The following is a 57671-nucleotide window of genomic DNA, read 5'->3' on the forward strand; positions in this document are numbered from 1 at the left end:
CGGTCGTCGCCCGGCGAGTAGTCGCGCAGCGAGTGGAAGGCAATATCCGAGGGCGAAATAGTCGGCGAAATCTCACCCTCAAGATCACGCAGTAGCCCAATTGCTGAGTAGTCGGGTGCGAGGGTGCGGGGATGCACGTACAGCTCGGTTTGGTTCGACAAGATTGTGTCGCGGCTTAGCAGCCCTAGCGGATCAACCCGGGTTGCAGCGGCCGGGCCGAGGGTGAGCACCTGCCTGCGTTCAGTGGGGATAATGAACGGTTCCCGCCAGGTTTCACGTGGTCGCAACGGGGGAACGAGAAAGGATGCGGTGAGCTCGCCCACCGGCACATTGACCACGGTGGCGCGGCTGCCGCGGCGACTGGCGGTCACGGCGAGGTAGGCGACACTCACTCGCCCCACCACCACACGCGACTGTTCGAAATCAACACGCACCCGAAAAGTGACCGGCACAAATACCACCGCGAGGGCGATGAGTGCGATCACCGTGAGAAAGAGCGTGATCGCGGCCGCTTCGACCCACCCCCAGGCAAGCGCGAGCACCAGCGCCCCAGCAAGTAGTGCGAGCGCCGACCAACCAGCCCGGTGGATGACCAGGCGGGTAGTGCGGGTGGTGGCTGACAGTCCCGAGCGAAGCAGTTGCGTGGTTGCGCGCACGGTGTGTGTCATTGCCGAAGTGCGCCCACCAGCACCGTGCCGCGTGGAGCGCATCCGCACGTCGGTCACGCCGCGCCCCGCGTGGGTGGGGTGACGCGGTTGACCGCGTCGGCAAGCACCTTGGCGGCGGTTACCCCGGCAAACTGCGCGTCTGGGTCGAGCACGAGACGGTGCGCCCACACGGGTTCGACCAGGGCTTTCACATCGTCGGGCAGCACATAGGCACGTCCCTGGGCAGCAGCCCACACGCGCGCCGAGCGCACCATGCCGATCGCGCCACGGATCGAGATACCCAGGCGGGTGTGCTCGCTATCACGCGTGGCTTCGGCGAGGTTCGCAATGTAGTCGGTGACGGCCCGGTCGGTGTACACATCGGCAACTTCGCGCGCCCACATCGTCACCGAGTTGGCGTCAATCACCGGTCGCAGCATGCGTGAGCGGTCGGGTGTCGCGGCCCCCGCCAGCACCTCAACGAACTGGTCGTGCGGCGGGTATCCCACGGTGGTCTTCATCAAGAAGCGGTCGAGCTGGGCTTCGGGGAGCCGGTAGGTGCCGGCCTGTTCGACGGGGTTCTGGGTGGCAACCACCATGAACGGACGCGGCGTCAAATAGGTGCGGCCGTCGACGGTAACCTGTGCCTCTTCCATCACCTCGAGGAGCGCCGATTGAGTTTTCGGCGATGCTCGGTTGATTTCGTCAGCCAGCACGATCGACGCGAAGATTGGGCCGTGGTGGAACTCCCACTCGTTTTTCGACTGGTCGAAGATCGTGACACCGGTGATATCACTCGGCAGCATATCGGGGGTGAACTGGATGCGGTTGTGTGGCGCCGAAACCGACGCGGCGATCGCGCGCGCCAGCGCAGTCTTACCGGTACCCGGTGCATCCTCAAGCAGCAGATGCCCCTCGGCAAACAGACTGGTCAACGCTAGCCGGATCACGTGCGCCTTTCCCAGCAGCGCAGTGCCGACGTTATCTACGAGCGCGGCAAACAGCGCCGCAAACTCGCGTGCCCGTTGTTCACTCAGTGCCATGTATCCATATTTCCTGTCTACTCAGTCAAACTTTCTGCGATGCGCGCCGCGCCAAGCGGCCCGCATCGGTTACGAACAGCGGAACTCGCCGGTGGTCACCGCCGCGTGCAATTGTTCGACGTCGGTGTATGACGTTCTTAAACCGGTCCTCTTGTTCATCCTGTCTCGCTTCAATCTTTCTACCTGCTGCGGCCCGTAAACGGGATCGGTGAACGTGCAGGTCACTTCATTCTGTTTGGCGTTGACATCGGCGTAGCTCACCCTGATTTCGTTGCAGGGATGGCGTCCGCCACCGCGACCATCTGGGCAGGGCACGAGTTTGAAACCATATTTTGGCGGCACCGTGCCCGAATAACTCTTCCCGTCGGAACAGTTACCGTGGTCGTCGCACGAACGGAACTCAACTTCGACAGTCTCGCCGGGCTCGGCAGGGATAGACAGGATGCTGCTTCGCAGTTCTCTGTCGGGTTGGTTGGTGCCCCGGTAGTAGACCTTCACAGTTGCCCCGTTCGCTCCCGATTGCAGATCGACGATGAAGTCGACTGTGGTGGGGGTGCTCGACACTTCGACCGCTGGCGGATTGGGTTTGCCATACACATTGGTTGGCGAAACCGCGCTCACCGCTGGCGACTCATAGACTGTGTTGCCTGCCTTGGCATAGGCACGCATTTCGACCTTGGCGGGATGACCGGCCTCGAAGCCACCGAGTTCCTTCTTGATGCCGTCGTAGTCAACCCACTTCCCCTGCGCCGGATTGTAGAGCTGCAGGCTCAGCCGGGCACTATCAAATCCGCCGCCCGGGTTCGCCGACCCGCCGGTAACCTCCACTTTATTCGGCCCGGTTACCCGCACCTGTGGGGGGTTGGGTGCTGGTGGCTTGGCGTAGGGTGTGATCTCTTTCGATCGCACCGGGTCTGAGCCGCCATATTCGGTGATCTGTTGCACGTCGACCCAGAATGGCGTGCCGAGCGGCACTTCAATATTGGCCTCGCTGCGCGGTGCTTGCACCTCGTGCGACTGGCCGTTACTGAACGCCAGCTTCGCACTGGTCACCTCGCGCCCATTACCGTCGCCGTAGGTCCAAGTGACTTTCACCTTGGCGCTATGCGAGTCGGTTTCGACAATTGTGGCCGTTACGTTGCTCACCCGGCCCGGTTTGCCGAATGGAATTGCCTGAGCGCTCAGGTCTGACGATTCTGAGGGCTTTTCTGACGAGTTGAACGCCTGCACCGATGCCTGATAGGCGACGCCGTTGTTGAGGTTACGGAACGTTCCCTCAAGCGCGCCGTTTGCCGGGATGCGCAGCTTCTGCTCGCCCGGGTGCAGGGTGACGACATATTCTTTCACCGGCGACCCGAGTGATTCGGTTGGCAACACCCGCACATCGATGGCACCGTCGCGCGGCCTCAGCTGCGGCGGTGCGGGGCGGCCCGGCTGCACATCCACGAGCACCGGCGCCGACCATCCCGATGGCTCAGATTCGCCCACCTCGTTCACCGCGGTCACGCTGAACTCGTGTGTGCTGCCGTTTTGCAGATCGGTGACGAGGCACTCGCTGGTGTTGCAGGTGGTGGTTTCGCCTGTGCGTGTGGTGACACGAAACTCGGTAATTGGCGCGCCGTTATTGTCACCGGCAGTGAACTTCACCAGTACGCTGCCGGGGCCAACCACTTCGGCGCTGATGTTCTTCGGCGGTTCGGGTTTATCGCGCACGACCACCCGCACCACCCCGGTGACCTGTCGCGCGGGGTCACCGGTGGCGTCTCCCACGACATATTGAATCGTGAAAGTGCCGAGCATGTCTTGGCTGGGCGTGACGCTCATGGTCGTGCCCTGCACATCCACCGTGCCCTGGCCTCGCGTAATGGTCGGCGAACCGATCACGGTAATCGGCTTGTCGGGGAACGGGTTAATCAGATAGCGATCAAGGTCGATGGTTTCGGTCTTGCCCGGCTGCCCCGTGTTGATCACCACATCAGACACCTGGATGAGCGGCCGGTTAGAAGAGATCGCGCTCACCGGAATCGAGCCCGATACCGCGCCGTGGCCATCATCCACCTTGATCTCAATCGCCCCGAGCGGCCCGACCGGTTGTGGCTCAATGAGTTCTACCGACATATTGCAGCCGTCAAGGCCCACTCGCAGGGTGTTGGGGAATGTACCCAGGCGGTAGTCGAGATCTGCACTGGGGGTGCCATCGGGGTCGGTAACCATCTGACAGATATTCGCCACGGTTGGTCCTTCGGCTGCCGCCACTGAAATTGGTGACGGCCGAATCTCGGGCGGCGCGTTCTTTTCGGCGGTAACCACAATCGGCACGCTCAACGTGGCGGTTCGTGTTCCCCGGTCGGAGTCGAGATTGCCGTCAGCAACCTCAAACGACACCACCGAGTTGCCGCTGAAGTCGGCAGCGGCAGTCACCTGCAGCTTGTTGGCACCGGCAGCCACATCAGCCACCGTCAGCCCGCGCCCAGCCTGAACGGATGCGGGGTCGGTGATGCTCGCTTCACGTCCCGGACGAACCGTAACCACACGCTTGAGATCAATTTCAATGGTCTCGCCAGCGCGCATCGTCATCGGCACAAGTGCCTCGTTGATGCGGGGACGTTCTACCTTGGTGCCGGGAACGGTCACCACCGCAAACCCTTCGAGGCCGTCGGCATCCCGCACGCCATATACAACCAGGCGCCGCTGTTCAGACACCGGGATCAGCAGCCGTCTACCGTCTACCTCTACATCGTCAGCCGTGGTGAACAGCTCGAGTGCGTCGCGGTCGCCATCGGGGTCGATGTCATTATCCAGCACCGAAACCCGCACGACGCCACGCTCGGCTGCATCCACTTCTTTTTGCGTGACGATATCGTCTCCTGGCTCGGGAGCGCGCAGTGGTGCGTCGGGAGTCACGTGCACGCTCAGCCGCGCGTAACTTTCGCCGCCACGGCCATCGGTCACGCGGTACCCGACTGTGATCGTGGTCTGCTCGGCCGGGGTTTCGACCCGAATCAGCCGCTCAGACGCGGTTACCTTTTCGGGGTCGACCCCAACCACATCAACCTGGTCGGGAAGAATTGCGATCGGGTCGCCGTCGGGGTCGCTGTCATTTGCCAGCACATCCACGCTGATCGACCGCGAGGGGCGCACCCGCACACTGTCTTCCACCGCCACCGGTGGCTGATTCACCGTGGCTGGCGGAGCCACGCCCACACGCACCCGGGCGGTGGCCTGTTTACCGAACCTGTCTTCGACAATGTAGGTGAAGCTGTCGGTGCCGGCTGCGCCCTCATTGGGTGTGTAGTTGAACCAGCCGGCGCCGAGGGTTGCGGTGCCCATTGACGGCACCTGCTGCACTCCAACCAGTGATACCGAATCGCCGTCGGGGTCAATACCGGTCAGCGGCACCGGGATGCGCGTGGTGCGGCCGGCCACCGACCAGGCGGTCAGATCGCTCGGTTGCGGGGCCGAGTTCGCGGCCTCGTCATCACCGACCACTTCGATCAGCACGGATGCCGACGCAAAGTTGCCGACTTCATCCACCGCGTTATAGGTCACCCGGTAGCTACCGGTTTGCGTTCCGGCGTGGAATCGCACCTCGCTGCCGGTGACAAACGCATGCCCGACAGTTTTGGGAATTTCGTGAACCAGCTCGGGGTCGACGCGAAGCCGCAGACCGTTCACCGAGCGGTCATTGCTCAGCACATCCACCGCTCCCACATCACCAACGCGCACCCGCAAGCGGTCGTTTTCGGGTTCGGGCGGCACGCTGATATCGCGGTCGCTGGTGGGCACCACGTGCACCTCAGCGGTGGCCGTGTCTTGGCCGTTCGATATCGTGTATTTCACCGAAACGGGGCCGGTGAGTGTCGCGCTCGACTTCACTCGCAGCAGGTGGTGGTCGACCAGCGACACCACCACGGGGCTGCCATCGGGCACCGACACCGATTGCACCACGAGCACGCCACCGCCCGGATCGAAGTCGTTGTTGAGTGGCGCAACCAGCGTTGAACCGCCCGCAGGCAGCAGCGCGAGGTCATCTTGCGCTACTGGTGGCGCATCGGTGTCTGCCGCCACCACATCGATGCGAATGACGCCGGTAGACGATGATGGCCCGTCGGTGACAACATAGCTGAGGTAGTAGCTGCCCTTCGCCGAGGCTGAGAAATCAAAGGTGCCGTTCTCGAGCGATGGCTGCACCGAGGTGCCCGGCGGGGCTGCCGAGATCGACACGAGCGAGAGCCGGTCGCCGTTGGGGTCAACGTCATTATCGAGTGGCGCCACGGTGGTGGTGGCGTGTTCACGCACCACCACGAAGTCGCCGTGCGCGATGGGTGGCGCATTCTGGGCGGGCCGCACCTCAACGTTGACGCGCCCCTCGCGGGTTGCTTTACCGTCTGACATCACCACGGTCACTTCGCGGGTGCCCGGTTGGCCACTGAGTTCGGTGATCGAAAGGGTGCCGTCCTCACGGAACTGCACCTGAAGTTCGTCAGGAGCTTTAACGGCCTCGAGATAGAACATGTCGCCGTCGGGGTCTACCCAGTCGGGGGTCACGTTGTAGTCGACCGTGGCGCCGGCGGCGACCACCACGTTCGGCACCCGACGCTGTTCGGGCGCATCGTTCTCGTTGAATGGCCGCACCGTCAGTTTGACTTTCGCGGCCGCGGTGCCACCGCGGCCGTCTGCGGCCTGGTAGGTGAAAGTGTGCACGCCCGATGCATCCGCTGGCACCGAAACCTGCAGGGCTGCGCCACCGCGCGATTGCTGCACCCGTAAACTGGCGGGCTGCTCGGTGACGGATGCGGTGAGTAGATCGCCGTCGGGGTCAGAGTCGTTCATCAACACCGGCAGCTGGGTGCTCGAGCCGGGGCGCACACCGAACTCGTCATCCTGCGCCACTGGCGGCTTATTTTCGGCCTTGCGGTCGGGTTCGGCCACCTCGTCGTTGAGCTGTGGCGAGTCTTCCTGCTCTTCTCGCTGGTTGAGTTCGTTTTCGATCTCATCCCAGTTGTCGATGAGCACCATATTGTCGTCGGGCAGCCACACCGACCCCTTGCCGATATCGTTCAGCACGATCACATTGCGGTTCACCCGAAACTCGGGTTGTTCGGCGGTGGTGAGAGTTTCGACGCGCTGGTTCTTGGTGCGCGTTTCGTCATCACACCAGCGCAAGAAGTTACCGCTGCCCGACCATGCACCGTAGGCACAGTCACCCACCACTGCGGGGCGCGCGGCGGTGCCGGCCTGCTGCTGGCTCGGGGCCATGGATGTGGTATCGCCGTTATTGAGGTTGATGCGGTAGAGCGTTGTGGCGTCGGCGGCCACTACCTCATCACTTTCGGGGCCGGGCAATTGCACTTCGACCTGCGCGCTCGGCAGTTCGACGGTGCGCCCGCTCGGCAGAATGACAGTTCCGGCGGTGGTGTCGAACACCACCGGTTTATCACCGACTACGGTGAGTTGAATGTCGTGGCCCGGGGTCAGCGCCTCGACGGTCTCAGTTTCGACCACGTAACCGATGCCCTCTCGGGCGATGCGCACAATAGTCTGGTCTTGTGCTGAGGCGGCGTAGAGCGTGCCGTCAACGCCACCGGCGACAACACCGTCTGCTGACGTGGCCGGCAGTGCGGTCTGTGATGTCAGCTGGGTTGAGCCGAGTTCGGCCACCGGGGCTGCCCACAGCTGGCCGGTTTCAACGTTGAGCAGCACCGACTCGTTGGCGCCCTGCGCGGTGCGGAATTCAAACTCTGGGGTGTTCGCGGTGCCCATCACAGTGTTGGCAATATCGATTGCTGCAACCGAGTTTGATGTCTGGTCAACCAGCAGCACATCTCGCTCCGACTGCGTGATGTCGAAGGCGCTCGATTCAAGCTGCATCCATGATTCCATTGTGCGGGCGGGGTAATTGAGGTGGCCAACCAGCCCCGATTCACCGTTGGTTACCCACACACCGCCCTCGTTGAGGTCGACGCGGGCTTCGGGGATGCCAGGGTGGGCGAATGCGAACCCACCGATCGTGAGCGCTGCGACCAAAGCGATTGCGGTTGGATAACCTTTGCGCCAACGTCTGCGACGTCGCGCAGTGATCTGCCGACGGGTCAGTGGTTGTGTCGCCCTGGGGAAGAGATTGCGAAGTCGTGCAAGCGATTGAGCAACCACTGTCAGAACTCCCACGATGACGGCAGACAAACTTTTTGTGCACTGGGCGCACAAACGCTCAAACTAGCAGTTAAAAGTAACGTAGTCAGTTAACAGACGGTTTCACTGCGCCGCAGAAACTGGGCTGAGAACTCGCTGCCTGGCACGTATCCGCTGCGGTGGGCGGGTTCTTGCGCTGTCTAGACCGAAAGTAAACGGCCGGAGTCTGCCAGGGAAACTCGCCTCAGTATTCAATGCTCTACCCTGTTGGACGGTTCATGGCGGTATCGCAGGCAGTGGCATCCGTGTTGCCCGCCCGGTGTCGCCAGCAGGTCATCGTGTTCGCCTTGGGAGCAGCGGAGAGATAAGAAACAGCATGAGCGACAACATTGATTTCGAAAAGATGATGTCGGAGATGGCTCAGTTGCAGCGCGAGTTCGACGAGTCGGCACGTGCGGCGCGAGAGTCGATGCGACAGTTGGTTGCCGTGCAGCGGTTTGGTGGCGCTGCCGAGGTTATCGACCCCGAGCGGGTCGTCATCGTGGCAGTGGATGCTGCGGGCGCCCCCGAGCGCGTGCAGGTTGATAGTGCCTGGCGCGACTATTACAGTGCCGAAGAACTTGCCCAGGTGATTGCCGGATGTGCGCAGTCGACCGATGTGCAGCGCCAACAGCAGGCTCGCGAGTACCTCGATGAGCACCCTGAAGCGCTCGATGAAATCACCGACGCCGATGTGCAGGCGGCGCTGGGCGGCGACTCGGCAGCTGCTGGCGAAATCGGCGACCCGGCAGAGACCATCATCGATATGCTCGAGCGTCTCCCCGACCTCACTGATGAGGCGTTTGCCGAGGTAGATTCGCAGGCGCTCGCTGAGCCTGATCTCGAGAATCCGGTGCAGATCTTTGCCGTTGCCGGGATGCTCGGCATGATCCAAGTTTCCCCAATGTTCATCGAACGTGCTACCAACGTGCAGTTGAACGCGGCGCTTGCACAGGCCGTGTACGACCACAACAACCCCAGCGAAGACGGAACAACCGACGAGCAGAGCACAAAGGCAAAGCTCGACGTGTTTTCGGCGCGGTCGCTTGCAGCAGCACGATTGCTGCTCTCCTCAGTGCAGAATCCGAACGAGTAGTCCCAGCAGTCAGGTTGTAAGGAGCCTAACAACATGTCGCAAGAGCAAAACCGCCGCAGTACCACAGCACCCGCTGTTGGGACTCCCACAGCCGCGGCTCCCGGTGGTACCGAAGCAGAGCACAACCAGGCAGTTGAGGCCGAGATCGGCCTGCCACCAACTACCGGCGTTCCCGCCGAGTCGCACGAAGTCGACTCGGGCGCCACGATGAGCGTTGACGGCAAGGTTCCGGGGGCGAGTGAAGGTGCTGGCGACGCTGCCGGCGGTGGAGTTGGTGGCGGCGACGTCGCTGGTGGCGGGGCCCCATCGGGTGCACTGACAGGCGAGGGCATCGCCAATGAGGCCGTCGTTAGCGGCGAACTCAAAAAGGATGGCAGCGCCGCGGATAACGAGCCGCAGGTGTTCGTTGACGACAACGGCAACACCATCATCTCAATCGATGCCGACGACACCGTCCCGCCCGAACTGCAGGCCTACCTCGACAGCGTCAAAGACAAAACTATTAGCGCGAAGCCCGCTGAGGGGGATGCGGACGGCATCATGGACCGTTCCAACGTCGACTTTTCACTGAACAACTATCCGATGCCCCCGACCGGCATGCCCGGAGATTTCGGCGCATTCCCCTCGATGCCCGGATACGGCTTCGGCTCGGGTGCATTCCCCGGCATGGGTGCGTTCCCCGGTATGGGTGGCATGCCGGGTATGCCTGGTATGCGCAACGTGCCCGGCTATGGCCCAATGGCGGGGCCGAACGGCGCGGCACAGCCGGGGGGCGGCACCGAGCCGCAGGTGTTCGTTGACGACAATGGCAACACCATCATCTCAATCGACCCCAACGACACCGTCCCGCCCGAACTGCAGGCCTACCTCGACAGCGTCAAAAACAAGACGATTTCGGCAAACCCCGGCGCGATTCCCGCGGGGGCTCCGCTTCCCGATGCGGCGCCCGGCGATTCGACAATGCCCAGCATGCCCGGCGGCCCGGCAGCCCCGTCCGGTGGCCCAGCAGCTCCGTCCGGTGGCCCGGCAGCTCCGTCCGGCGGCCCGGCAGCCCCGTCCGGCGGCCCAGCAGCCCCATCCGGTGGCCCAGCAGCCCCGTCCGGCGGCCCAGCAGCCCCATCCGGCGGACCATCGACCGGCAACACCCCAGCCAATGGTGCGCCCGGTGCACCGAACGCACCCAAGACCCAGGCCCGCCCCGAGCAAATCCAGCGCGAAACCGGCGACTGGGAACCGCCTCTCGAGCGGCTGGCAGAGTCGGCACCGATTGCATCCCAGTGCGTTTTGAACGGTGTTGAAGCCGGTATTTTCTTGCCCGTCCGCGACATCAATAACCAGCTGGCAGAACTGTTTGAGAACGTCTCGAACACCGGCCGGGCCGAGTTTCAGAACGTTATCGACGGAATCGATGAGTTCGTTACCAGCCTCGAGTCAACCGATGAGACCGGAGCCAACCGTTTTGGCGGTGTTAACCCCGACCCGAACTACGCGTACCCCGGCGGTACCGCTCCCAGCGCCCAGTAGGCATAAGAGTAAAGGTCTGAATAGCTATGTTTATGCAAACTCCAAACCTGATTGTTGAGCGGCGAGACGAGATCCTGCCGAACGCCGAAGGCGTGCTGGGCACCCTCAATGGTGTCGTCGGCCAAGTGCAGGGGTGGGTGAGCCAGGGTGTCAAAATCGTCGAGTCGATCTTTGGACCCAACCCCATCACCAGTTTGCTGAGCAAGATCATCGATGCCGTCAACAAGTTTCTCGAGATCGTAAATAAGCTTCGTAAGCTGGTCGAGAAGCTCGTCGAGGTAATGCGCGGCATCCTAATGCCGTGGCTGCTGCCCAGCTACGCCAAACGCTGGTACAGCATCTCGGATAACTATCAGCAAGCCGCCACCGGCATCGGCCCGCAAGGTCTCCGCGCCCCCGGCAACACCGACTGGACCGGCCAGGCAGCCGTGCAGTACCAGAAGGTCGCTGCCACCTACTCTGAGGCCGCCAGCTTCGGTAGCGAAACCGCCAAAGCTCAGGGCGAGCGGCTCGACGAGCTGGCAGAAAAAGGTCAGGCGTATTACATCAGTATTGGTGGCCTGATCGTCTCCGTTATCACCACCGTCGTCGCAGTGGCTACGGCCACCGGCACCATTGTCGGCATCCCGGCCGCGGTCGTTGAGGCAGCGCTGGCGCTTCCAGGGCTCCTCGCCGCGTTTGCATCAGCCATCCAGAGCACCTACGACCTGGCAAGCACCATGGCCTCAGAAATGAACCAGATTATGAGCGCCATTACCAGTGCACAGCAGTACTTCCCCGGTGGCGCCTGGCTGCCGCTCGCCCAGGTGGGGTAGCATCCAGAACTTGTGAACACACAACAACCACCTCTCGGCATCTCCTATCTCCCAGGACAGGGAACGCTGATAGTTGCCGCAGGGGCGCAGATACTGCTGAGCCCGAATTTCACCGGCTCGGGCCAGCAGTTACTGCGGGGATTGTTGTCGGGCCAACCCGCCCGAGCGCTGCTGGATGAACTGTGTGCCACCGATCCTGAAGCATCGGTGGCTGCGGTGCTGGTGACCCCCGGCGACACGAGTTTCATGCTGCGCGGTCAGGCGCGCGTCGTGGTAACCACCGATCGCGGCCCCCTCAGCGCCCTCCCCGACCTACCCACCGGCCCCGATCAGCTCAGTGGCTGGTCGGGCGGCAAGCTCGTCGCGATCCATGGCTGGCGGATCACTCTTGACACCGAAACCCCACCCGTATCCCCAGAACCCAGCGATGAGTTCGTGAGCGCGGGCGGCACCGCCCCCTGCAGCGAAGCCTGGTTTGGTGATGTGATCACCTTCGAAGCACTTTCTGAGGTGGATGACGACACCATCCTCGACCCGGTACCCGTGACACCGCCCGAAGCACCTTCACCCACCGGCGCCATTGACGCGGTGCGAATGGAACCCATCACCTCCGACAGCCCCATTGCTGCCGCAGAGTCGGTCGCTATCGACGAACCGATCACTGCGGCCGAGCCGGTCTGCGCCGACGAACCGGTCGCCCCGGCCGAGCCGGTCGATGCGGATGCGCCGGTTGCTGCAGCCGAGCCCGCCACGGCAGCACCAGCAGCCAACAGCGAAGTGGATGACGACACCATCCTCGACCCGGTACCGGTGGCGCACCCGCAAGCACCGGCGGCCTCCGCAGCCGCGCCACCATCGGCCGAGATGCCGCCGCTGCCACCCCTTCCGGCGCTACCGGCCGAGCCCCAGCATCCCGAACCCCAGTCGCCAGCGACTTTCGCGCAGCCGGCCGAAGAACCCCAGCAGTCATACTTTCCCGAGACGCCCTCTGCAGACGAGCCTGAGGCCGACTACGTGCCAGGGTCGGCAGCGGCGCAGATTGCGGCTGCCCAGGCGGCCGTTTCGGAAGCGACTATGCCGAAGCCCGCAGCACCCTCCGCTCCTGCGCAATCGGCGCCCGCCTTTACGCCGGCACCGACACCAGCACCAGCACCAGCCGTACCGCAGCATCCGGCCGCGCTCGCCACCGAACCAGAGGTGACAGGCGAGCCCACGTTTGTTCCCCGCCTCATCTCGAACCACGGCCACACCGTGCCACTCGAGCATCCGCAGGTTATCGGCCGAAAACCGAGTGTCGACCGTGCGCCCGACCCACACAATGCACGGCTGATAGTCGTGCCATCACCCAACGACGAAGTTTCACGCTCGCACTGCGTGGTCGCCTACGAACACGGCAGTGTGCTGGTGTGGGATCTCGGCTCGGCCAATGGCACCCGTGTACTGCGTAGTGGCAGCATCCCCGAGCAACTCAGCCCAATGATTACCGTGCCGATCGCGCACGGCGACATCATCGATTTGGGCGACGGCGCCACCTTCTGGATCGATTAGGGCGCAGTTAGCGTCGTGCTGCCTGTGCCCCCGCCTGCTGACGCCGAGCACGCAGCCACAGTAGTGCAGCACCGAGCGCCCCCGCACCGGTAATCACGGTGCCGACAGCCGCCCGCATCGCCAGCGGGTCGTCTTCGGGGCGCGGCGGCAGCTGGCCCGCCTGCGCCGGCGGGGCGGGACGCTGCCCACCCGGCAGCAACGGGCCCGGCCGCTGCGCATCCGGGGTTACGGCGATTGCGTCATACGGCGCCAATACCCCCCAACCGAGCAGATCTTCACGGTTACTCGGGCTGGCGCGCAGAGCTGTCGATTCGAGCCGCCACTTCCACATCGCCGGGCTCTCGTCGGGATGCGCCGATGCGACCAGCGCGGCGATGCCGGCCGCGTAGGCGGTGGCGAAACTCGTGGACGGGTACTCGGGCGAGACCCGGCAGTCGCCATCGTTGAACCAGCTCACCGGCACGTTCTGACCGGGAGCCGCAACCCCCACATGCACCCCGTGAATCGCAGCATCTGTGGGTTCGCCCCGGTCACTGATCGAGGTGACCGAGAGCACCTCGTCGTATCCGGCCGGATAACGGATGCTGTCGTCGCGGTCATCCTCGGCCGCGGTCTGCCGATTACCGGCGCTGGCAACAACGAGCGCACCCCTGCCGGTTGCGTACTGCACCGCCGCTGCAAGTTCGGGGTCGTCAGTGCTCGACGAAAGTGCCACGGCGATGATTTTCGCGCCATGATCGGCCGCCCAGCGAATACCCTGACTGGTCATCGCCAGGTTCGGCATCACCGGGTCTTTGCCGGGTTCGAGCCTTTCACTCGCCTCATACACGCGCACCGGCAGAATCTTGGCGTCATGCGCCACACCAATCAGCCCGGATCCCTCCACGGGCTGCGCGGCAATGATTCCCGCAACGGCGGTGCCGTGCCCCTCAACATCGATGCGGCCATCTCCCGACCCCGCAAAATCGTGACCTGCCTGCACCACCGCGCCCAGATGCGCATTACGCGGGTCAACGCCAGAGTCAATAACCGCTACCAGCACACCCTCACCGGTAGCGAGTTCTTTGGCGCGGTCGATACCGAGCAATTCATAGGCCTGCGGCGTATCGGGCAGATACTGCGGGTTGCCGCGTTCACAGTTGTCGGGGGTGAGTTCATCACGGTTCGAGTCGGCAGTGATGCTCGCTAGTTCGTGGTTGAACACCACCGGATCTGTGTGCATCGGCACCGCCGCTGTGGCACCGAGTGCGGTGACCAGCATCACCGCGGCCAGCGACGCCGCGCACCGCCGGGGCATCACTGTGCTCCATCCTGCGGCACCGTCGCCCAGGCGGCCTCGGCCGAGAGCACCGGCCCCGCCGGCACCAGTTGCAGCCATGCCGCCGGAATATTGGTGATATTGCTCGGCTGGTAGCCAAGCCAGGTGACAACCTGATCTGCTGAACCCTCAATGCCGTAGGCCACACCGCTGTCGCCCACCAGGTGCACTGCCCCGAGCGTACCGCCCGAAGTGATACGCACAAGCGCCCCGGTGCCACCCTCCACCTCTACTCCGGCCGACTCGGGTGGTGCGGCCTGCACCACGGTGGTAAACATCTTGCCGCCCCGCGAGGTGAGCAGTGCGCACGGTACCGCTCCGGCCACGGGCATCTCGGGCACTTCCACCGGCCAGTCGCCGGGGCCGAGGCGACGCTCATGGCTTGTCAGATCGGCAACATCCGCGAGCGAAGCACGAATCGGGTTGCCGTATTGCGCACCGCCACCCACCAGATAGAGGCGGTATTCCACCGGTGTTAGCGGCACCAGTTCACGGTCGCCGGTTATCAGATACTGGCGTATACGCTGGCCGTCGGGCACCTCTACCACGGTGCCGAGCTTGGCATTGGCCAACGGGCCGCGCAGGTTACCGGCGCTGGCGCCGGCATTCTCAAACTGCCACGGCCGCAACACGGTTCCCTCGTCGAACAGATCGAGCCAAGCCGAACCCACCTCGACCGGTTCAACCCCTTCCCAACCGAATGCGAGGCGCACCGCGGTGATCTCTTCGGGGTCTACGAGGTAGCGGCGCCCCTCTGCCAGCAGATACAGGTCTTCACCGTGCTTGACGAGCGCGCCAGTGGCGCTGGTGGAATATTGCGGGTTGCCGCCGATATGCAGCTGGGCGCTGTCTTCGAACGGGCAGGCCAGCCAGCCGTCGTTGCGCAGTTTGTTTGCTGCTGGCACGGTGTCGGGCGCGCCGATGATGCCGATTTCGGGGCCGCGCGGAATACCCGCCAGTGCGCTCGCTTCAACCGAAGTGCGCGACATATCTGCCGACTGTGACAGCAGGCGGGCGCTGGTGGTGTTTCGAATCGGGTGCAGTTTGCCGTCGATCGAGTAGTAGCGCGCGCCCGTGTCTTTTTCGGTGACGAGCATCCCGTTTTGCCAGTCGTTTGGCAGCGCGGGTGCAAACCGCCCCCAAATCCACGCGGCCACCAGGATGATAATGGTGAGGATCACACCGACGATCAGCGGACCGATGGGTGATTTGAGTTCGATTTCACGCCCGCCGGGAGTGCCCGAAGTGAACGCTGAGACGAGCCGGCGCTTATTGAAACGCTGGGCGTCGAGGATGTCTTTGCTGCTTGCCACGTATACCTACCCGCGCGCTCTACAAGAAACCGAGCTGAATTGCGGTTGCGGGCACAATCACCAGCAGCGCGATAACCGAGAGGGTGTCTGACCAGCGTGCCACCAGCGGCGGCGCCAGTCGGCGTAGCGCTCCCAGCGCCAGCACAAGCGCGGCCACCCCGATGATGAACCACACCACCCATTCGGCCAGGTGTGGGAAGGCACGCGCCAGCAGCAGGGTCGCTTCAATCAGCACCAGCGAACCCGAAATGATGCCGATCAGCACCTCACTGCGATCGTACTGTTGCCGAGTGCTCAGCAACAGTGAGACGCCGACGGCACCAACCACCACCAGGGCGGGGATCGAACCGTCGATCACAAACGGAACTGCGGCCAGCAGCACGATCCCGCCCGAGATGCGCAGGGTGATCGCAAGCACACGCCCGAAAGCCTCGTGCTTGCGCACCACCGACTCGTAATGCACCTGAGTGTCGGCGGCACGTTCTTCATCGGTGCGCGGGATATAGCTGCGGATGGGAGTTTGTGCCAGCGCGATCCACGGCGCCATAAACACCGCCAGGCCGGTTGCCGCAATCGAGGTGAGCGCCGCAAACATGGGTGTCTGGTCGAGGAAGGCGAGAGCACTGCCACACCACAGCGCCACCGCACCGGCATACATCGGCCCGGCCATGGCGGCAAGTTCGGGAAACTGTTGGCCACGCCCGGCGACCGGCCGCAGCAGCGCCAGCCCGAGCATTCCGAACACAATTCCAACGCCGCCCGCGGCAACCAGCCGCAGCCCGACCTCGGTGAACTGCCCGGCCACACCGACAGCTGCCATGAGCGTGCCGACGCAGTACACAACCACGGCGCTGGCGCGATGCTGCATTCGGGTAAGCACCACCGATGCGCCGATCGCAAGTGCTGCCGAACCGAGACCGGCGGTGAGTGCGAGCATCCCGGCAGTCGTCCACAGCACCGCTGCCAACACCGACCACAGTGCCACCGCGGCAGCCACCGAAGTGTGCAGGGAATGCTGCGGCGTCCAGGCAGTGCTGTCAGATTCGACCACCGACGCGAGTGCCTCGACAAGGTCGTCATAGCGCTGGTCGAGTTCGCCCGAGCCCACCGGCTCAACCGTCACGACATCACCCGCTACCAGTCCCGCATCCAGCGGCGACTGATCGATTGGAATATCGCCGCCGTGGTCATTGCTCAGCCGGAAACCAGACGATGCGGCCTGCGGTGTCAGCAGACCCATCTCGTCGATAACCACTGGCACAACTTCAGCCAGCGGCAGATGCAGTGGCACGGCGAGGTCGAACGTCGTCTCCTCGTGGGCGAACGTCAGTGGGACCGTGGTGGCCGCGCGCGCCGAACTCGTTGACGACATTTTCTCCGTCTCTACTCTGGTGCGAAACAGATGCACCCTATCGCAACTCGGTTGCCAACTTGGTGCGAGGGCCCAGTGCGGGCATCTATTAATTCTCGATCAACTTACTGAACATCGCCTCGAGCACCGGGCCGTTGCGTTCGGCGCCCTGCGATACCCGCCAGTGGCTGTCAATCGGTCCGATCGGAAAGCTGCCGCCGAGCTGACCGAACGGCCTTACACGAAATTGATCGTCGCTGCGATATTGCGCTTCGAACGAGTGCTTCTCATACGCCGAGCTGCTATTGGGGGTGTCTGCCATCAGGTCGGCGCCAGCGTCGAAGCCCCTGCCCATGTTCTCGAGATAGGTGCCCTTACCACTCATCCAGTCACCAACTGAGCGCATCGCATCGTCGAGCAACCAGGCGTCGAAACCTTGGCCTTTGTCAGAAAGCCAGCCTCCCGCCGTCGACAACCCGCTACCGGCGGCAGAGCTCCCCCAACCGAGGCCGTTCAACAGCCCGTCGTGTTCACGCGCAAAATCGCGGTAGTTGTCGAGCACATGAATGGCGTCATAGCCGTAGGTCATGTGGTCGTACTGGGTGCCAATGGTCGGCTCCCAACCGGCCGGCATATACGAACCCGCGAGCGAAAACACCTGATCGTAGCGGGCACCGTGGGTTTCAGATGCGGCAACCACCGAATGACCGGCACTGTGACCGGCAATATTGATATCGGCACGATGCGCAAACTCTTCAAGCCTCAACGCCTCCTGAAAGTCGGCAAGACCCGCGCCCGCTTTACCGAGAAACTCGTTATTGGCGTTACCTCGATCGGTGAACAGCCACTCGACCCACGGCCCGTCTTTGTAGACAAATCCTGCAGTCGGGTTGTTCAGCTGTGCCCCACGTTCAACCTGATCACGGGTGACCAACTGCATCTCACCGTCGACGAAATTGCTCCACTGGCCGCTGGTGGGCGCCACATAGGTGAGCACATCCTTGAGGTTCGGATCGTTGATATCTCCAACAACTTCGATGATGCGATCATTCGCACGATCAAACAGCACCGCCCCGGGGCCGTCGATCAGTGCGTCGTAATAGGCAATCTCACGTTCGAGCGCGGCAATCTCTTCGTTTAGCTGCTTCTTTCTTACAAGCTGCCAGGGCCGGCTGTCGTTGAGTTCGGCACGAAGCTCAGCCAATTCAGATTGCGCGAGGTCGCGGGTGCGGGCAATGTTGATGTCATTCGCTTCGACACGACGGTCAAACGGCACCCCGTTGAGTTGACCAATGAACTCGGGGTATTGCTCAATGAGCGCCGCCTGCTCGGCTGGGCTGAGCGCATCCCATTCAGCGCGCACCTCCGCCGGCGAGGTCGCATCGCCCCACAGCTCTGTCGGGTCGATCGCGTCACCGTTCGCGGTGGCTGCCAACCAGGCACCGTCACTCACCTCCCCCTCGCTGATGCGTTCGAGCGCATTCGCATAGGCTCGGTCGACCGAGTTTGCGGTTTCGAGCACCTCGGCGATATTGCGTTCGAGTTCGGCCTGGGCGCGCTTGGCGGCCACAAACGATGGTCGTTCTTCGAGCCTGGCATTCGGGTCGAAGAGGTTCTGCGCAATTTCCAGCTCGACCTGGGCGCGCACAAACACTTCTGGCCCCAGCAGCACCGATCCGTCGTCAGTTAGCACGAGATCGTGGGTTTGGGCATAGTCGTAGCAGTTTTGCACCCGGTCGGCGATCGAGCGAACGCTCGCGGCTGCGCTCTGTGTGGCTGCCAAATAGTCGGTGAGTAGCCCCTCGAGTTTGTCGGCCGCATCCCGCATCTTGGCAAGCGTCTCGCGTGCCGCGTCTGCCGTCTCACCGGTGGAGATGATGGCATCGATGCCGTCGTCAAGAACTTCGCTCTGCTCCTGCGCCGCACGCTCGTCATGCCGGATGTCGGCGATCAGCTCTTCAAGCGGCGCCGACTGCCACATGCGCACCTCAGCCCACGAAACCATCAAATAGCCCCGTACCCGTAGCGGCCACTGTCAGGCTGCCACACCGCAGCGATCTTTTGCGCCTGCTGCACATCGGTCTGCGCAAACTGCTCTTCAGTGACCAGCGCGGCGTTCGCTGAGCTATCGAGTTCAGCAACGATTCGCCGAGCCACCGCGTCAATCGCCCGTGCTGCCGAGAGCGCTCTCGCACCCGAACGAGCACCCGGCATCGCTTGATCGGCCTGCGGTGCCGAATCGCCGAGTTTAATTGCGGCGCTGAGTTCGGCCGCCACACTGTCGAGCCGGGCTGCAAGGGCGCTCAGGTCACCGGCGCGTGACTCCAACATGCGGCGCTCTCCTCAAACAGCACTGGGGTCGGTACTAACGGCGCGGAGTGTAACAGTTCGAGTTGATCTGTGCACTACTTCATCCACAGATCATTCCGCAGATTACTCCGAAATGCACCTCGCGAGTCATTCTCAGTAGCGATGAATGGCCTGATGGTGTGATGCTGGCGGCACAAAATCGGGGCTCACCACATGTGCTACAGCAATTGGCAAGCCTTGAACTGATGATACTCAGGCAGCGTCGCTACGCGACGCCCAACTTCACTTTTCTTTCATTTGTTGAAGCATTGCTTCGAGCACCGGCCCGTTGCGATCAGCCCCCTGCGATACCCGCCAGTGGCTGTCAATGGGCTCGACTGGCACCGACGGCCCCCATGTGCCGTGAGTGAGAGTTATCGCTATCCCAACTGGTGACGTCCCCGTAACTGCCAGTGGAAACATGCCGAATCGAAAATCGTCGTCGCTGCGATAGTGGGCTTCAAACGAGTGCTTCTCGTACGCCAGGCTGCTATGGGGGGTACCTGCCATCGGGACGATTGAATTATCACGTACCGGGTCGAGCGCGTGGATGGCGTCGCGGCCGTATGTCATGTGGTCGTACTCGGTGCCGATGCCCGGCTCCCAACCGGCCGGCATATACGAACCCGCGAGCGAAAACACCTGGTCGTAGCGGGCACCGTGGGTTTCAGATGCGGCAACCACCGAATGACCGGCACTGTGACCGGCAATATTGATATCGGCACGATGCGCAAACTCTTCAAGCCCCAACGCCCCCTGAAAGTCGGCAAGACCCGCACCCTTTTTCGCCATGAATTCGTTGTTAGCATTCCCTTGCTCACCGAACCCCCACTCAACCCACGGCCCATCCTTATACACAAACCCAACAGTGGGGCTGCCGATCGCCTCACTACGTTCAACCTGGTCGCGGGTGACCAATTGTGCTTCGCCGCTAACAAAATTGCTCCACTCACCACCTGTGGGAAGCACATAGGTGAGCACATCATTAATATTCGGATCATTAATATCGCCGACAACCTCGATAATGCGATTATTCGCACGATCAAAGAGCACAGCACCCGGGCCCTCAAGAAGAGAATCGTAATAGCGAATTTCACGTTCAAGCTTAGCGATCTCGCCTCTGATTTCGCCCTTCTCCCAGAAGCGCCACGTATTGTTGAGTTCGGCACGAAGCTCAGCCAATTCAGATTTCGCGAGGTCGCGGGTGCGGGCAATGTTGATGTTATTTGCTTCAATACGACGGTCGAACGGCACCCCGTCAAGCTGACCAATGAGCTCGGGGTACTGCTCAATAAGCGCCGCCTGCTCAGCGGGACTCAACGCATCCCAGTGGGCACGCAGCTCAGCTGGCGAACCCTGAGGAGTGCCCCATGCTTTTGTCAGGTTTCGGTAGCGGGTTCCCGCTGTTTCCCTGTACCAACCGATTTCGTCGCCGTTTGCTTTAGCGGTTTTCCAGGCATGGAAACTTACCACGCCCCTGGCAATGCGATCAAGGGCATCCGCATAATCTTGATCGAGCGCTTCTGCGGCTTCAAGTATTTTGGCGACTTCGGCCCTCAACGATATAAGTGCGTTTTGGGCATTAATATACAATGGCGTAGCTTCGATCGTTGCATTCGGGAAGAGTTTCTTAATTTCTCGAAGTTCCGACATTGCTTGTTGCTCAGTTGATACGTGAATTGACACCTGGCCGTTATCGTGCAGCACAAGACCCTTGGTTGCGGCATAGTCATAGCACCCCTGCACTCGACGGACAATGCCACGCACGCCATCCACATAGACATGGGTGGCTATCAAGGCGTCGGTGAGTAGCCCCTCAAGCTTGTCGGCCGCATCCCGCATCTTGGCAAGCCTCTCGCGTGCCGCGTCTGCAGTCTCACCGGTGGAGGTGATGGCATCGATACTGTCGTCAAGAACTTCGCTCTGCTCCTGCGCGACACTCTCGTCGTGATCGATCTCGGCGATCAGCTCTTCAAGCGGCGCCGGCTGCCACATGCGCACTTCAGCCCACGTAACCATCAGATAGCCCTGTCCCCGTATCGGCCGGTCACAGGTTGCCATACCCCGGCCATCTCGTGTGCCTGCTGCACATCGGTCTGCGCAAACTGCTGTTCGGTGATCAGGGCAGCGTTCGCCGCATCGTCAAGCTGTTCAACAATCTCTGTCGCCGCCCCAACAATCACCTCCATAGCCCTCGGTGCAGCCTCTGCTGCACGCGTGCCCGGCGTGGCGCCAGCAACCAACCCAGCCGACTCGTTCAGTTTGATTGCGGCGCTGAGTTCGGCCGCGACACTGTCGAGCCGAGCTGCAAGAGCGCTCAGATCACCGGCGCGTGACTCCAACATGCGATATTCCCCCCAAACAGCACAGGGTCGCCACTAATGGCGCGGAGTGTAACAGTTCGAGTTGATCTGCGCACTACCTCGCCCATACACCGGTTTATCTTCAGTAACGATGAATGGCCTGATGGTGTGATGCTGGCGGCACAAAATCGGGGCTCACCACATTGATGCACACCATCGGGTAGCCGTCGGTCGGGCGCAGCACACTCACACTGACCTCATAGCCGTCGGGGCTGTGGAAGCGAGGGAACTCTTCATCAAGGTAGCGTTCGAGCTGCGTCCATCTCGGCTGAATAGCAAGCCAGTCGACCAGCTCTCGGGCGCCGCGCTCAGCCACCCGCGTATTGAGCACAGCCTTGGCAGCGGTGCCCGGGTACCGTTTCATACCCGGAAGGCGCCCGGGATGAAGGGTGCGGGCAACGGCGCCGACCGCAGCCGGTTGCGCATCAATAGGTGCGAGGTCGATCACCGGGATGCGATCAAGCAGCTGCTGAATGAGCGCCAGCGACCGCGTCTTAGCCGCGGTCACATCGAGTGCTGGAACAGTCTCATCGATCGGATCGCTCACCCGTGGCTCCTCTCACTACCACCCCACCGATAGCAAGTGGCGGCTGCCCACTAGTTACCGTAAATGTCCTTTGCGGTCTGGTCAATAATCTGCCTATTGCCGTCACCACCGTGGTTGGATGCGGTGTGGCTGCTAACGGCGTCGAGCACGCCCTCCACCCAGCCAGGCACCGAAAGCGGCGTAGTCCAGCTCGGAGCGTAATCGTTACCCGAGTCGAACTGTTTTGTCTGGAAAGCGGGGTCTTCGCTCGGGCTGTCTTTCATGATGCCCACCGCATTGATCGGTTCGCCCTCGTAGTGATAGTGCCGGTAATCGGTATTCGGGTCGGCCTGCCACCCCTCCGGCATGAAGGAGCCCGATAGTGAGGTGACAGTGTCGTAGCGCGCGCCGTGCATTTCAGATCCGGTCACAACACTATTTCCGGCTGAGTGACCAATTCCGTGGTACTTCGCACCGCGGTTATCGTCCTGCACGTAAAGCGACTCTTGGAAGTCGGCGAGCTGGGCACCTTTGTTATTGAGGAATGCTTCGTTCGAGTTGGCGTTGTCGCCCACCCAGCCAATTGCATCGCCCTGGTGGTGGATATAGAGATCTGTCGGGCTGTCACCAGCTTGTCGCGCGATATCACGTGCGGCGCCACCACTTGTACCGTCCAGAACGTCGTTGTAGCTGCCACCCGTACCGTGCTGGTAAGTAATAACGTGCTTGACGGACCCTTCGCCTTCGCCGCCGGTGTGCACCCGCTCGACGATATTGCCGTTTTCGGGGTCGTAGATCACGAAGCCACCCCTGTCGATCGCTTTCTGGCGCAGGTTGATCTGCTCGTTGAGCCGATTTCTTTCTTCCTCAAGCAACCGCTTGTCACGACCCGCCTCAGTTTCAAGCGGGGTGTCGCGGACGTAGTACACCAGAGGTTTACCCTCAAGGTCTTTCAGTTGCTCATCAATCTCATCGCGACGCGTCAACAAATCGTCAACCTCACCACGCATCTTTACAACCGACGCCTCTTCGAGAATCTCTGGCGGCAGCCCCTGCCTGTTAAGAAGGCCATCAGGATCCATCGCCATCATGGCACGCTGTTCTTCCCATGACATTGACTGCCACAACGCGTGCACCTCACCCGGGCTCTTGCCGTCAAAGACCGCGCCGGCCCCCTCACCGTTGAGCTGTGAAAGTAGTGACGCCACATCCGACACCTCGCCCGCAGCTACGCTCGTCAACACGCTTTGGAACCGGCGGTCGGCCTCATCCGCCCGGTCGCGCACCTCATCGACCATCCCCTGGCATCGCATTTTGGCGCTGTCTGTCTTCTGGCGCTCCAAATTATAGAGTTGTACCGCAGCCGGGTCCCCTATGCTCAATATCGCTTGCAATTGAGCCTCGCGAGCCGCACTCACCACAACCGTTCCCGGATCGTGAATCTCCAACTCGTTGGCGCTCGCAAACGAATCGACATCCGGCACCGAAGCTTCAATACGCGCCACCTTGCCGGCCGCACCCAAGCATCCCTGCATCAGATCGGTCAGCAGCGCTTCGAGCTGATCGGCCTGACGACGCAGATTCTGCACCTGCTCGCGCGCCGCCGACGCCGACTCGCCCTCCGACTGCAGCGCCGCCCCCGCATCCGCGAGCCCCTGGCTGGCGTCGCTCAAAATCTGCTCGCAGCGCGAGACTTCGTCGTAGGCGGCGTAGATCGGGCCCGACTTCCAGTTACGCAGTTCGCTCCAGTTCATCATGGCTACTGCCCGCCTCCCGGATAAACGTATTCCTTCATTTGGTTTTCGATCTTCAACGAAGCCTCATTGCCCGAATCTGTCTGCTGCATCGTCGTATCGACAAGCGACGCCGCAGTAGCATCCGAGTCGATCGCCGCCGCCAGCTCACTCGCCGCGCTCTTAATCTTGTCGGCAGCCGCCCCCGCCGATCCCGCCGAGTTGCTCGAGGGCATCCCCGACGAAATCTCGCCCGGAAGGCTATCCACGTGCACCGAAGCCGAGATCACCCCGGCAACATCAGCTAATGCGTCGGCCAGTCTCTGAAAATCTCCACTGACAACTTCGAGCGTCACTTCGCTCTCCTCTCACGTCTCGCAAGTGGCCGCGAGGGTAACAGAAAAACCGGCCGCAAACTTTAATTGCGAAAATCCGCCGATCCACCTAGCTGCCGAGCACCCGCTCGAGATAGTGGTTGTCAAACACCCGATCGGGGTCGAGCCTGTCGCGCAACGCCACAAAATCGTTAAACCGCGGATAAAGGTCGGCAAACTGCGCCGCCCGCAGCGAATGTAGCTTGCCCCAGTGCGGCCTGCCATCAAACCGCTGCAGCACCTCCTCAACCGCACCAAAATATTCAAGATGCGATTCGCGACGGTAACGGTGCACCGCGATATACATCGAATCGCGCTGATAAGCCATCGACAGCGGCACATCATCGGCCGCTGCGGTACGCACCTCAAGCGGGAACGAAATACGCCAATCGTTGTCGGCAATCAGTCGCCGAATCTCCCGAAGCGCCTCAACCCCAGCCTCGAACGGCACCGCATACTCCACCTCGTTAAACCGCACCCGCCGCGCCGAAACAAACACCTCATGCGAATCGGCAACATACTTGCGCTCCCACATCAGGTTGCTCGACACCTGATTCACCCGCGGCACGATTCCCGGCGCCACCGCGCCCACCGACGACAACAGCCCTTGGCCCCAGTTCTGAACAATCTCCCCATCCATGAACCGCGACGCCTTCGAAAGCGGCGGCACACCCTCGGGCTGCTCACCCTGCGCCAAGCGGCGGAAAGTTTTCACATAGGCGCGCTGCGCCGGTGGATACCAAATAAACGTCACATGGTCGTTGTCGCGCGAACGCTGCTGAAAACTTTCCAACACCTCATCGAGCGGCTCCGCCCCCTCAGTCGCCTCCACCCGGAAGGCCGGCACGCACTGAATCCCCACCTCAACAATCACGCCGAGCGCTCCGAGACCGAGCCGCGCGAACTCGAAAACCTCGGGATGCATCCGCTCATCGCAATAAATAATCGAACCATCAGCGAGCACAATCCGCAGCGACTTCACCATCGCCGAAAGCCCCGTAAACGCCAGGCCGCTGCCGTGCGTACCGGTCGAAATGGCACCCGCAATTGTCTGCGCATCCGAATCACCCTGGTTCGCGAGCGCCAACCCGTGAGGTGCCAGCAGCCCGGGAACCTCCTCTAGCCGCGTACCGCCGCGGAACGTCGCGACACCGGTCTGCTCGTTCACCGCAACCAGCCCGCGATAGTCGTCGAGGTGCATACGCAACCCCTCAGTGGCCGCGATGTCATTAAACGAGTGACCGGCGCCAACCACCTTCACCGACAGCTGCGAACCGGCCGCCCCGATAACCAGCGCCTTCACCGCCGTTTCGCTCGTTGGGCCAGCTGCCAGCTGCGAGCGCTCACTCACCTCACCCGACCAGTTACGCCAATTACTGGACCAGCGCTTGGGTGTGGTGCGAGTCGATTTGCCGGTTCGGCGTGACTGCTCGGTCATGACGATTACTGGTCCTTTGCTCAGTGCGATGTTTGCTCTGCGCGGTTGGCAGAGTTCGTGGCAAGCCAACCCACCGAAAGCTTGCGGCCATGTGATGAACGCGGGATGAGCGTGTCTAGCCCTCTTCACCCGCGATTCGCAGGTGGTGCTGAATCACCTCAGCAACGATAAACGCCAAAAACTTCTCGGCAAACTCTGGATCGAGATCCGACTCTTCTGCAAGTTCGCGCAAGCGCGCGAGCTGTTGCTGCTCACGCCCGGGATCGGAAGCGGGTAGCCCGTGCTCGGCTTTCAGCTGCCCCACGCGCTGCGTGCAGCGAAACCGCTCGGCGAGAATGTGAATAAGTGCCGCATCAAAATTGTCGATCGAACGACGCAGGTGACGCAGCTGCTCAGGCACCTCGGCCTGCGAAGCTGTCGAATCGGATGTGCCCGGATTTTCGCTCATAATCGGCTACTTCTTCGGAGCTTCGGCGAGCACTGCCTTACCCGACGACATCCCCAGCCGGCTGGCGCCAGCCTCGATCATCGCCACCGCATCCGCATAGGTGCGCACGCCGCCCGACGCTTTCACGCCCAGCCGGTCACCCACCGTTTCACGCATCAGTTTCACAGCCTCGACGGTGGCACCGCCGGCCTTGTGGAAACCGGTGGACGTCTTCACCATGTCGGCGCCGGCACGTTCGGCAATCTGGCAGGCGCGAACGATCTCGTCATCGGTGAGCGCAGCCGACTCGATGATCACCTTCAACACCACGGGGGTCGGCGCCGCGCGACGCACCGTGGCAATATCGGCCTCAACCAGTTCGTCACGACCAGCCTTGAGCATGGCAATGTCGATCACCATGTCGAGCTCGACCGCACCGTCACTAACGGCACGAACCGCTTCGGCAGCCTTGATGCTCGAGTGGTGCTTGCCCGATGGAAAACCAACAACGGTCGCGATCTTCGGCCCGTCTTCGGTGACTTTCGTTGCGGCCGCGTCGGTGCGGCCCCAAGCAGTGCCAACCGGCAGCATATTCGGCGAAACGCAGATCGCGTAGGTGCCGAGCTCGGCCGCTTCGGCATAGAGAGCGGCAACATCCTCGTTGGTGGCGTCGGTGCTCAACAGGGTGTGGTCGATGTACTTGGCAAGCTCGTCACGGGTGAGTTTCGTCATAGCTCTATCCTCGCACCTCCGAGGTCAACGCGGCGATTCGCCGTTCAAGTTCGGCACGAACCTGCGGCCATTCCACAGCCAGGATGCTGAACACTGCGGTGCCATCCCAGCTGCCGTCCGCCAATTGACGGTCGCGGCGCAGCACCCCATCCAGCTGTGCCCCGAGTTTGGCGACCGCGGCGCGGGATCGTTCATTACCCGCAGCCACATAGAAAACCACGCGCTCGAAACCGTTTTCAAACGCCCACCTCAGTAGTGTGAGTTTCACATCCGGGTTCACGACCCCACCCCACACTTCGGGCGCATAGGCGGTGTAGCCGATCGCGATTGAGCGCACAGTCGGGTTGAATTCGTAAAGCGAGGTGGTGCCCACGAGCCGGTCGCCAAAGCGCACCAGATAGCTGCGGCCGCCGCGCAGCCAAGGGCAATAGGTCGAGAAAAACTCAACGTAGCCCTCATCGGATGCGGGCATCGCCGCGGTGCCCCCGCTGTGCCCGCCCGCAAACACCTCCGGCACGCGCAGCAGCGGTGCCACTTCGCACAGCCCGGTGATCGACATCGGCTCCAACCGCACCCGGTGACCAATCAGAGTTGTTGCGGGGCTGGGAAGCTGCACTGCATTCATGTGGCTATCCAATAGCATCCGCCCTGAAAACCGCATCCGACCGGCCTGCCTGCTTGCCCCAGCCTGCCCTTGCTTCCCTGTCAACCCCAGCCTGCCCGACTCGACGCCGTCAGCCTGCTTGCGCAGGCGTGTCTGCCCGACCTGCATCCAGTCTGCTCGCCTTGCTCTGCCTGCGGATTTTTGTTTCCTGGCTGCATCCTGCCTGGGGAAATTTGTTTCCTGACTGCAGCTTTCTGCAGATTTTTGTTTCCTGGCTGCAAAACCAGCAATTTCAGGCTGTTTCAGGCCAAATAGGCGCTGTTTGCAGTCAAATTTCTGATTCCAGGAAACAAAAATCTGATTTCAGGAAACAAAAATCCGCACCAGCCACCAGCAGGGCTGGCAGACAGGATGCAGGCAGAACCAGACAGGACAGGCCAGACAGACCCAGGCAGGCTATACAGGCCAGACAGGCAGGCCCAGGCAGGCAGTTAGCTAGCCAAGGAGGTTGTGGCGCTCGATGATGTGGTCGCGTGCCGGGCCGGTGCCAACTGCCGAGATGCGGGCGCCCGAAAGCTTCTCAATCGCCTCGACATAGGCGCGCGCGTTCGCGGGCAGCTGGTCGAAGTGCTGCATGCCCGAGATATCTTCTTGCCATCCCGGGAAGTATTCGTAGATCGGCTTGGCGTGGTGGAAGTCGCTCTGCGAAAGCGGCATCTCATCAAACCGCTGACCGTCAACTTCGTAGGCAACACACACCGGGATGCGCTCAAACTCTGAAAGCACATCGAGCTTGGTCATCACGATGTCGGTGAAGCCATTGATGCGTGACGAATAGCGCGCAATCACCGAATCGAACCAGCCCGTGCGGCGCGGGCGGCCGGTGGTGACACCGAACTCGCCACCGGCCTCGCGCAGTCGGTCGCCGTCGGCGTCGTGCAGCTCGGTTGGGAACGGGCCCGATCCAACCCGCGTGATGTAGGCCTTCTGGATGCCCACAATACGGTCGATCTGCCGCGGCGAGATACCGGCACCGGTCGCCACCCCGCCTGCAGTTGCCGAGGATGAGGTGACATACGGGTAGGTGCCGTGGTCGATGTCGAGCATCGTGGCCTGGCCAGCTTCGAACACCACGGTTTTGCCTGTCTCAAGGGCCCAGTGCACCTCAAGCGAAGTGTCGCCGACCATCGGCTGTACGCGCTCAGCATATGAGAGCAGATTGTCGGTGATCTCGTCGACGCTGAAGGCGCGCCGATTGTAGGTCTTCACCAGCAGTTCGTTCTTCTGCACCAGTGCGCCCTCGATTTTCTGACGCAGGATACGTTCGTCGAAGAGGTCTTGGATGCGGATGCCGACGCGGTTGATCTTGTCGGCATAGGTGGGCCCGATGCCGCGGCCGGTGGTGCCGATGCGACGCTTACCGAGGAAGCGTTCGGTCACCTGGTCGAGGGCGCGGTTGTACTCGGGGATCACGTGCGCGTTGCCCGATACCCGCAGCTTCGACACGTCGATACCGCGTTCGGTGAGATGGTCGAGCTCTTCGAACAGCACACCGAGATCGACCACGACACCGTTGCCGATCACCGGAGTCACGCCGGGCGAGAGGATGCCGGAGGGCAGCAGGTGGAGAGCATATTTTTCGTCACCGATCACCACGGTGTGACCGGCGTTGTTGCCGCCATTGAACTTCACCACATAGTCGATGCGGCTGCCGAGAAGGTCAGTGGCTTTGCCCTTGCCTTCGTCACCCCATTGGCTTCCGATGATTGCTACGCCGGCCATGACCATCCTTAATTCGTTGTGTGCGCGAGATTCGATGTGTGCGCGAGGTCACGCGCCCGAGGCACTGACCGGCTCTCTATTCTAGTCGCCGTCGAGCTCACCAGCGATGGCCGCACCGGCGTTTGGGTCAGCGTCTCGCAGCAGCGCCCCGAGCCGCTCGACCTCGTCGGTTTCGCCGATGGTGGCGGCGGCCTGCTGTAGCAGCCAGAACGATTTGAGCACGCCGCGGTTGGGTTCGTGCGACCACGGCACCGGCCCCTGCCCGCGCCAGCCCGCCTTGCGCAGCGCGTCGAGACCGCGGTGGTAGCCGACTCGGGCGTAAGCGTAGGCCGGGATGGTTTGCTCTTCGCGGCGGGCCTGTTGAGCGAGTTCGGCCCAGGCGAGCGAAGATGCGGGATGCTTGGCCACGATCGCTTCGAGCGCCGCCAGGGTTGGCGGCAGGTTGGCGAGGTCGTCGAGCACTTCGGGTTCGGCTTCCAAGAGCGTCGGGGGGATGCTGAGCAGGTTTTGTGGGTGCATGTTCCCGATGGTAGGCGCTGGTTGCTACCAGTCGCCGTTAATTTCTTCGAGTGCGGAAGACCAGTCGCCGTAGTCTTCTGGGCAGATATAGCTCACACCCGTGGCCGCAATGTTCATGGTTCCGTTGGTGATCTGAATACGTTCTTCTTCTGATGCGCCACTGGTCAGTTGAGAAACGATCGGTGATGTGGTGGCGTGCATGCGCACCGTGTCAGCGTCTACGTTGTGCGAGTTCAAGATTGATGTTTCGCAGGCATCCATTGCCAGCGCCAATGCGGTCCACTCGGTGTCGGTGGTCCACTTTGAGCCGTTGCTTTCGGCGCGGCTTTTCATGTCGTCGATGAATGCGTGCTGCTCGGGTGTGACCGCTTTGAGCGGGGTGCCGTCGAGTGGCAGCTGTTGTTGTTCGAAGAAGAGCTCGCGTTCGGCGAACACGTCGCCCTCAACGCGCTTGGGCTTGCGGGTCTGGTTGCGACCGGTGGTTTCGGTGGCGCTTGTGGTTGGTGTTGCCTGGGCTTCAGCGCTGCGGTCGGGTTCGCGGCCGCCGAAGAACAGCACCGAGCTGATAATTGCGCCGGCGACAACGACGACGCCAAGGCTCGTGAGTGCGACGATCAGTGCGGTGCGTCGTGGTTTTTGCGGTGGCGTGGGATTTCCTGCCCATGCGGGCGTGGCCCCTGGGGCGGGGGTGTTGAACTGCGGTGGTCGGTGCTGCGGAGCAGGTATCCCAAACTGCGGCTGCGGCGCCGGCGCACCCTGCTGCGGCTGCGGGGCCGGCGCAGCCTGCTGTGGCCAAGGATGCGAGGGCTGCGAGGGGCGCTGCGGCTGCGAGTTGTAGCTCGGCGGAGTTTGCGGTGGCTGATTCATATTCGCTCCATCTGGCGGTGAGTTGCGCCACAGGTATCGAGCGACCGATGAGCAACAGCCGCTGAGCCACTCTGCCCCTGGCACCGTAAAGGTATCTTCGGCCGAGCCTAACAGCACGCTCATCGGCCAAAAGTATGACTTTGTTGCGTGCTCGAAAGATTTCACAATCTGGCGGTGCCGACGGGCATCCCGGGGTGGTGATTGCATCCGGCGTGGCGACATTTCGACGTTCAGCGTATGGTGGTGGCAACAAACGTGCTCCGGGGTCGGTGTAATTCCGAACCGGCGGTGAAAGTCCGCGACCCGCTGCCAACCAGGTAGCGGTTGAGCTGGTGAGATTCCAGCACCGACGGTGAAAGTCCGGATGGGAGGCGCACGCGCAAGGCTTTGGCGTTGCAATTTGAGCTACGGCTTCACCGTTACCTACGGTGCGGCGGTCGCGGGCGATGCTGCCACTCTCCCCGGACGAACCGAGGAGAATCATGACCGCCCCAACCACAGTCGGTGCCGCGCGCATCCGCAGCCGCAGGGCTGGCCGGATGCACTGGCTGGCGCCGATCATCTTCGCGCTCGTGCTGGTCACGGCGTGGGAGGCTGTGGTGCGCGCAGGTGTCGTGGCTGAGGTGTTCCTGCCCGCGCCGTCAACTCTCTTCAGACACTTCACGCAGGAGCTCGCCGGTGGCCCGCTGCTGAAACACACCGGGGTCACGCTCGTTGAAGCACTCGTCGGCAGTGTCATTGCCGTTTTGGTCGCAGTTCCGCTTGGTTACCTGATTGCCCGCGTGCGCTGGGCCGACCTTGCCCTCACCCCGTACATCACTGCTTCGCAGGCAATTCCGGCGGTGGCGGTGGCGCCACTGCTGGCACTGTGGATCGGCTACGGGCTCGCACCCATCGCCATCCTCTGCGCCATCGTGGCGTTCTTCCCGATGCTCATTACCACCGTGCTCGGTGTGCGGTCGCTTCCTGGTGAGGTGCTCGAAGCTGCCCGCCTCGACGGGGCCAGCCGCTGGCAGTCGCTGCGCTGGGTTGAAGCGCCCCTGGCGCTGCCGAGCGTGCTCGCCGGTGTGCGTGCCGGTGCGGCCCTGTCGGTAACCGGCGCCGTGGTGGGTGAGTTCACTATGGGCGGTCACGGCCTGGGGCTGCTGCTCACCCTCTACCGCGACGCCAACGACACCGAGGGCCTGTTCTGCGCGCTCATCATGCTCGTGGTGCTGGCTGTCGGCCTGTTTCTTGTGCTCCGCATCCTCGAATCGCTCTCTCAAACCCGCATTAAAAGGAAACCCGCATGATTCGCATCCATCGCCGCATCCGTAATTTGATTGCCACCGTTGCTGCCGCAGCTGTCGCGCTCACGCTCTCGGCCTGCGCTGCGCCCGCTTCTAACGATGAGCTGACCATTGGCCTCACCTACACGCCGAATATTCAGTTCGCGCCGATCTATGTGGCGCAAGAACTCGGCTATTTCGATGAGGCCGGGGTGAACGTGCAGCTGCGTCACCACGGTGAGAGCGAGGCGCTGTTCGGTGCGCTCGAGGGGGGCAGCGAACACCTCGTTTATGCCGCCGGCGATGAAATCTTGCAGGGTGCTGCGGGGGGAGTTCCGGTGGTTGCTGTTGGCACGCTTTACACCGAGTATCCGGCGGTGCTGATTGTGCCGGCCGACTCGCCCATCGAATCGGCGGCCGATCTCGCCGGTCATTCTGTTGGGGTGCCGGGCCCCTATGGCGAAACCTGGTTCGCGCTGCAGGCATTGCTGACCGATGCTGGCCTCGATAGCGACCAGGTGCAGATTGAGCACATCGGCTACACGCAGCAAGCGGCACTCACCTCGGGCAAGGTGGATGCGGTCATGGGCTTCCAAAACAACGATGCCGTGCAGTTCGAAGCGGCCGGTTTCAAGGTGCGCACGATCGCGGCGGTCGACCCGGATGCACCGCAGCTGGTAGGCCCCGCCATCGGCGCCTCGCACAGCGTGCTTGATTCGCGCGGTGATGACGTTAGCGCCGCTCTCGCGGCCATTCAGCGCGGCGTGGAATACACCATCGAGCATCCCGAAGAGGCCGTCGAGATTGCCGCCAAATACATTCCGACGCTCTCGAGCGAGGATGCGCGCGAGAATGCGCTGGCCACACTGCAGGCAACGAATGAACTCATGCAGCCGGTGGCCGGGCAGCCGCTGCTGCACAACGACGTTGAAACCTGGCAGCGGATGTGCGAGTTTATGCCCGCCGCGAAGCTCATCTCGGGTGAGATCGACTGCGCCGCCGCCTATCGCAACGACCTGCTGCCGTAGTCTGCAGCTATGAACGACTCGACCGAAACCGAGGTTGGTGTTGGCCCGTGGCCGGGCGGTGAGGCTGCCTGGCCCGACGATGCGCGCTACGACCGGCAGCTGCTAGCCGAGGGTGATCGCCGCAATGTGGTTGACCGTTTCCGCTACTGGACGATGGCCGCGATCGTCGAACAACTCGACCGCGAGCGCCACCCGTTCGAAATTGCGGTAGAGAACTGGCAGCACGATTTCAATATCGGTTCGATTGTTCGCTCAGCTAACGCCTACGGGGCTGCGGCGGTGCACATCGTTGGGAATAGGCGGTGGAATCGTCGCGGTGCGATGGTGACCGACCGCTACCAGCACGTGCATCACCATCCCGAGGTTAATGGTTTTGTGGCCAGGATGCGTGAGCGCGGTCTCGCGATCGTGGCGGTTGACAATGTGCCCGGTTCGGTGCCGCTTGAGACGGTGCCGCTGCCGCGTGATTGTGTGCTGGTGTTCGGGCAGGAGGGGCCGGGGGTTTCGCCCGAAGTGCTGGCTGCCGCTGATCTGTGCGTGGCAATCACGCAGTACGGGTCGACCCGCTCGATCAACGTCGGGGCTGCCGCATCCGCGACGATGTATGCATGGGTGTTGCAGCATGTGCACGGCTGGCGCCTGCCGCAACAGTAGCTATTCGCTGAACGCGCCCTGCCACGGAGTATCGGCGGTAACAAAGCAGGCATAGTGACGCATCCCCTGCTGCCATTGTTTTTTGCTGGGCCACACGGCCACAATCTCCACTTCGGCGAGCCGCCCGTCGCTCACCCCGTCGAAGACATCCGCCTGCTGGCAGGCGAGCATGGCGTGGGCTGAGAGCAGTTCGTCGCGTGGCCGCTCGTATTCGTCTTCGAGTTCGAACGCGTCGGCAACCGAAACCAGCGCCACCAGTTCGGTGTGATGCGAGCCGGAACAATCGACCGGCGTAAACGCATCCGGCAGCTCGGTCAGCGGTGCATCCAGGCAGGTGGGTGTGGTCAGCTCGGCGATTGTGGTGGCGGTGGGGGTTGGAGTTGCCGGCTCGGCAGTGGTGAGGATGAAACGGGTCGCCAAGAAGCGCCCGGCCACCACCGCGAGCACGAAAATGGCAACGCCAATGAGCAGCCACCGGGTTCGCTGCGGCTTGTTGCGCTGAACCGACGCTTCGGGCATCGCGGACGCTATTCGATCGGCGGCAGGCCGAGGTCGTCGAGCGTGATGGCGGCACGGTAGGGGTATCCAGCGGCTTCGATGCGCTCGCCCGCGCCGGTGGCGCGGTCGACGATAGTGCACACCGCAACCACTTCGGCGCCGGCCCGTTCGAGCGCTTCGGCAGCTTTCAGTGGCGAGCCGCCCGTAGTGGAGGTGTCTTCGAGCACGATGACGCGCCTACCCGCAACCTCAGCACCCTCGATCTGGCGTCCGCGGCCGTGGTCTTTCGGTTCTTTGCGCACGACGAACGCGTCGATGGGTTTGCCTGCGGCAACCGAGCGGTGCAGCACCGCATTGGCGAGGGGGTCGGCACCCATGGTGAGGCCACCGGCAGCAGCAACCTCACCGAACTCGGCCATCAGGCTGAGCAGCACATCGCCGATCAGTGGTGCGGCACGGTGGTCGAGTGAGAGCTTGCGCAGATCGATGTAGTAGGGGGCTCGCTTACCGCTGGTGAGCACGAAGTCACCGTGGAAAACAGCCTCCGACTTGATGAGTTCGATGAGGGATGCACGCGCGTCAGTCACCTCGCCAGTGTATGTCGGAACTTCGGCACCGTGTGACAGGTACGGTGGAGCAATGCGCATCGCTACCTGGAATGTGAACTCCATCCGCACCCGTGTCGGCCGGGTTGTCGACTTCATCACGCGAGCCGATATTGATGTGCTCGCGATACAAGAGACCAAATGCAAACCCGAACAGTTCCCCTACGAACCGTTTGAGCGAGCCGGTTACGAGGTCATTGCCCGAGGGCTGAACCAGTGGAACGGTGTGGCGATTGCATCGCGGCTGCCGATCGACGAGATCACCGATGGGTTTGCGGGCATGCCCGGCTGGGGTAAGCCGGGTGCTGATGGTGAGTTGCCGCTCGAGGGGCGGGCGTTGGCCGCTCAGATCGAGGGTGTGACCGTCTGGTCGCTGTATGTGCCGAACGGTCGCGAACTCACCGACCCGCACTACGAGTACAAACTCGAGTGGTTGGCGGCGCTGCGCGCGCATATTCAGCAGTGGCGCGCCGCGCATCCGGGGGCGCCGCTGGCGCTCATGGGCGATTTCAATATCGCCCCGCTCGATATCGATGTGTGGGATATGGCGGCGTTTGAGGGGCGCACGCATGTTTCGGCACCCGAGCGCGCCGCATTCAACGCCTTCCTCGAGGATGGGTTCGTGGATGCGCTGCGCTCGCGCGGCGTTGCGGGCTACACCTATTGGGACTACCAGCAGCTGCGCTTCCCGAAAAACGAGGGGATGCGTATCGACTTCATTCTCGGGACGCCCGAGTTCGACCAGCTGGTGACCGCCGGTGAAATTGTGCGGGATGAGCGCAAGGGTGACGGCCCCAGCGACCACGTGCCGGTGGTGGTTGAGCTCGATATCGAAACCGAGCTCGATGACGACCGGCCGATGATTTTCTAACCGGATGCGCGCATCCGGCTAGCAGTCGACCGAGAGCGCTTTATCAGCGAGCTCATACACGATGTCGAGCCGCGGATCATCCCCGTAGTTTGCGGGCGACCCGTTCCAGGCGATCGTCACCTGGCGGGCGCCGTCGGGGCTCGTGAATGTCAGCGCCCGATACCCAAGCCCAGAGCCGAGGTGCCCGTACACCACACCGGCCTCGCCGATCTGCACTTCACCGCCCTCGGTTGCTTTGGGAGTGTTGGCACCGAGCTGGGCCGCGGCAGCTGTGGGTGTCGATTCACCCTGCGGCATCGAAGTTGGTTGCGGCGAATGTTCATCGCCAGCATCGGCAATCTCCAGCGGCAGATAGACGGGAGCCCGATCGGGGCAGCTATCGGCGCGGCCCTGCAGCCCCAACCCGTAACCGTCACCGCTGAGCTCGGTCATTTCGGCCAGCAGTTCGGGCGGCACCACCGCGCCGCTCATGAGTGCGCGCATGAAAGTGTTGATATCGCTCACATTCGATTCGACACCGCCGGCACCCGCCCACAGTGACGCATCCTGTTTTGTCACCTCAATGCTGAGGCCTTGCTCGGTGAAATAGCCGCTCAGGTAATCACCGCTTAGCCCGGTGCCTTCCGGGATGCGGGTGGCGGTTAATCCCAGCGGCTCGGTGATGCGCACGCGCAGCGATTCAGACAGCGGCCGCCCGTCGAGCTTTTCGACCAGCATCGACAGCGCAATGTAGTTGGCGTTCGAGTAGTAGTACTCGGTGCCAGGCGTTGACCGCCAGCCCCGTTTGGTGGCGAGCTCGAGAAGCTCTTCGGGTTTGTGCGGGGTGGCGAGCGTGTCGGGGATGCGTTCGAGGTTTTCGAGCCCGAGCTGTTCGATGTAGTCGTAGAGCCCGGAGGTGTGTTGCAGCAGCTGGCGAATGGTCACCGGTTTGGGGGCATCGCTCAGCAGCTGCGGGAAGTAGTCGTTGAACGGATCATCGAGCGAGAGCTGGCCCTCGTCGACCAGCTGCAACACTATTGCGGCGAGCATCGGCTTGGTGAGGCTGGCCGCGCGGAAGGTTTGTGCTGGGCGGGCGGGCAGTTCTGATCGCAGCGATGCCACGCCCGCACCCGAGCTCCACACTCGGTCGCCCACGCGCACTTCAATCACCGCGCCGGGTGCACCCGCTGCAACAATTTCTTCGAGGCCCTGCTGCAGCTCGTCGGTGCTGAAGTCGGCGGTGACGGTGGGGCGCAGGGGCAGCGCGGTGGGGCCGGGTTGGCTGCCGCCAACACAACCGGCCAGCATCCCAGCAATAAGCATCAGGGCAAGACCCAGTAACGCCAGTCGTGACCGGTAGGTCGGCTGGCTGCGCTGCGGTTGGATGCGGGAGCTAGTCACGTGAGCCAATGGTGCCAGGTTCGGGGGCAATTGCGCGAGAGGGTTATCGAATAGCGAACACGCACGCGATCATCTCCGCCTTCACTTCAGGGTGACCGGTTCGTTCTCGGCGCGGGGAACCGACCGCGGTGCGGGGCCTTGGCGCTAGTTTGCTGTATGCCGCCGGCCACAGATCGGTCGTATGGTTAGGGCATGACCGATGATGACGATCTCACTCCGCTGCCGGATGATTTCGTCGTACCCGACGATGCATCCGAACTCGCTCACGATCGCGCCGCGCACCGTATCTCGGGGCTGCCCGAGTTTGACCCGATCATATTGCGCTCAATTTTTGCGGCGATATCGAGTTTTGTCTGCACCTTCGCCATGTATGCGGGCATCATGTCGCTCAATGCGGGATGTGCAACCGAGGCCGAATGCAATGAACGCACCATGTCGATGACGTCGACACTGATCGTGATTTTCACGCCGGTGCTGGCGGCAGTTGTCATTATTCTGGCCACCCGGCCCAAGATTCCCCGTCGCGGTCGCATCACTATCGCCACTGTCGGCATCGTGTTGCCCGTCGTCTTGGCGGTGATTTACTACATCCTGCTGTAGCTTCGGTGGCGCAAAACGGGCAGCGGGCGGTCGGAATGTTCCGGCCGCCCGCTGCGCTTATCGAGGGTTAGCTGTTCTTGGTGAGCTGTGCGTCGATGGTGACGGTGATCACATCGCCCAGGGTCAGGCCACCGGCCTCGGTGGGCGCGTTCCACGTCACGCCGAAGTCTTGCCGGTTGATCTTTGCGGTGGCTTCGAAACCGACCTTGCTGTTGCCGAAACCATCGACGGTGGCACCACCGAACTCGGCGTTGAGGGTTACCGGCTTGGTGACACCGCGCAGAGTGAGGTCGCCGACGATAGTGAGCTCATCGCCATCAACGGCAACGCTGGTTGATTTGAAGGTCATTTCGGGGAACTGTGCAACGTCGAGGAAGTCGCTGGCGCGCAGGTGTTCGTCACGCTGTTTCTGGTTGGTGTCGATTGAGGCAACGTCAATTGTGGCGGATGCGGTGCTGTCTTCGAGTTGATCAGCAATTTCGACCGTGCCGGCAAACGTTTGGAACTTGCCGCGCACCTTCGAGATAGCGAGGTGGCGCACCGAGAAGCTGATCTCGGTGTGGGTCGGGTCGATCGTGTACGTGCCTGCGGTCAGGCCTTCAATTGTGGTCATCAGTCCTCCATCGCGTAAATTGATTGCAGGTACAACCTATTCATACGCATGTATCAGTGCAAGAGCAGCGACCGGATGCACCGCAGATTCTCAGCATCGCGCACAGGCTCGACATTGAACCCTCACCACGAAACTTGCCGGATGCGCTCCGCAACCAGGCTGCGCCGTGGCGGCCTCGGCACCGTTCGCCCAGCTCATGAATAATGGAGCGCATGCTTCGATTCGCGCGCCGACCTCGACCGCACCGCGAATCGCACCACACCCAAAACACAACACCCGAACACTCAGAACCGGCAACACACCCCGAGCGGTCAGACCCGAGGCAGTTCGCACGCCGCGTATCGCCACTGCTTCCCAACTGGTGGGGGCTCGTGGGCGGCCAAATCGCTTCGTGGATCGCACTCGGCCCAAGCTTTTTGCCGCGACGGTGGTGGACCACCGCCGGCAGCGTCAGCCTCTCGCAAATGTACGGCTACGCCATCGGTTCAGGTGCCCGAACGGTGCGCAACGCCCTGCGCCGCAACGGTTACCGCATCCCGAGCCTGCGAAGCGCCACCGCCGAGCGCATCACCCAAACCGTGATGCTCTCGACACTCGCCGCCGGCACCGGAATGGCGCTGGTTAACGCCAGCGAACGTCAGCGTGAAATCGCCAAACTCGTGCAACAAAAGCCCCAGAGCAACCTCGAGCAGGTCGGCGGCTTCTTGCTCGGCACCGCAAACACCGCCATGGCAGTTGGATTCGTGCGGCTCATGCACGTATCGTCGGCACGCACCCGCGCCCTCATCCGCCGCATCGCCCCAGCACTGGCAGCCCCGCTATCGGGGTTCCTCGTGGTGTCGACACTCATCTACGGCATCAGCCGGTACCTGATCCGCTCACAGGTGCTCAACCGGGTGCAGGCAGCCGCCGAACTAAAGAACCTCCTCCCGCTACCGGGGCGGGTGCCGCCCGCCGAACCCGAACGCTCGGGGTCGCGCACCTCCCTCGAAAGCTACGGTGGGCTGGGCCGCCACGGCCGCGCCATCGCCTCTGACGGCCCCCGCCGTGCCGATATTGCAGCGTTCTGGAATGAGCCAGCGATGGAACCGGTGCGCGCCTATATCGGCCTTTCGCCACGCCTAAGCATCCCCGCCGCCGCCAAACGTGCCGTGAAAGAACTCGACCAAGCCGGCGGATTCGACCGCGACCACCTGGTGATTTTTGTCGGTACCGGAACCGGCTGGCTCAACGACTGGTCGATGGCTGCAATCGAATACCTCACACGTGGTAATTGCGCGATGGTTTCGATGCAATACACCGTGCTCACGAGCGCCCTGGCACTGATCGTCGACCGGCGCTCACCGCAGCTGACCGCACAGTCGCTCTATCGCGAAGTGCGCGCCCACCTCGACACGCTGCCGCCCGAGCGACGGCCGAAACTCTATATGTCGGGCGAATCACTCGGCGCATTCGGTGGGCTGTCGGCCTTTGATGACGCCACCGATATGGTCAACTCACTCGCCGGCTCAGTATGGGCCGGCACCCCGCAGTTCTCCCCCATTTGGCAGGAGCTCACCGAGGCACGCAACCCGGGCTCGCCCTATATTCGGCCCGATATCGGCAACGGTGCCCTCATTCGGTTTTCGAACCGCCCCGGTGACGTGACGCACAACGCATCCGGTGAACCCTATGCACCGTGGGGCAAGAGCCGCACCATTTTCTTGCAGCACCCGAGCGACCCGGTGGTGTGGTGGCATCCGTCACTCATTTGGAAACAACCGGTGTGGTTTGAAGAACCGCACGGGCACGATGTCACCGACCGGATGCGCTGGTGGCCGTGGGTGTCGTTCTGGCAGATCTCGGCCGATATGCCGCTTTCGCTCGCCAGCCCCGGCGGGCACGCCCACCGCTACTTTGAAGAATATGTCACGGCCTGGTCGCAGGTGCTCGGCGTGGATGCACCCGTCGCGCAGCTCGAACGCGCGATCCGGCCGTTCATCAAACCGCACTAGTACGCCGCGCTGACTACAGTGATGTAGGAGATTTTCATATGCAACACAAAAAGAGAATACGACTAGCGGTAATGCTCACCGCCGCGATACTCGGCGCAATCAGCCTTGCACTGTACCTGGTTAATTCGATAGGAATGGAGATACACAGATGTCCGAATTATGCACCCGAAGGCATCCATGAAAACATAGACATCAAAAGCGAGCTTTCATTATTTCCACTCGGCGCAAACTGTAAATATTTTCAAATCACACCAAATGGTGACACGGTTCTATTGAACGAGCGACTCAGCGACTTCAACCTAACTTTCCAGCTCCTACCGATGGCACTTGGCGTGCTGTCCTTCTTCATTATTGCGCTGAATACAAACGAAACCGCGAATCAGGCCCACCATGACGGTAGTTAGCGTAACCCCACCCCTAACCGCTGAGGCGCCAATCACGGGTTTGATCGTCGCAACCGAACCTATCCCAGCCACATATACCGGTGCAACATTGCACTATGTTGAACTTGATAAGCATGTATCGCCACAGCAACTTCGCGCAATCACACCTCAACTCACGAACACCAACTTAACACTCGTGGGGTATCGATACGAGAACTCAGACATCGTTGGAGAGTTCTTTATCAACCATGGAGATACACCCGAAGGATTCTCGCAACGATTTAGGGAGAAGTTTGGGACTGACCCTGAGATGTCAGCCGCAATCTACCAAGTAGACAACTACGCACCCATTCCAATCGCCGAACCACTTTCGCTCAGCGGTGAACGGCGCTTAGTCGCGCTTGATCCCGGGTGTGCCGTCCGGGTTGGCCAGCAGCAGCTCATTCGCTGCAGCCGCACGCTGCGCCTCGGCCACCTCGTGCATAAACCGCAGCACGTTTTCATCCGCAAAAATATCGTTCGGCTGCAGCGGGCGCGTCAAATACAGCCCGTCAAGCGATCGGATGCGAGACAGCGCCACATAGGTTTGCCCCGGCGAAAACGCGCGGGCACCCAAATCAACCACAGCCCGGTCATAGGTCTTCCCCTGCGACTTGTGAATCGTCACCGCCCACGCCAACCGCAGCGGGAACTGGTGAAACTCGCCAATCACATCCCGTGACAGCTCATTGGTGCCCGGATCGTAGCTGTACTTCAGCTTCTCCCACACAATCGGCTCGACCTCGTGCTCCTCACCGTCAACCTCAACATAAACGGTGCGCTTAATACGCGAAACCGTGCCCACCGAACCATTCACCCAGCGCTGATCCGGATCGTTGCGCAAAAACATCACCTGCGCACCCTCTTTGATTTCAAGCCGTTCATCGGCAGGAAACGCGCGCCCGGTGAACTCACCCACAATCTCAGCCTCGGCGGTCATCGACTGGCCCGGCAGCCGCGCCAGCTCGCGCGCATTAATACGGCTCACCGTCGCATTGCGCGAGGCAAGCGTGATGATGCCGTCCTGCGGAGCCTGCCGCGCCCCCACCTCGTTGAGCCGCTGCGCCATCGGCGCCGTCACCCGCGCATACCGCACCGCCGTCAGCAGCTGACGAAACTCCTCGTCATGCTGCCGGTGAATTTCTCGCAGGGTGTGGATGCGCATCTCGGCCTCCCGCCACACATGCGCATCAAAAAACCACATCGAACGATAGTTTTTTTCAACCCATGCCCGTTCCTGCGGATCCGACGGCGGCACCGGTGCCAGCTGGAACGGATCACCAAACATCACCACCTGCACCCCGCCGAAAGGCTCGGCGCGACGCTGACGAGCCTGCCGCAGCGACCGGTCGATTGCATCCAGCAGGTCGGCAGACACCATCGAAATCTCATCGATCACGAGCGTGTCAATTTTTTGCAGCAGCTTGCGCACCTCGCGCGGCTGCTCAATCGGCTGGTTACCGATCACCCCGATCGGCAACTTAAACAGCGAGTGGATCGTCTGCCCACCAACATTCAACGCCGCAACCCCGGTGGGCGCACAAATAACCAGCTGCTTCTGCGTGTGCCACGAAAGATGATTGAGCAGCGTCGACTTGCCCGTGCCGGCCCGGCCAGTCACAAACAGATGCTCGGTGGTGTTCTCAATCGCGTCGAACACGCCCTGCTGTTCAGGGGTGAGCTGAACCGTCATTCCGACTTTGCCTCACGGTCAGCAAGCGCCTGCAACTGGGCGTTATAGGCAGCCAGCTCGGCATCCTCATCGCGCGCGGCACGACGGTCGTAGGTGCGGGCCCGCTTGGTGTCGATACGCGCCCACTGCACCCCAACGAGCACCGCAAGCATCACCGTCGGGAACTCACCAAGACCCCACGCAATAGCGCCGCCGATCTGCTGATCCTCAAGCGCCGTCGCCGGGCCCCAGGTGCGGCCGGTCACACCAAACCAGTCGGCAACCAGCAGGTTCGTGTCGACCATCACCGCAAGACCAAAGAAGGCGTGGAAGGTCATCACGAGCACCAGCGAAATCAACCGCATCGCGTGCGGAGCGCGGGTGCGGCTCGGGTCATCACCAATGAGCGACTCCACAAACAGGTAACCGACGATGAGGAAGTGCGCGACCATCCACATGTGGCCAACGTGGTCGGTGACCGCCCAGCGAAAAAGCGGGGTGTAATAAAACGTGAGCAGGGCGATCGCAAAGTTCACACCCGCCACAATCGGATGCGAAAAAAAAGCCGCGTATTTCGAGTGCACCAGCAACAGCATCCACTCGCGCATCCCCATCGAACCATCCGAACGCGGCTTTACCGCGCGCAGCAGCAGCGTCATCGGGGCACCCAGCACGAGGAAGATTGGGATGATCATCGACAGGATCATGTGCTCGGTCATGTGGAACGAGAACTGGAAGCGGCCGTAAACAAACAGCGCACCGTTCACGTTATAAAGCAGGATGAGGCCGCCAATAAACACTGAAACCGTGCGCCACAGCGGCCAATCATCGCCGCGCTTGCGCAGCCGGCGCACGCCCAGCACATAGTAGATGAGCCCCATCACCACGAGCGTGGTCCACACCGGCTCGAGATTCCACACGGTGAACAGCTTCGAAAACTCAAACTCTGGCGGCATTCGGTCGCCACTGAGCAGCTGAGCGGGCGTGGGCGAATCCAGCTGGTCAGCGGTCAGCTGCGGCTGCGGGGATGCGGTGCGTCCCAGTGCCGCGGCCACACCGGCCACCGCACCCATCACGAGCATCTCAGCCGCGATCAGCCAGGCGAACGGGCGCCTGCTGGTGTTGCCCTCGGCAAGATTCGCGCGCATCCGGTCAATGAATCGCCGCCGCTGAGCGGCACCAAAAATCCCCAGGATGACCAGCAGCGCGGTCTTGATCAAAATGAGCGTGCCGTATCCGGTGGTGAACAGGCGCGAAAGATCACCGACGTTAATGAACGTGGCGACCACACCGCTTGTGGCGGTCACAATAAACGCCACCAGGGCCAGCGATGAATAGCGTTCAAGCAGCGGCAGACGACGCGGCGCGGGCGCGAGTGCCGCCACGACACCCACCGCAACAAGCCCACCGAGCCACACTGCCGCACCGGTGTAGTGCAGCGTGATGCCGCCCACCGCGGTGATGTGATTCGAGGCGCCGGCAGCGTGGCCCTGCGCGGCCAGCGGCCACAGGCACAACAGCGCGTAGAGCGTGCTCAGGCAGGTGCCCCAGCGGCTGCGGGTGGCGAACACCGCGATGCTCAAAATCAGCACCATGACGGTGTTGAGCAGCCACTGCTGCCCCGCCTCAAGCCCGCGCATGAAATACCACAGGCCAGCGCCGAAGTCGGCCGAAGTCGAGAACGGAACCCCCGAGATCGACAGGTATGACATCACCGCCGCGAACATCGTCGCGAGCGTCCATCCCGCCGCACCGCCCTGGGCGAGCTGCATCGCCCGCTCATATTCGGGTTCGGATCGGCTGGCACAGTACATCGCCACCACCAAACCGCCGATGGTCAGCGAGGCGGTGAGGTTATAAAGCAGCCGCGCAAAAGGCAGGCCCCAGCGAACCACCGGGCCCGGATCACCCACCTGCAGCGGGTCTGCAGCGCCACCGATGAGCAGACCGACGACGGTGGCAAAAGCAGCAACCGCAACCAGCGCCGCCGGGCCCCACACGATGAGATCCCGGGTGAGCGGCGACCACCCTGCCTGGCTGACGCGATTCAGCGTCGCCTCATCGAGGCCCGATCCTTTGCGCTGAACGCGCGTGCGCCCCAGGCGCTCATCCGCTACTGACATGGTGCCTACCAGCCTAGTCGGCCCGCGCATTCCCGGCAGGCGGCCGGTGGCATGCGCTCATCGACAGGTTGGCGCGCATCCTTGACGCTAGATGGACGCGCTCGGTCTGGTACAGGCACTCAAGACCGAGTGCCCAGCATTCCCGGCGCCGGGCCGCTCGGATTCGTAACCGACCCTCAGCAACAGAACCACCCACGCATCCCTGGCACCAGCCCATTCACATTCGCAACCGTCCCCCTCACCAACAGAACGACCCACGCATCCCTGGCTCCCGATTTCGAGGCCGGCAGTGCCGCTATTTATGGCCGATTTCGACGGTTTTCGGGCGATTTACCCGGGAGATTGCCGAAAATCGCGACAAAATTCATCCAAAACCCGCTAAAACACAAGCAACTCGCGTGATCGGTGCTAGTTTGGCGACGTTGCGCTGCACAGATGAGTGCCGGGCACGACCTAACCTAACCCGGATTGCGACCGCATCCGTGGACGCAGGATTCCCAGGAGGACCCCATGGCAGAGAAGAAGCCAACCGTTAACAAGACCGACCTCGTCGCAGCGATCGCAGCTGAGACCGGCCAGAGCCAGGCCACCGTGAACGGTGTGCTCGACGCGCTGTTCCAGCAGTTCGCTAAGCACGCTGCTGAGGGCACCAAGGTCACCATCCCCGGCTGGCTTTCGGTTGAGCAGACCCAGCGCGCCGCTCGCGTGGGCCGCAACCCGCGCACCAAGGAAGAGATCCAGATCCCCGCTTCGAAGGGCGTCAAGATCTCGGCTGGTTCGAAGCTCAAGAACGCTGTGAAGTAGTTTTTGCTGCTGACCGCGTGGGCCGCTCCGTTTGGGGCGGCCTTCGCCGTTTTCCGGGTGCGCGTGCGCTTGAGCATCGAGGGCGCGACGCCGCGTTCTCGCTGCGTGCACGTGCGCGCCGCCCTCGCGCCCCCGCTCATCCCACCATTTGTGTGTGTCCGCGTCATTTGTATGTGGCAGAGCACACACATTGAACGCAGAGACACACAAATCCCGCAGAAACGTGGCACGGCGACGCGAGCGCAGCGGGGACGCGGCGCGGCGGGTGGGCGGGCGGAACGCAGCGACGCAACGCGCCGGCGCCGCGGAAACGCGCCGAGCCGCATCCCCAAGAGAAAAGGATGCGGCTCGTGCGTGAGTTAAAAAGCGGTGCTTACCAGCTCGACTTGCGGATGCCGGGCAGCTCGCCACGGTGCGCCATCTCGCGGAAACGGACACGCGAGATGCCGTACTCCGAGAGCACACCACGGGGACGGCCGTCGATGGCGTCGCGGCTGCGCACGCGCACCGGCGAAGCGTCGCGGGGCAGCTTCTGCAGTGCCACGCGGGCCTCCTCGCGCGACTCGTCGGTGCCGTTCGGGTCGATGAGCTGCTTCTTCAGCTGTGCGCGACGCTCGGCGTAGCGGGCAACGATTTCTTTGCGCTGCTCGTTCTTTGCAATCTTGCTCTTCTTCGCCATGATCTATCGCTCCTCGCGGAATTCAACGTGCTTGCGGATCACCGGGTCGTACTTCTTCAGCACGAGGCGGTCGGGGGTGTTCCGACGGTTCTTCTTCGTGACGTAGGTGTAGCCGGTACCCGCGGTCGAGCGGAGCTTGATGATGGGACGGACGTCCTGTGACTTCTTCGCCATTAGAGCTTCACACCCTTCTTGATCAGGTCGGCAACCACCGCGTCGATGCCGCGGGCGTCAACGACCTTGATGCCACGGGCCGAGAGCGTGAGGGTCACCTTACGCTTCAGCGACGGCACGTAGTACGTCTTCTTCTGGATATTCGGGTCGAACCGACGCTTGGTGCGGCGGTTCGAGTGGGATACGTTGTGACCGAAACCGGGGGTGGTTCCCGTCACCATGCACACTGCTGCCATGGTTTCTCCTTCAATACCGCGACGCCGGGAAGCGTCGCCCAAGATCTCTTGTCTGCAGCAAGCGCTGCTGGTCAGCAACTCGCCACGGTCTCACCCGAGGGGAACCCAAGTGAGCCAGCTGACAACTATACCCGAGCGTGCGCATCCACACAATGACGAATCCGACCCAAAACAGGCAGCCTCGCCCGGCAGCAAACGCATCCGCTGCGAGCATCCAAACCCCAGCAATAGCCCAGCAAGCAGGCAACCGCGCCGTTTAGCATCTTGCCCGTGAATATCAGCTGCTTTGAGCTGTTTCAGATCGGTCTGGGACCTTCAAGCTCACACACTGTCGGCCCAATGCGGGCCGCGCGCGCATTTGTGCAAACCCTGGTCAACGACGACCGGTTCGCCAGCCTCGCCACAATCCGCATCGACCTGTTCGGTTCGCTCGCAGCCACCGGTAAGGGCCACGGCACCCTCGAGGCGGTGCTGCTGGGACTGGAAGGATACGACCCCTCCGCAACACTCCCCGACCAGGCTGACGCGGCTCGCGAGCGCCAGCACAGCACCGGCATCGTGCGCGTTGCCGAACAGCTCGGGCAGGCGTCGGTGCCCATCAAGCTTGGCGTCGACGATATTGTGCTGCGCCCTCTCACCATCCTGCCGCGGCACACCAATGGGATGCGGTTAGCTGCGGTGGGTGCCGACGGCACCGAACTGCTCACGCAGACCTGGTACTCGATCGGCGGCGGTGCGGTCGAACTCGAAGGCCAGGATGCCGCAGCTGACGCTGCCGTCGCCGTCCCGCATCCGTTCACTTCTGGTGCGGAGCTGCTGCAAGCCTGTGATGAAACAGGCATGTCGGTTGCCGAGCTCATGCTGGCGAACGAGTGCGCATCCCGACCCGAATCCGAGGTGCGGGCGCGCCTGAGTGAACTGTGGGAGGTGATGGAGGCGTGCAAAGACTCGGCGATCCGCCGCAGCGGAGCGCTTCCGGGTGGCCTGCAGGTGCGTCGCCGCTCACCGGCATGGCACACGCGCCTGCGCCAGCTTGATCCCCACCGCGAAGAACGGTTCTGGCAGGAGTGGACGAATCTCGTGGCACTCGCAGTCAATGAAGAAAACGCTTCGGGCGGGCGCATCGTGACCGCCCCAACCAACGGCGCCGCCGGAATTATTCCGGCCGTACTGTTCTATGCCACCCACTATTTGCCCGGTGCAAAACATTGGGATGCGACCGAAAAGCAGGCCGTGATCGCCGACTTTTTGCTCGCGGCGGCCGCAATCGGTGGGCTCATTAAACGCCACGCATCCATTTCGGGTGCCGAAGTCGGCTGCCAGGGCGAGGTGGGATCGGCCTCGGCAATGGCTGCGGCAGGTCTCGCGCAGGTGCTCGGCGGCACTCCCCCGCAGGTTGAAAACGCTGCCGAAATCGCGATGGAGCACCACCTCGGGCTCACCTGCGATCCGATTGCCGGGCTCGTGCAAATTCCCTGTATTGAACGCAATGCGATTGCGGCATCCACCGCGGTGAACGCGGCAAAAATGGCGATGATGGGTGACGGGTCACACTTTGTGTCACTGGATGATGTGATCGTCACGATGCGCGAAACGGGCCGCGATATGAGTGCAAAATACAAGGAGACCGCGCTCGGCGGGCTCGCGGTTAACGTCGTCGAATGCTAGTTCGCGGCGCGGCGGGCCCGCGCCCCCTACCGCACCGTGCGCCGAGTGTCGTCAACACGCCTGGTGAGCCCGCGGCGGTCGAGCAGCTCGAGAAGTGGCACCGCCACGCGTCGGCTGGTGTCGAGCCGCTGCCGTGCCTCGCTGACGGTGAACGGCTGCGGCAGTTCGCGCAGTATTGCTGCCGCCCGCGCCGGCGCATCCGGTAGCAGCACGATCCCCTCGGCGATGCGCAGCAGCCGCCCCGCACGCTCAGCCGCCGCAAGTTCTCGACGCCCAAGTTTGAGCGCTGCGAGAGTGTCTGCATCCGGTGCCACAAACGGCGCCGTGCGCAGCTGGGTTTCAAGTTTTGCCACCGCCGCCTCGATGGGGCCGAGTGTGGCGGCGCGCTGTGCGGCGCAGATTCTTCCGTCACGCACCTCGAGTTTTGCCAGCCGTACCACCGCGCCCAGCAGTTCCGCATTCGGAACCGCCAGCGCATCCACGGCCGCATCCCGGGTTATACCCACGCTGAGCGGGTCGGCTGCGGCGTCATCGGCAACGAGTTTGCGCAGCTGCCGCGCCCAGCTCAGCAGCGCATCCTTGGTGGCAAGCCACGCACCAATGCGCACGAGCTCATTCGGAAGTTCATCTGGCACCTCGATGCCAAACTGTTCGACCGTCGCCGCCGGCATCGCACCACGCCGCGCCACCTCGTGCACGATCGACCCGGTGTCGGCCATACCCGCAAGTTCGGCCTCGCGGCGACGGCCGGCACCGCGCCGACGCAGCTGCGGCGGGTCAACATCCAGCACCAGCGCGCCGCCAATTCCCACGGCCGCGCCCGGTGCGCGCAGCACGAGCCGGTCACCAATCTGCAGCGGCAACTCGGCAGCAAAATGCAGCCGCGCATGTTCGGCACCGAACTCGCGCACGGTCGCCTCAATTGCCGCGGTGCCGAGGTGGGCAATCACCTCGCGCGGCAGCTCGTCGAACGCCGGCCCGCTGACGCGACGCACATCCACCGAGTCGCTCGCCCACCAACGCTGCGGGGTCACGAGCGCCTGCCCGCGTGCCGCGACCCCAGAAGGGACACCCCGCAGATTCACCGCCACTCGGCTCACACCGGTCACTCGAGTCTCGTCGTGTTTGCCGCGCTGCAGGCCGCGCACCTGCACCGCCACCGGATCTGCATCCCCGCGCCACAGCTCAAGCTGTTGATCAACCTCGAGGGCTCCCTCGGCGAGCGTGCCGGTGACCACAGTGCCCGCCCCCGAAATAGTAAATGCCCGGTCAAGCCACATTCTTATCGGGGCGGATGCATCCGGTTCAGGTAGCTGCGCGAGTGTTGCATCGAGTGCCTCGCGCAGCTCGTGTAGCCCGCTGCCGTCCAGCGCGCACACCGGCACGATCGGCGCATCCGCGAGCGCGGTTGCCGCCAGCTGTTGCCGCACCTGCGCGGTGGTGGTGTCGAGCTGTGTGTCGTCGGCAAGGTCGGTGCGGGTGAGTGCCACCACGCCGTGCCGGATGCCGAGCGCCACCGCCGCGGCAAGGTGGTCGGTCGACTGTGGCTGCCACCCCTGGTCGGCGGCGACCACGAAAAGCACCACCGGTGCGGGGCCGAGCCCGGCGAGCATATTGCCGATAAATCGCTCGTGACCGGGCACATCCACGAATGCCACCGAGCGGCCCGAGGCGAGTTCAAACCAGGCAAAACCGAGGTCGATTGTGAGTCCGCGACGGCGTTCTTCGGCCAGCCGGTCGGGTTCGATGCCGGTGAGTGCCCGCACCAGGGTCGATTTGCCGTGGTCGACATGCCCGCTGGTGGCGACCACAAAACGCCCGGTCACGGCAGGGCCCGCAGTGCGGCGATAATCGCGTCAGCCAGCTCGGCGTCACGGTCGGCGGGGATGCAGCGCAGATCAATCAGGCAGGCACCATCGTGACTGCGCGGCAGCACCGCCGGGGTTCCGGTGCGCAGCGGTGTGGCGACGGCCTCGGGAAGCGCGAGCGCCCATCCCGCAAGCGGCACCCCAACTCCGCCACCGCCGCCAACGCGACCGTCGTGCGGGATGATGACGATTTCGGTATCGATTGCGGCTGTCACGCGGCTGGCGAGCTGCTCGGTGCGCTGCCGCAGCCGGTCTGCATCCACCCCCAGTGCCTCGCGCACCGGTGAGGTTCCGGCAGCGACGGTTGCTTCAACGGCCGCCAGTGTGAGTTTGTCGGCGCGCACCGCGCGAGCGATCGGATGTCGGCCAATGCGGCCAATGAGTTCACGCTTGCCAAGAATAATCCCGGCCTGCGGTCCGCCGAGCAGCTTGTCACCGCTCGCGATCACCAAATCGGCACCGTCGCCCAGTGCGGTTGTGGCATCGGGCTCGTTCGGTAGCCGCGGTTCGGGCGCCAGCAGCCCCGAGCCAATATCGGCAATCAGCGGCACGCCCCGATCGCGGCAAAGCTCGGCAAGGGTCGAGGTTTCGACCGAGCTGGTGAACCCCGAGACGTAATAGTTGCTCGGATGAATTTTCAGCACACATCCGGTTTCAGTGGTGACGGCCTCGTCATAGTCGGCCAGATGGGTGCGATTGGTAGTGCCAATTTCGCGGATGCGCGCGCCGGTTGCCGCGATCAGGTCGCTGATGCGGAATCCGGCTCCGATCTCGATGAACTCGCCGCGGCTGAGCACGATTTCTTTGCCACCGGCAGCTTTTTCGTCGGTAGCGGCGGTGCCCGCGAGCGCGGTGGTGGCGAGCATCAACGCTGCAGCCGCATTGTTGACGATGAGCGCGTCCTCGGCCGCGGGGCAGGCGGCAAGGAGCGCCGCCCGCGCGCCCACGCCGCGCCGCGAGCGGGTGCCGGTGGCGAGGTCAAGTTCGAGATCGCAGTATCCGGCGGCTTCGACAATCGCAGTGGTGGCAGCGGCCGAAAGCGGTGCGCGGCCGAGGTTTGTGTGCACGATCACCCCGGTGGCGTTGAGCACCGGCCGCAGCGAGGCCGGGCGCGTAGACGCGATCGAAGCGACGACCTCGGCTGCAACCTGCTCGGGCGTGATTTCGCCGCGGCGGGCGCGCTGCTGGGTGGCGTGGATCACCCCGCGCAGCACCTGCTCACCCAACCCGGCTGCGGCAGCACGCACCTCGGGTAGCGCGAGCAGCGTGTCGGTGCGCGGGATGCGTCGGCGCGGGTCGTCGGGGGGCGTCATGTCACCTGCTTTGTTGCGATACCTGGGCTGCTTTCAGGCAAGTTGTGATGCACGGTCGCATCAAGGTGGCGGAAGCGGACGGGAATCGAACCCGCCAGACCGAGCTGCTCGGCCTCACCGGTTTTGAAGACCGGGGGGCCCACCAGGGCACCAGACGCCTCCAGTGAGCGACAACTTACCAGCAAAGAACTTTCATGACGCGGTTGTCGGCTGTGGGTAGGCTGGCCACATGGAATCGACTGCACAGTTCAATGACGAATCCGCACTGCGACTCACCACCACGGCCAGCGGCGGCGGCTGCGCCTGCAAAATCCCGCCGGGCGAACTCGAAAACGTGGTGAGCGAACTTGCCGGTCAAGACTATGACAGTGTGATCGTCGGGCTCGATGACGGTGATGATGCCGCCGCTGTGCGCATCCAAGACGGGCTGGCGGTGCTGAGCACGGCCGACTTTTTCACGCCCGTGGTCGACAACGCCTACGATTGGGGCCGCATTGCCGCCACCAATGCACTTTCGGATATTTACGCGATGGGGGGCACCCCAACTGTCGCGATCAACCTGGTGGGTTGGCCACGTGCATCCCTGCCCATGGAGCTCATGCGCGAGGTGCTGCGCGGCGGGCTCGATGTGGCCAAGCAGGTGTCGTGCCCGGTGATTGGTGGCCACTCGATTGATGCCCCCGAGCCGGTGTACGGGATGGCGGTTACCGGCACCGCGCATCCCGATAAGCTGCTGCGCAATGACGCTGCCGAGCCGGGCCTGCCGATCACGCTTACGAAGCCGATCGGTGTGGGCATCCTCAACAACCGGCACAAGTCGACCGGCGAGGTGTTCCCCGAGGCGATCGAGGCGATGACCACGCTGAACGCCGAGGCATCGCGTAGGGCGCTTGAGTCGGGGGCGAAGGCGGCCACCGATGTCACCGGCTTTGGGCTTTTGGGTCATCTGTTCAAGATGTGCCGCGCCTCGGGTGTGGATGCGGTGATCGACCGGTCAGCGGTGCCGTCGCTGGAGGCTGCGCGTCGCTCGATTGCCGAGGGATTCATTTCTGGTGGTTCGCGGCGCAACCTCGACTGGGTGCGCCCGCACCTTGATATCGCGGCGACGGTGACCGAGAACGACTTGATTTTGCTGGCGGATGCGCAAACCTCAGGCGGCCTGCTCGTGATTGGCGAGGTGCCCGGCTACCCGGTGATCGGCGAAACCGTGGCCGGCACCGGGCGCGTGAGCATCCGCTAGCGCGAGCGCGCGTGGCGCGCATCCCCTCTGCCTACAGAACATCGCCGCTCTCCCCCGGATTTGTGTGTGTTCGCGTCAAATGTGCGTGCTCTGCCACATACAAATGACGCGGACACACACAGAACCCGAGAAAGCAGAGGCGCGAGCGTGGCGAGGCGCGGATCGCGATGCGAGCACGACAAGTAGCGATTGGTGCGGTGCAACGCGACTGCAAGGCTCGAGCGCACGGCAGCACCGACAAGCGCGCTTCATTTGTGTGTGTTCGGGCCAAATGTGCGTGCTCTGCCACATACAAATGACGCGAACCCACACAGAACCCGGGGAAGACTGGATGCGGGTGCGCGGCGGGCAGGCGGACAGGCGGGCGCGAGGGATGCGTGAGCGTAGCGGCGTGAAACGAGCGTGGAAGCGCGCGGGCTCGGACCGCGGAAGGCCGCGGGAAGCGGCGCGCGCCGCGCGCACGGCGAACCACCGACACCTCGTTTGCAAGGTAAGCCTTACCTAAGTTAGGCTCACCTTAGTCTGCTGCAAACCCTGCAGAGTTGGAAGAGTTTGACCGTGCCCGCTGCATTTCTAATTGGCCTTCGCGAGGGCCTCGAGGCCGCCCTTGTTGTCGGCATCCTTTCGGCTTATGTGGTCCGCCTCGGCCGCCGCGACCTGCTGCGCCGCATCGCACTCGGCGTCGGCATCGCTATCGCCGTATCGCTCATCATCGGCCTCGTGCTCACATTCGGCGCGTATGGCCTCACGTTTCAGGCGCAAGAGATCATCGGCGGAACACTGTCGCTGCTCGCGGTCGCAATGGTCACCTGGATGGTCTTCTGGATGATTCGCGCGGGTGGCGCGCTGAAACGAAACAGCAACTCGAGCAGCAGGTGGATGCACGAATTGACGGGTCGGGATGGGGCATCGTCGCGCTGGCCACAGTTTCGGTAGCCCGCGAAGGCCTCGAAACCGCACTGTTTGTCTGGTCAACCACCCGGTCAAGCGACCCCCTGGGCGGGCTCATCGCCGCCGTCGCCGGCATCGTCACCGCAGCGCTCATCGCAATCCTTCTTATGCGTGGCCTGCTCAGAATCAACCTACACAAATTCTTCACCGTCACCGGCGCTCTGCTGCTGGTCATGGCCGCGGGCGTCGTTGCCTACGCAATCCACGACCTCCAAGAAGCAGCCGTGCTTCCCGGACCATTCATCGCCGCCCCTGCCGGCATCCCCGCGCTCGCCGGCTGGTTTGGTGAAGCTGCCTGGGCATTCCGCATCCCCCACATCATCGCCCCCGACGGTGTGCTCGGCGCGTTCTTGAAAGGCACCGTCGGCCTCTCTCCCGAAATGACCAAGCTCGAACTAGTTGCCTGGGCTGGTTATCTCGTCATCACACTGCCGCTATTTATCCGCGCGGTTGGGCGCAGCGGCAGCAAGCCTCGCCCAACCGAAGCCACCGCTCCCCCGGTGGCAGCCACCTAACTTCCCCACGTTCAGTGTGTGCCGCCTCGTGCCACCAGCTTCGAACGACACCAGAGACTTTTACCCCTCTATCCACATTCGTGCTCACATTCACCAAAGGTTGATCCGTCATGCAACAACGTTCACTCCCGCTTGCTTTCGCCACGCTCGGCATCGGTACGCTCGTGCTTTCGGGATGCGTCGCAAACAGCACCGCCGACTCACAAACATTCAGCGTCACCAGCACCGAAACCGAGTGCAAGGTCAGCGCTGCTAGCGCCACTTCGGGCACCGTGGTGTTCGAAGTCGCAAACGCCGGTGAACGCACCACCGAGTTCTATGTGCTCGCCGACGACGGTCTGCGCATCGTTGGTGAGGTTGAGAACATTGCGCCCGGTTCATCCCGCACACTCACCGTGCAATTGCAGCCAGGCAACTACTTCACCACCTGCAAACCGGGCATGATCGGTGCCGGAGTTGGGCAGGCCGAGTTCTCGGTGTCGGGCGAACAGGTGCAGCTGGAAGGTGCCGAAGCAGAGCAGCATGAGGCCGCCATCGCCAACTACAAGGCCTACGTTCGCGACCAGGTTTCGCAACTACAGCCGCTCGTGAAAGAGTTCGTCGACGCCTATGTTTCGGGCGACGACGCGCGGGCCCGCGAACTGTACGCGACAGCACGAGTGCCGTACGAACGCATCGAACCCACCGCCGAAGCCTTTGGTGATCTCGACCCGAAGATTGACTACCGCGAAGTCGACGCCCGCGAAGAGGGTCTTGAATGGACCGGCTTCCACCGCATCGAAAAAGACCTCTGGCCACCCGCACCCGGCGACAAGAACTCAGACGACTCCGACGCTCTCGCCGGATGGCAGCCCTCAACTCCTGAGCAACGCGCCGAGTTTGGTAAGCAGCTCATCGCCGATGTCGACCGCCTCGCCGAGCTCGTCAACTCTAATGATTTCGAACTCACGCTGCCCGACATCAGCAACGGCGCGATTTCGCTGCTGGATGAGGTCGCCACCGGCAAGATTACGGGCGAAGAAGACTGGTGGTCACACACCGACCTCAGCGACTTCCAGGCGAATGTGCAGGGAGCTGAGGTGGCGTTTGGCATCGTGCGTGATATCGCGATCGAAAAGGGCGAGGCCGAGCTCATTGAGCAGATTGACGCCGAGTTCAAGGCTCTCAACAGCGAGCTTGCCAAATACGGCTCAATTGAAGATGGCTTTATGAGCTACGACAAACTCAGCACCGAACAAGTGCGTGCGCTCAACGACCGTGTTTCGGCGCTGGCTGAACCGCTGTCGCAGCTGACCGCTGTCGTACTGGGCTAGTGCACTCTGTGTGAAAGAAGAAACACCATGTCTGAGCGCGACTCGTTCGAAGCCGACTCCGCACCGCAAGTCGAACAGCCCCGGCGCGGAGTGAGCCGCCGCGGTCTGTTCGGCGCACTCGCGGCAGGTGCCGTAGGTATCGCAGCGGGAGCATCCGGTGCCGCCGCGTTGACGCCTCGGGTAATCGGTGCCGGCAGCACCGACTTCTACGGCGCGCATCAGGCGGGCATCCTCACCCCGGCACAGGACCGGATGCATTTCGCCGCGTTCGATCTCGACCCGAGCGCCACTCGCGAACGAGTTATTACCCTCTTGCAGCGCTGGAGTGCCGCTTCGGCGCGACTGGTCAAGGGATTGGATGTGACCGAAGCCGGTGCCGTGGATGGTTCGCCTTTCGCCCCGCCCGACGACACCGGTGAGGCGCTGGGCCTGCCGGCTTCTGAACTCACAATCACCTTCGGATTCGGGCCCTCCCTATTCGTCGATCACCAGGGGGTCGACCGGCTCGGTATTGCCGATCGGCGGCCCCCAGAGCTTGTTGATCTGCCGAAGTTCAGTGGTGACGCGCTCGAAACCGCCTGGTCGGGAGGGGATCTGTGCATCCAGGCTTGTGCGAATGACCCGCAGGTGGCGGTGCACGCTATACGGAACCTCACCCGCATTGCGATGGGTACGGCGGTGTTGCGCTGGTCGCAGCTCGGGTTCGGACGCACCTCGTCAACGTCAACCGCACAAGACACCCCTCGAAACCTCTTCGGTTTCAAAGACGGCACGGCCAATATTATGGCTGAAGAAAAGGGAGCCGCCGACGAACACGTGTGGGTACAGCCGGGTGATGGTCCCGAATGGTTCACCGGTGGCACCTACCTGGTGGCACGACGCATCCGGATGCTGATTGAGTCGTGGGATCGGGTGCGTCTCGAAGAACAAGAAACAATCTTCGGCCGCGATAAACGCGAGGGTGCGCCGCTGTCGGGTGGTGACGAGTTCACGGCACCCGATTTTGCTGCGATGCACGGCACCATGCCGGTGATCGACGCCGATGCGCACGTGCGGCTGGCGCATCCCGATCAACATAATGGGATGCGAATGCTGCGCCGCGGCTACAACTATGTTGACGGCAACGATCACCTTGGCCGGCTTGATGCTGGGTTGTTCTTCATCGCATTTCAACGATCGCCCGAGCAGTTCATCTCGGTGCAGAAGCGGCTCGCTTCGAGCGATTTGTTGAACGAGTACATTCGGCACGTTGGGTCTAGCATTTGGGCGATTCCGCCGGGCGCGCAGCAGGGTAGTTGGGTGGGCGAACCGTTGTTCGCCTAGCGGTGTTCGTGCCTGCCCGGCCGCGCACCACTGCTCACCTTCCCTCGGCCCCAGCACCACCCCCGGATTTGTGTGGGTTCGTGTCAAATGTGGGTGCTCTGCCACATACAAATGACGCGGAGACACACAGAACCCGGCAAGGCGGGATGCAGGCGTTGAGCGCGGGAGCGCTGCGCGCGGCGTCGAGGGGCGCGAGCGGCGACGTGAATCGCGGGCGCGCGAAGCGAGCGTGCGGCGCGACGCATCGCTCGGCCCACTGCCAAACTCCCCGGATTTGTGTGGGTTCGCGTCAAATGTGCGTGCTCTGCCACATACAAATAACGCGAAGGCACACAGATCCCGAGAAATGACGGGTGCGAGGGATGCGCGAGCGCGGACGCGAGGGCGCGGGCGAGCACCGCGCGCGCAGAACGCGCGGCGGCGCTAGCCGACGGTGGTGATGGAGTCGTCGACGATGCCGGCCGCGCGCCGGGCCGCGAGCCGCGCTTTTTGCGGCTCGACCACGTGCCGCGGGTCGTGCGTCGACTCAATTCCGGCCTCGAGCACCCCAAAACGCGTGAGCGCCGAGGCACCGGCGAGCGCCAATCCCGACACGACCCCGAAAACACGGTGCACGCGCGCCAACAGCGCGCCAACACCACCGGCGATCGCGAGCACCTCGGCGGCCTTGAGCAGTTTGCCCGGCTGGCCGGTTTCGAGCGGTTCGCGTTCGGCCGAATGCATATTTTCTTTCATCAGGTGCATGGCGGCCACATCACCGATCACGCCAGCCACGGCAAGCTTCTGTGCCGGGCCGATCTCAGCCGTGGGGGTGGTCACCATCGCCACCCCGGATGCGGCCAGCGACGCCGAGCTTGCAAATAGATATGGCAGCTCCCGCCGACCCGCGTTCCACACCGGGTTGGCGGTGTCAGCGATGAGCACCGCGGTGTAGGTGGCAAGCGGCGCGGCCATCGCGGCCGCACCAACCCCCGCTACCGGTGCCGTGACATCGATCAAGCGCCGCGCAAACTTCGGTAGCGGCAGCCGGCGCCCCGTTGCCCGGTCGACCTCTGCAATCGCTGGGATGGCGGCAAGGCTCGAGAATCCGGCGAGAATCCACGACCCGACACTCATCGGCGAGGTGATTTTGAAGGTGCGCATCATGTTGATGAAACGTTCGGGGCGGCCGAGGTCTTTGATCAGCGCCAGCGCACCAACACCAATAGCAGCCAGCGCCGTGATGCGCGTGTTGCGCAGTAGTCGCGGCCGCTTCGTCGCCTGCGCCCCCAGTGCGAGCAGCGACGAACCACCCGCCACACCGCCGAGGAAGAAGTAGA

The 57671-nt window shown here is 62.8% G+C and carries 50 protein-coding genes, 1 tRNA gene and 1 riboswitch (2 of these 52 running past the window's edge); of the genes, 18 read left to right on the forward strand and 33 right to left on the reverse strand.

Annotated features, from left to right (window positions below; genetic code table 11):
- The 3 genes from RQ865_RS05050 to RQ865_RS05060 form a co-directional block, all read right to left on the reverse strand.
- A protein-coding gene (locus RQ865_RS05050) for a DUF58 domain-containing protein (protein WP_311478029.1) crosses the window boundary here: on the reverse strand, positions 1-668 show its 5' portion. 544 nt of this gene lie to the left of the window's left edge; 668 of the gene's 1212 nt are visible here — the first part of the coding sequence; it begins with the start codon at positions 666-668; its stop codon lies beyond the left edge, outside the window.
- A gap of 53 nt (positions 669-721) precedes the next feature.
- Entirely contained in the window at positions 722-1690 is a 969-nt protein-coding gene (locus RQ865_RS05055) for a MoxR family ATPase (protein WP_311478030.1), read from the reverse strand.
- Positions 1691-1759: 69 nt separating this feature from the next.
- Entirely contained in the window at positions 1760-7717 is a 5958-nt protein-coding gene (locus RQ865_RS05060) for an Ig-like domain-containing protein (RefSeq protein WP_311478031.1), read from the reverse strand.
- A gap of 481 nt (positions 7718-8198) precedes the next feature.
- Between RQ865_RS05060 and RQ865_RS05065 the strand changes: the two genes are divergently transcribed.
- The 4 genes from RQ865_RS05065 to RQ865_RS05080 are packed head-to-tail and all read left to right on the forward strand — an operon-like array spanning position 8199 to position 12844.
- Entirely contained in the window at positions 8199-8957 is a 759-nt protein-coding gene (locus RQ865_RS05065) for a hypothetical protein (RefSeq protein WP_311478032.1), read from the forward strand.
- A gap of 33 nt (positions 8958-8990) precedes the next feature.
- Positions 8991-10481, forward strand: coding sequence for a hypothetical protein (locus RQ865_RS05070; RefSeq protein WP_311478033.1), 1491 nt, complete (start codon positions 8991-8993; stop codon positions 10479-10481).
- Positions 10482-10507: 26 nt separating this feature from the next.
- Positions 10508-11296: a hypothetical protein gene (locus RQ865_RS05075; protein ID WP_311478034.1), complete on the forward strand. Its 789-nt coding sequence runs from the start codon at positions 10508-10510 to the stop codon at positions 11294-11296.
- A gap of 12 nt (positions 11297-11308) precedes the next feature.
- Positions 11309-12844, forward strand: coding sequence for an FHA domain-containing protein (locus RQ865_RS05080; RefSeq protein WP_311478035.1), 1536 nt, complete (start codon positions 11309-11311; stop codon positions 12842-12844).
- A 7-nt stretch (positions 12845-12851) separates the two neighbouring features.
- On the opposite strand, the gene RQ865_RS05085 is transcribed toward RQ865_RS05080, so the two are convergent.
- The 17 genes from RQ865_RS05085 to RQ865_RS05165 form a co-directional block, all read right to left on the reverse strand.
- The gene (locus RQ865_RS05085) at positions 12852-14141 is read right to left on the reverse strand and encodes a S8 family serine peptidase (protein WP_311478036.1); all 1290 of its coding nucleotides are present in this window, start codon (positions 14139-14141) and stop codon (positions 12852-12854) included.
- Positions 14141-15475 carry a type VII secretion protein EccB gene (gene eccB / locus RQ865_RS05090; protein ID WP_311478037.1) on the reverse strand — a complete coding sequence of 445 codons (1335 nt, stop codon included), beginning with the start codon at positions 15473-15475 and terminating at the stop codon, positions 14141-14143. Before eccB ends, RQ865_RS05085 begins: the two co-directional genes overlap by 1 nt.
- 19 nt (positions 15476-15494) lie before the next feature.
- The gene (locus tag RQ865_RS05095) at positions 15495-16847 is read right to left on the reverse strand and encodes an EsaB/YukD family protein (protein WP_311478038.1); all 1353 of its coding nucleotides are present in this window, start codon (positions 16845-16847) and stop codon (positions 15495-15497) included.
- A gap of 88 nt (positions 16848-16935) precedes the next feature.
- Positions 16936-18831, reverse strand: coding sequence for a hypothetical protein (locus RQ865_RS05100; RefSeq protein ID WP_311478039.1), 1896 nt, complete (start codon positions 18829-18831; stop codon positions 16936-16938).
- Positions 18831-19157 (reverse strand): hypothetical protein, encoded by a 327-nt coding sequence (locus tag RQ865_RS05105; RefSeq protein ID WP_311478040.1) that lies wholly within the window; start codon positions 19155-19157, stop codon positions 18831-18833. The genes RQ865_RS05100 and RQ865_RS05105 overlap by 1 nt, the downstream gene beginning before the upstream one ends.
- A gap of 261 nt (positions 19158-19418) precedes the next feature.
- Complete coding sequence (locus tag RQ865_RS05110; protein WP_311478041.1) at positions 19419-21194, reverse strand: hypothetical protein; 1776 nt, start codon at positions 21192-21194, stop codon at positions 19419-19421.
- Entirely contained in the window at positions 21194-21520 is a 327-nt protein-coding gene (locus tag RQ865_RS05115) for a hypothetical protein (RefSeq protein WP_311478042.1), read from the reverse strand. Before RQ865_RS05115 ends, RQ865_RS05110 begins: the two co-directional genes overlap by 1 nt.
- Before the next feature lie 100 nt (positions 21521-21620).
- Positions 21621-22085 (reverse strand): hypothetical protein, encoded by a 465-nt coding sequence (locus tag RQ865_RS05120; RefSeq protein ID WP_311478043.1) that lies wholly within the window; start codon positions 22083-22085, stop codon positions 21621-21623.
- Between the two features lie 50 nt (positions 22086-22135).
- Positions 22136-23821 carry a hypothetical protein gene (locus RQ865_RS05125; RefSeq protein ID WP_311478044.1) on the reverse strand — a complete coding sequence of 562 codons (1686 nt, stop codon included), beginning with the start codon at positions 23819-23821 and terminating at the stop codon, positions 22136-22138.
- A gap of 2 nt (positions 23822-23823) precedes the next feature.
- Positions 23824-24153, reverse strand: coding sequence for a hypothetical protein (locus RQ865_RS05130; RefSeq protein WP_311478045.1), 330 nt, complete (start codon positions 24151-24153; stop codon positions 23824-23826).
- A gap of 88 nt (positions 24154-24241) precedes the next feature.
- Positions 24242-25609 (reverse strand): D-arabinono-1,4-lactone oxidase, encoded by a 1368-nt coding sequence (locus RQ865_RS05135; RefSeq protein WP_311478046.1) that lies wholly within the window; start codon positions 25607-25609, stop codon positions 24242-24244.
- Positions 25610-25724: 115 nt separating this feature from the next.
- Positions 25725-26057, reverse strand: coding sequence for a chorismate mutase (locus RQ865_RS05140; protein ID WP_311478047.1), 333 nt, complete (start codon positions 26055-26057; stop codon positions 25725-25727).
- 6 nt (positions 26058-26063) lie between these two features.
- Entirely contained in the window at positions 26064-26768 is a 705-nt protein-coding gene (gene deoC / locus RQ865_RS05145) for a deoxyribose-phosphate aldolase (RefSeq protein ID WP_311478048.1), read from the reverse strand.
- Positions 26769-26772: 4 nt separating this feature from the next.
- Entirely contained in the window at positions 26773-27393 is a 621-nt protein-coding gene (locus tag RQ865_RS05150; protein WP_311478049.1) for a GNAT family protein, read from the reverse strand.
- Between the two features lie 474 nt (positions 27394-27867).
- Positions 27868-29154: an adenylosuccinate synthase gene (locus tag RQ865_RS05155; protein ID WP_311478050.1), complete on the reverse strand. Its 1287-nt coding sequence runs from the start codon at positions 29152-29154 to the stop codon at positions 27868-27870.
- Between the two features lie 81 nt (positions 29155-29235).
- On the reverse strand, positions 29236-29673 hold the full coding sequence (locus tag RQ865_RS05160) for a DUF3151 domain-containing protein (RefSeq protein WP_311478051.1): 438 nt from the start codon (positions 29671-29673) through the stop codon (positions 29236-29238).
- A gap of 24 nt (positions 29674-29697) precedes the next feature.
- Complete coding sequence (locus RQ865_RS05165) at positions 29698-30540, reverse strand: hypothetical protein (protein ID WP_311478052.1); 843 nt, start codon at positions 30538-30540, stop codon at positions 29698-29700.
- Between the two features lie 252 nt (positions 30541-30792).
- A riboswitch (FMN riboswitch) is annotated at positions 30793-30920 on the forward strand.
- A gap of 102 nt (positions 30921-31022) precedes the next feature.
- On the opposite strand from RQ865_RS05165, the gene RQ865_RS05170 reads away from it, so the two are divergent.
- From RQ865_RS05170 to RQ865_RS05180, 3 genes are read left to right on the forward strand one after another with little or no spacing between them, the layout of a single operon-like run.
- On the forward strand, positions 31023-31832 hold the full coding sequence (locus tag RQ865_RS05170) for an ABC transporter permease (protein ID WP_311478053.1): 810 nt from the start codon (positions 31023-31025) through the stop codon (positions 31830-31832).
- The gene (locus RQ865_RS05175) at positions 31829-32836 is read left to right on the forward strand and encodes an ABC transporter substrate-binding protein (RefSeq protein WP_311478054.1); all 1008 of its coding nucleotides are present in this window, start codon (positions 31829-31831) and stop codon (positions 32834-32836) included. Before RQ865_RS05170 ends, RQ865_RS05175 begins: the two co-directional genes overlap by 4 nt.
- A 9-nt stretch (positions 32837-32845) precedes the next feature.
- Entirely contained in the window at positions 32846-33490 is a 645-nt protein-coding gene (locus RQ865_RS05180; protein WP_311478055.1) for an RNA methyltransferase, read from the forward strand.
- On the opposite strand, the gene RQ865_RS05185 is transcribed toward RQ865_RS05180, so the two are convergent.
- Complete coding sequence (locus RQ865_RS05185) at positions 33491-34009, reverse strand: septum formation family protein (protein WP_311478056.1); 519 nt, start codon at positions 34007-34009, stop codon at positions 33491-33493.
- An 8-nt stretch (positions 34010-34017) separates the two neighbouring features.
- Complete coding sequence (gene pyrE, locus RQ865_RS05190; RefSeq protein WP_311478057.1) at positions 34018-34575, reverse strand: orotate phosphoribosyltransferase; 558 nt, start codon at positions 34573-34575, stop codon at positions 34018-34020.
- Between the two features lie 52 nt (positions 34576-34627).
- Between pyrE and RQ865_RS05195 the strand changes: the two genes are divergently transcribed.
- Complete coding sequence (locus RQ865_RS05195; protein ID WP_311478058.1) at positions 34628-35464, forward strand: exodeoxyribonuclease III; 837 nt, start codon at positions 34628-34630, stop codon at positions 35462-35464.
- Positions 35465-35482: 18 nt separating this feature from the next.
- On the opposite strand, the gene RQ865_RS05200 is transcribed toward RQ865_RS05195, so the two are convergent.
- Positions 35483-36844: a serine hydrolase domain-containing protein gene (locus RQ865_RS05200; RefSeq protein WP_311478059.1), complete on the reverse strand. Its 1362-nt coding sequence runs from the start codon at positions 36842-36844 to the stop codon at positions 35483-35485.
- 192 nt (positions 36845-37036) lie between these two features.
- Between RQ865_RS05200 and RQ865_RS05205 the strand changes: the two genes are divergently transcribed.
- The gene (locus RQ865_RS05205) at positions 37037-37444 is read left to right on the forward strand and encodes a hypothetical protein (RefSeq protein ID WP_311478060.1); all 408 of its coding nucleotides are present in this window, start codon (positions 37037-37039) and stop codon (positions 37442-37444) included.
- Positions 37445-37511: 67 nt separating this feature from the next.
- On the opposite strand, the gene RQ865_RS05210 is transcribed toward RQ865_RS05205, so the two are convergent.
- The gene (locus tag RQ865_RS05210; RefSeq protein ID WP_311478061.1) at positions 37512-38057 is read right to left on the reverse strand and encodes a YceI family protein; all 546 of its coding nucleotides are present in this window, start codon (positions 38055-38057) and stop codon (positions 37512-37514) included.
- 212 nt (positions 38058-38269) lie between these two features.
- Between RQ865_RS05210 and RQ865_RS05215 the strand changes: the two genes are divergently transcribed.
- Positions 38270-40051: an alpha/beta-hydrolase family protein gene (locus tag RQ865_RS05215; RefSeq protein ID WP_311478062.1), complete on the forward strand. Its 1782-nt coding sequence runs from the start codon at positions 38270-38272 to the stop codon at positions 40049-40051.
- A gap of 71 nt (positions 40052-40122) precedes the next feature.
- Positions 40123-40455: a hypothetical protein gene (locus RQ865_RS05220; protein ID WP_311478063.1), complete on the forward strand. Its 333-nt coding sequence runs from the start codon at positions 40123-40125 to the stop codon at positions 40453-40455.
- Positions 40456-40825: 370 nt separating this feature from the next.
- On the opposite strand, the gene RQ865_RS05225 is transcribed toward RQ865_RS05220, so the two are convergent.
- Both RQ865_RS05225 and RQ865_RS05230 read right to left on the reverse strand, forming a co-directional pair.
- The gene (locus RQ865_RS05225) at positions 40826-42166 is read right to left on the reverse strand and encodes an ATP-dependent RecD-like DNA helicase (RefSeq protein WP_201518046.1); all 1341 of its coding nucleotides are present in this window, start codon (positions 42164-42166) and stop codon (positions 40826-40828) included.
- Positions 42163-44268, reverse strand: a complete 2106-nt coding sequence (locus RQ865_RS05230) for a cytochrome c oxidase assembly protein (RefSeq protein WP_311478064.1) — start codon at positions 44266-44268, stop codon at positions 42163-42165. The genes RQ865_RS05225 and RQ865_RS05230 overlap by 4 nt, the downstream gene beginning before the upstream one ends.
- Positions 44269-44778: 510 nt before the next feature.
- On the opposite strand from RQ865_RS05230, the gene RQ865_RS05235 reads away from it, so the two are divergent.
- Positions 44779-45072 (forward strand): HU family DNA-binding protein, encoded by a 294-nt coding sequence (locus tag RQ865_RS05235; RefSeq protein ID WP_201518048.1) that lies wholly within the window; start codon positions 44779-44781, stop codon positions 45070-45072.
- Between the two features lie 373 nt (positions 45073-45445).
- On the opposite strand, the gene rpsN is transcribed toward RQ865_RS05235, so the two are convergent.
- Genes rpsN through rpmB form a run of 3 tightly spaced genes read right to left on the reverse strand, consistent with a single transcriptional unit; the run spans position 45446 to position 46161 of the window.
- Positions 45446-45751, reverse strand: a complete 306-nt coding sequence (rpsN, locus tag RQ865_RS05240) for a 30S ribosomal protein S14 (RefSeq protein ID WP_201518049.1) — start codon at positions 45749-45751, stop codon at positions 45446-45448.
- 3 nt (positions 45752-45754) lie between these two features.
- Complete coding sequence (gene rpmG, locus RQ865_RS05245) at positions 45755-45925, reverse strand: 50S ribosomal protein L33 (protein ID WP_068483925.1); 171 nt, start codon at positions 45923-45925, stop codon at positions 45755-45757.
- Positions 45925-46161 (reverse strand): 50S ribosomal protein L28, encoded by a 237-nt coding sequence (rpmB, locus tag RQ865_RS05250; RefSeq protein ID WP_311478065.1) that lies wholly within the window; start codon positions 46159-46161, stop codon positions 45925-45927. The genes rpmG and rpmB overlap by 1 nt, the downstream gene beginning before the upstream one ends.
- Before the next feature lie 270 nt (positions 46162-46431).
- Here rpmB and RQ865_RS05255 point away from each other — a divergent pair, with 270 nt between their 5' ends.
- Positions 46432-47829: an L-serine ammonia-lyase gene (locus RQ865_RS05255; protein WP_311478066.1), complete on the forward strand. Its 1398-nt coding sequence runs from the start codon at positions 46432-46434 to the stop codon at positions 47827-47829.
- A gap of 26 nt (positions 47830-47855) precedes the next feature.
- Here the strand turns inward: RQ865_RS05255 and selB are convergent, their stop codons facing one another.
- The 3 genes from selB to RQ865_RS05270 form a co-directional block, all read right to left on the reverse strand.
- Entirely contained in the window at positions 47856-49655 is a 1800-nt protein-coding gene (selB, locus tag RQ865_RS05260; RefSeq protein ID WP_311478067.1) for a selenocysteine-specific translation elongation factor, read from the reverse strand.
- Positions 49652-51010, reverse strand: coding sequence for an L-seryl-tRNA(Sec) selenium transferase (selA, locus tag RQ865_RS05265; RefSeq protein ID WP_311478068.1), 1359 nt, complete (start codon positions 51008-51010; stop codon positions 49652-49654). The genes selB and selA overlap by 4 nt, the downstream gene beginning before the upstream one ends.
- Before the next feature lie 66 nt (positions 51011-51076).
- Positions 51077-51172: transfer RNA gene (locus RQ865_RS05270), tRNA-Sec, on the reverse strand.
- 67 nt (positions 51173-51239) lie between these two features.
- On the opposite strand from RQ865_RS05270, the gene selD reads away from it, so the two are divergent.
- The 5 genes from selD (at position 51240) to efeB (ending at position 56352) form a co-directional block, all read left to right on the forward strand.
- Positions 51240-52250: a selenide, water dikinase SelD gene (gene selD, locus RQ865_RS05275; RefSeq protein ID WP_311478069.1), complete on the forward strand. Its 1011-nt coding sequence runs from the start codon at positions 51240-51242 to the stop codon at positions 52248-52250.
- Positions 52251-52808: 558 nt separating this feature from the next.
- The gene (locus RQ865_RS09805) at positions 52809-53186 is read left to right on the forward strand and encodes an FTR1 family protein (RefSeq protein WP_399521805.1); all 378 of its coding nucleotides are present in this window, start codon (positions 52809-52811) and stop codon (positions 53184-53186) included.
- Positions 53126-53716 carry an FTR1 family protein gene (locus RQ865_RS05280; RefSeq protein ID WP_399521804.1) on the forward strand — a complete coding sequence of 197 codons (591 nt, stop codon included), beginning with the start codon at positions 53126-53128 and terminating at the stop codon, positions 53714-53716. Before RQ865_RS09805 ends, RQ865_RS05280 begins: the two co-directional genes overlap by 61 nt.
- 110 nt (positions 53717-53826) lie before the next feature.
- A complete protein-coding gene (efeO, locus tag RQ865_RS05285) occupies positions 53827-55029 on the forward strand; it encodes an iron uptake system protein EfeO (protein WP_311478070.1) in 1203 nt (400 codons plus the stop codon).
- 27 nt (positions 55030-55056) lie between these two features.
- The gene (efeB, locus tag RQ865_RS05290) at positions 55057-56352 is read left to right on the forward strand and encodes an iron uptake transporter deferrochelatase/peroxidase subunit (RefSeq protein ID WP_311478071.1); all 1296 of its coding nucleotides are present in this window, start codon (positions 55057-55059) and stop codon (positions 56350-56352) included.
- 423 nt (positions 56353-56775) lie between these two features.
- Here efeB and nrfD read toward each other — a convergent pair whose 3' ends face one another.
- Positions 56776-57671, reverse strand: the 3' portion of a protein-coding gene (nrfD, locus tag RQ865_RS05295) for an NrfD/PsrC family molybdoenzyme membrane anchor subunit (RefSeq protein ID WP_311478072.1). Its footprint extends 202 nt past the window's final position; 896 of the gene's 1098 nt are visible here — the last part of the coding sequence; its start codon lies beyond the right edge, outside the window; the stop codon is at positions 56776-56778.

Origin of the sequence: uncultured Gulosibacter sp., assembly GCF_963509965.1 — a bacterium.
Lineage (GTDB): Bacteria > Actinomycetota > Actinomycetes > Actinomycetales > Microbacteriaceae > Gulosibacter.

Coding starts and splice junctions, on each gene's coding strand:
- RQ865_RS05055 (WP_311478030.1), bottom strand. CDS start 1,690: ATGGCACTGAGTGAACAACGGGCACGCGAGTTTGCGGCGCTGTTTGCC.
- RQ865_RS05065 (WP_311478032.1), top strand. CDS start 8,199: ATGAGCGACAACATTGATTTCGAAAAGATGATGTCGGAGATGGCTCAG.
- RQ865_RS05070 (WP_311478033.1), top strand. CDS start 8,991: ATGTCGCAAGAGCAAAACCGCCGCAGTACCACAGCACCCGCTGTTGGG.
- RQ865_RS05075 (WP_311478034.1), top strand. CDS start 10,508: ATGTTTATGCAAACTCCAAACCTGATTGTTGAGCGGCGAGACGAGATC.
- RQ865_RS05085 (WP_311478036.1), bottom strand. CDS start 14,141: ATGCCCCGGCGGTGCGCGGCGTCGCTGGCCGCGGTGATGCTGGTCACC.
- RQ865_RS05095 (WP_311478038.1), bottom strand. CDS start 16,847: ATGTCGTCAACGAGTTCGGCGCGCGCGGCCACCACGGTCCCACTGACG.
- RQ865_RS05100 (WP_311478039.1), bottom strand. CDS start 18,831: ATGGTTTCGTGGGCTGAGGTGCGCATGTGGCAGTCGGCGCCGCTTGAA.
- RQ865_RS05105 (WP_311478040.1), bottom strand. CDS start 19,157: ATGTTGGAGTCACGCGCCGGTGACCTGAGCGCCCTTGCAGCCCGGCTC.
- RQ865_RS05110 (WP_311478041.1), bottom strand. CDS start 21,194: ATGGTTACGTGGGCTGAAGTGCGCATGTGGCAGCCGGCGCCGCTTGAA.
- RQ865_RS05115 (WP_311478042.1), bottom strand. CDS start 21,520: ATGTTGGAGTCACGCGCCGGTGATCTGAGCGCTCTTGCAGCTCGGCTC.
- RQ865_RS05125 (WP_311478044.1), bottom strand. CDS start 23,821: ATGATGAACTGGAGCGAACTGCGTAACTGGAAGTCGGGCCCGATCTAC.
- RQ865_RS05135 (WP_311478046.1), bottom strand. CDS start 25,609: ATGACCGAGCAGTCACGCCGAACCGGCAAATCGACTCGCACCACACCC.
- RQ865_RS05140 (WP_311478047.1), bottom strand. CDS start 26,057: ATGAGCGAAAATCCGGGCACATCCGATTCGACAGCTTCGCAGGCCGAG.
- deoC (WP_311478048.1), bottom strand. CDS start 26,768: ATGACGAAACTCACCCGTGACGAGCTTGCCAAGTACATCGACCACACC.
- RQ865_RS05150 (WP_311478049.1), bottom strand. CDS start 27,393: ATGAATGCAGTGCAGCTTCCCAGCCCCGCAACAACTCTGATTGGTCAC.
- RQ865_RS05155 (WP_311478050.1), bottom strand. CDS start 29,154: ATGGCCGGCGTAGCAATCATCGGAAGCCAATGGGGTGACGAAGGCAAG.
- RQ865_RS05160 (WP_311478051.1), bottom strand. CDS start 29,673: ATGCACCCACAAAACCTGCTCAGCATCCCCCCGACGCTCTTGGAAGCC.
- RQ865_RS05165 (WP_311478052.1), bottom strand. CDS start 30,540: ATGAATCAGCCACCGCAAACTCCGCCGAGCTACAACTCGCAGCCGCAG.
- RQ865_RS05170 (WP_311478053.1), top strand. CDS start 31,023: ATGACCGCCCCAACCACAGTCGGTGCCGCGCGCATCCGCAGCCGCAGG.
- RQ865_RS05175 (WP_311478054.1), top strand. CDS start 31,829: ATGATTCGCATCCATCGCCGCATCCGTAATTTGATTGCCACCGTTGCT.
- RQ865_RS05180 (WP_311478055.1), top strand. CDS start 32,846: ATGAACGACTCGACCGAAACCGAGGTTGGTGTTGGCCCGTGGCCGGGC.
- RQ865_RS05185 (WP_311478056.1), bottom strand. CDS start 34,009: ATGCCCGAAGCGTCGGTTCAGCGCAACAAGCCGCAGCGAACCCGGTGG.
- RQ865_RS05195 (WP_311478058.1), top strand. CDS start 34,628: ATGCGCATCGCTACCTGGAATGTGAACTCCATCCGCACCCGTGTCGGC.
- RQ865_RS05205 (WP_311478060.1), top strand. CDS start 37,037: ATGACCGATGATGACGATCTCACTCCGCTGCCGGATGATTTCGTCGTA.
- RQ865_RS05210 (WP_311478061.1), bottom strand. CDS start 38,057: ATGACCACAATTGAAGGCCTGACCGCAGGCACGTACACGATCGACCCG.
- RQ865_RS05215 (WP_311478062.1), top strand. CDS start 38,270: ATGCTTCGATTCGCGCGCCGACCTCGACCGCACCGCGAATCGCACCAC.
- RQ865_RS05220 (WP_311478063.1), top strand. CDS start 40,123: ATGCTCACCGCCGCGATACTCGGCGCAATCAGCCTTGCACTGTACCTG.
- RQ865_RS05225 (WP_201518046.1), bottom strand. CDS start 42,166: ATGACGGTTCAGCTCACCCCTGAACAGCAGGGCGTGTTCGACGCGATT.
- RQ865_RS05230 (WP_311478064.1), bottom strand. CDS start 44,268: ATGTCAGTAGCGGATGAGCGCCTGGGGCGCACGCGCGTTCAGCGCAAA.
- RQ865_RS05235 (WP_201518048.1), top strand. CDS start 44,779: ATGGCAGAGAAGAAGCCAACCGTTAACAAGACCGACCTCGTCGCAGCG.
- rpsN (WP_201518049.1), bottom strand. CDS start 45,751: ATGGCGAAGAAGAGCAAGATTGCAAAGAACGAGCAGCGCAAAGAAATC.
- rpmG (WP_068483925.1), bottom strand. CDS start 45,925: ATGGCGAAGAAGTCACAGGACGTCCGTCCCATCATCAAGCTCCGCTCG.
- rpmB (WP_311478065.1), bottom strand. CDS start 46,161: ATGGCAGCAGTGTGCATGGTGACGGGAACCACCCCCGGTTTCGGTCAC.
- selA (WP_311478068.1), bottom strand. CDS start 51,010: ATGACGCCCCCCGACGACCCGCGCCGACGCATCCCGCGCACCGACACG.
- selD (WP_311478069.1), top strand. CDS start 51,240: ATGGAATCGACTGCACAGTTCAATGACGAATCCGCACTGCGACTCACC.
- efeO (WP_311478070.1), top strand. CDS start 53,827: ATGCAACAACGTTCACTCCCGCTTGCTTTCGCCACGCTCGGCATCGGT.
- efeB (WP_311478071.1), top strand. CDS start 55,057: ATGTCTGAGCGCGACTCGTTCGAAGCCGACTCCGCACCGCAAGTCGAA.